Raw genomic sequence first — 54,641 nt, forward strand, 5'->3', positions numbered from 1 at the left:
ACGATTGAGCGTGATACCGAGCAGGCGGTGCGCGACCTGCTCGCCGAGGACCGTGAGTAGGTTGTTGTCCATGGGTGTCGACAGCGTGCGGAACGACGACCGGCTGCGCCGTCTCGAGGCCATCACGGACGCCACCCTGTCCCGGCTCGACGCCTCCGACCTGCTCGACGAGCTGCTCGACCGGGTCCGTGACCTGCTCGACGCCGACACCGCCGCGATCCTGCTGCTCGATCCGCACTCCGGCCAGCTGGTGGCCACCGCCGCCAAGGGCCTCGAGGAAGAGGTACGCCGCGGCGTGCGCATCGCCATCGGCCGGGGTTTCGCCGGCCGGGTCGCCGCGACCCGCCGGCCGCTGGTACTGCTCGAGGTCACCCCCGACGACGTGGTCAATCCGATCCTGCTCGACATGGGCATCCGTTCCCTGCTCGGCGTGCCGATCCTGGCCGCCGGCGAGGTGATCGGCGTGTTGCACGTAGGCACACTGCAACCACGGGTGTTCACCGTCGATGACGTCCAGCTGCTGGAACTGGCCGCCGACCGGGCCGGCACCGCCGGCCAGATCCGCAACCAGAAGCTCGAGCAGGCCGCCGCGCTGGCCCTGCAGCGCAGCCTGCTGCCCAGCACGCTGCCGAAGGTGCCCGGGGTCGACATGGCCGCCCGCTACGTCCCCGGCCACGCGTTCGGCATCGGCGGCGACTGGTACGACGTGTTCACCCTGCCGTCCGGCCGGCTCGGCGTGGTGATCGGCGACGTCGCCGGGCACGGCCTGGCCTCAGCGGTCGTGATGGGCCGGATCCGCAGCGCCCTGCGCGCGTACACGCTGGTCACCGACGACCCGGCCGAGGTGCTTACGCTTCTCGACCGCAAGGTCCGGCACTTCGAGGCCGGCAGTCTCACGACGTGCCTGTACGCGATCATCTCGCCCGACCGCGCGACCGCCCAGATCTCCTCGGCCGGTCACCTGCCGCCGATACTGGCCGTGCCCGGCGAGGCGGGCCGCGTGCTCGAGCTGCCGACCGACCCGCCCGTCGGTATCGACCTCAAGCGCGCCCGCCACACCACCACGGTCGGCCTGGCGCCGGGCGCCGCGCTCGTGCTCTACACCGACGGCCTGGTCGAGCGTCGCGGCGAGCTCATCGACGACGGCATCGACCGGCTCGTCCGGATGGTGACCGCCGAGACCGCCGAGGAACTGTGCGCCGGCATCGTGACCAAGACCGGGCTCGACGAGCCGACCGACGACGTGGCGCTGCTGGTCGTGCGGCGTTTGGCTGATCGCTGACGGGGGAACCTTCGAACGTCATGACCGCCGAGAAGCGCCACCTCAGCCACGAGGACGAGAAACACCGCTGGGACCGTAATTTCGACGATCTGCTCCAGGAACTGCGGGTAGCCCAGACCGGCATCCAGATTCTCTTCGCGTTCCTGCTGACGCTGCCGTTCAGCAACGGCTTTCCGAAGACCACGCCGTTCCAGCAGGACATCTATATCGTCGCGCTGCTGGCGGCCGCTGCCTCCACCGCAATGATCATCGCGCCGGTGGCCTTCCACCGGGCGCTGTTCCGCCAGGGCCGCAAGCCCGAGCTGGTCCGGTACGCACACCGGATGGCCACCGGTGGTCTCGCGTTCTTGCTGGTCGCGATGGTCACCAGCGTCTTCCTGATCGTCGACTTCCTGCTCAGCAGGCCGATGGCCGTCGTTCTCGGCGCGGCGACTGCGCTCTTCTTCCTGATCTTCTGGGCCGGCATCCCGTGGTTCCGGCACAACTGGATCGACGAGGACGCCGCGGAGGAGGACGAACAGGCCAGTGACGGCGAGCCCGCTCGCGGCCGACCTCACGGCTGACGGAGCTCGACCTTGCCGTCGCGGACGCGGCAGGGAATCAGCGGCTGGGCGCTCGCGGCCGGGCCGTGCACGACGGCGCCGTCGGTGAGGCGGAAGGTGCTGCCGTGCCACGGGCACACCACGCAGGCATCCGCGCCCACGCCGACGACCTCGCCCTCGCCGAGCGGCCCCGTCTCGTGACCGCACCGCTCGACCAGCGCCGAGACCCGGTCGCCGTCGCGGTAGAGCAGAACCGGCACGTCACCGGCCATGCGCACCGCGGTCCGGCCGTCCGGCAGCGAGGACAGTGACCCGGCCACGGTCCACTCCTCCGGAAGGCGGGCGATCTCCGGCGCGGCCTGGTTGGCGCCGGCGCTCTGCGCGTACGCCAAATGACCGCCCAGATAAGCACCCAGCCCGGCCACCGACAGCCCGGCGAAGCCGAGGACTTTGCCCTTGGCGCCGTGTCCGCGCAGGCGGGCCAGCAGCGACCCGGTGTAGAGGCCGAGCGCGACGGCGTTCGCGGCCGCGTGCACAAGGCCCACCCGGCGCCGATCCTTGGTCAATTCCGACCAGTCGGTCCAGCCGGCCACCGCCGCCGGCCCGGCGGTCGCGACACCGAGCGCGATCAGCGTGGTCGCCGACTTGCGGCGGCCGGGCAGCAGGTCGAGCACCGCGGCACAGACGAACGCGCCGACCGGCACCTCCACCAGCACCGGGTGCAGGGGGTGGCCGAGCCACGTGCCGTGCAGGACGTCGCGCAGCCCGCGCGGGCGCACCACCGAGGAGACGGCCTCCTGCAGCTTGTCGCTGACCGGGTCGAGCCGGCGTTCCGTTTCCAGCCTGGTGAGTAGTCGCATGTCGTGCGCATACCCCGCGGACGGATGGGTATGCGCCCGGACATGAGAGCTGTCGTCTACGAAGGCACGCGCACCGTGGCGGTCAAGAACGTGCCGGATCCGCGGATCCAGGCGCCCACCGACGCGATCGTGCGCATCACCACCACCAACATCTGCGGGTCCGACCTGCACATGTACGAGGGCCGCACGTCGGTGGAGAACGGCAAGATCCTCGGACACGAGAACACCGGCATCGTCGAGGAGGTCGGCAACGCGGTCGGCCGGGTGAAGGCCGGCGACCGGGTCTCGGTGCCGTTCAATATCGCTTGCGGGACCTGCCGCAACTGCGTGTCCGGCTGGACGAGTTACTGCCTGCGCACCAACCCCGTCGAAGGGACCGACGGCGCCGCCTACGGCTACGCGAACATGGGACCCTACGACGGAGGACAGGCCGAGTTCCTGCGCGTGCCGTACGCCGATTTCAACCTGCTCGAACTGCCGCCGGGCCGCGAGCACGAGAACGACTTCGCGATGCTGTCGGACATCTTCCCGACCGGCTGGCACGGCACCGAACTGGCCGGCATGCAGCCCGGCGACCGGGTCGTGGTCTTCGGCGCCGGCCCGGTCGGCCTGCTCGCCGCGCACAGCGCGATGATCCGGGGCGCCTCCGAGGTGTTCGTGGTCGACAAGGAGCGCGACCGCCTCAACCTGGCCCAGAAGATCGGCGCGACGCCGGTGGACTTCTCCCGCCACGACCCCGTCCAGCAGATCCTCGATGCCACCGGCGGACGGGGCGCGGACTGCGGCGTCGAGGCGGTCGGCTACCAGGCCCACGACCCCGGCGGCGAGGAACATCCCGAGCTGGTGCTGGACAACCTGGTGCGGTCGGTCCGCTCGACCGGCGGCATCGGCGTCGTCGGCGTGTACGTCCCGCAGGACCCCGGCGCCCCCACCGATCAGGCGAAACAGGGACGGATCGCGTTCGACTACGGCACGTTCTTCACCAAGGGCCAGCGGATGGGCACCGGACAGTGCCCGGTCATGCGCTACAACCGCCACCTCCGCGACTTGATCATCACTGGCCGCGCGGAGCCGTCCTTCCTGGTGTCGCATGAGCTGCCGCTCGACGAGGCCGCCGACGGGTACGCGAAGTTCGACAGCCGGCAGAACGGCTGGACCAAGGTGTTGCTGCGCCCCTAGCGTGACCGGGCTCGCCCGGGCCCCTCAGTCGCCGCCGGCGCGCAGGACGTCGCCCAGCCCGCGCCGGCGGCGCACGGCCGCCTCGGCGACCACCACCGCGACCAGCGTCAGCAGCAGCACGATCGATGCCACCCCGAGCAGCCACCACGGCACGACCGCCGGCGGGTCGGCGCTCTGCGCGGTGATCAGCCGCAGCGACAGCGGCCCGAGCGTCAAGCGCACCAGCAGCACCCCGAGCAGCGGGCCGGACACCGCCGCGACCAGCACCGGCGGGAGCAACTCCCCGGCGGCGACCCGCCGGGTGTCCCGCGTGCGCAGCCCGAGCGTGCGCAGCCGCGCGAGCGTTCGCCATCGCGCCGGCGCGCCGGCCGCCGCACCCAGCGCGAAACCCAGCATCCCCAGCGCCAGCAGCGTCCCGGCCGCGGCCAGGTCCAGCGCCCGCAGGCCGGCCGTCAGTGGCGCCGAACGCCGTGCCGCAAGCACGGCGTCCCGTACCACCGGATGTCCCGAGGCCGCCACCGCGTCGATCGCCCGGGCCGCGCCCGGCCCGGTCGCCCAGATCGTGTCCGGCGTGCCCGGCAGCGCGGCCGCGTCGATCACCACGACGTCGTCCATCCCGTCGATGGCCGGCGCCGCGCCCACCGCCGTCAGCTTGATCGCGTTCTCGGCCGTCGAGTAGCCGCCCGACGCCCCGGAGTCCTGGTCGTCCTCGAGGTAGAGCCGCAGGGACAGGCCCGGGTGCAGGCTTCCGCGCACGAGCACCGGAATGCCGTCGCGGCCGCCCTTGCCGAGCTGGTCCAGGCCGGGCGCGTCCGGCAGCGGGGTGCTCGCCAGCAGCCGGTGGAACGCCGCGGCGTCGACGATGACCAGGTTAGGCGTGAGCGAGGTGTCGTTGGTGACGACCCGGACCCCACCGGAGATGTCCCCGGCGACGACGTGGGTGACCCCGGGCGCCGCGGCGATCTTCGCGGCGAGCGCGGCGGTCGAGCCGGTCTCGTCGGGCGCGACGTCGAGCCGGGCGTCGGCGCCGACCGTGCGCCACGCCCCGTCCGCGAGCCCGCTGCCGGTGGTCGCCGAGAGTGTGACGGCGAACGACGCGAGCGCCGTCGTGGTGGTCAGCACGAGCAGCGGCAGCACCCGCGACGCGGTGGCGGCGGCCTGGGCGGCGCCGAACACCGCGAGCGGCCGCCGGGACCGCAGGGACTGCCGCAACGCGACCCCGGTGACGACCGGCATCAGCCGGACGAGCAGAAGTGTTGCCGCGATGACCGCGAGGGCCGGCGCGGCGGCGGGGAGGGCCGAGTCGCCGACCCCGCGCTGGCGCAGCGACACGATCGCGCCGACGGCCGCGAGCACGACCGCGGCGTCGAGCGCCGCTCGCCGCAGCTGGGCGGTGCGTTGGGCGAAGAGGCGGGCGGCGCGGTTGGCGGGGGTACGCCGGTCGCGCGTGCCCCGCGCGGCCGCGACGGTCCCGAAGGCCGGCCCGGCGAGGATCCCGCACGACGCCACCGGAACCACCCACGGCAGCGCCGCGTCGCCGGCCACGGCGAATGCCACCGCGATGCCGAGCGCCGCCGCCGGCACGGCGACCACGAGCGACTCGATCAGCAGCTCGCCGGCGATGCCGGGCAGCGAGGCCCCGCGCTGCCGGGCCGCGATCAGCGCCGGTGAGCGGCGCCGCATGAGCAGGTCGGCCGCGAGCAGCAGCACCAGCACCGCCCCGGCCAGCACCGCGATCAGCAGCACCGACGCCTGCCCGTACGCCGCGTCGACCTGCGCCTGCACCTCGCGCAGCACCCCGTCGAGCTGGGTCTGCCACTTGAGCGAGGTGTCCCGCTCGGCCGACGTGCCCGACTCCGCCTTGAGCGTGGCGACCGTGGCCGCCAGCCGCTGGGCCGACTCCCAGGTGAGCCGGTCGGGCTCGGCCGAGAACCAGACCGTGCGCCGCAGCTGGTCCTGCAGGAACGCGAGCCGCGCGTCGGGCAGCGAGGAGGCCGACAGCAGCCCGCCGAGCCGGGTGGTGCCGGCCCCGTCGAGCCCGGCCACCGGCCGCAGCGCCGACGGCACGAGCCTCCAGGCCGGATCGCGCGGGTCCACCGGCCGGAAGACGCCGCTGACCTTGACGTTGTACTTGTTCCGCTGCTCGTCCTCGAGCGGGATGTGGTCGCCGGGCCGCATTTTGAGCGCCGCCGCGGCCGTCTCGGACAGCCCGACCTGCACCTCCCACGGCGACCCGTTCAGCGGGATCTCCGGGTTGCCCTCGCGGGTCGCGCCGGGCGCCCGGCCCGCGAGCCAGGTGACGGCCGGCCCGTCCGCGCCGCTGCGCAGGTAGTCGAGCTGGAAATGGCGCTGCACGCTGCCGTCGGTGAGCACCAGCGAGATGCTGGTGACGGTGGTGACCGGCGGCTGCAGCGCGTCGCGCAACCCGGCGTCGAGCGTGGCCTCGGCCTGGCCGCCGAGGTCCTCCACGTCCCGGGCCAGGCGGTCATTGCGTACGCGACCGCCGGAGGGCCCGTAGTCGTCCTCCCACCGGGCGTCCACCCGTACGGCCGACTCGTCGGGGTGCTCGCGGACCGCCTCCCGGGCGGCGTCGTCGGCCGTGCCCCGCAGCAGCGGCGGCACCGCGGCCGCGAGCAGGCTGACCGCCGCCACGACCAGCACGACCAGCAGCAGCGGCCCGGCGTCGGCGCGCGCCCGCCCGCGGATGCTCGGCCAGTGCAGCGCCGGGAGGAGCCTCATGACGCCACCCGGAGGTGGGCGGCGTCGGCCCGCCGTGCCTGCACGGTGACCACGGCGGCCACCGCCAGCCCGGCCCCGGCCACCAGCGCGGCGATCAGCAGCGTCTCGGCGGCCCACGGCCAGTGCGCGAGCGCCGCCGGGACGGGCGCGGCGCCGGTGTCGGAGCGGATCATCAGCGGCGCGACGACCCAGGTGGCGAGCGCGCCGACGACCGCACCCGCGGCGAGCAGCGGCAGCAGCACCGCGGCGTGCTCGCCGAGCAGCGCGCGCCGGATGTCGCGGCGGGACATGCCCAGCCCGCGCAGCCGCGCCACCTCGAGGGCGCGCAGCTGCACGTCGCAGGTCACATGCAGGACCACCCCGCCGAGCAGCAGCAGGATCGTGGCCGCGACCAGCACCCGCAGCACGGCCGGCAGCGAGGCGCGCAGCGGGCTGCCGGTGAGCCGTTCGGTCTCGCCGCCGCGGGTCGTGACCGTGCCCAGGTGCAGGGCGCCCACCCGCGCCTCGGCGCCCGCTCGCGGGTTGCCGATCCACCACGCGGTGACCGGGGATTCGAGGTCGCCGCGCACGATCAGGGCCCGGGAGAGAGCGTCCACATCGGCCAGTGCGGCCGGCGCCCCGGGCGCGGACGGCACGGCCGGGACGATCTCGGCCACCTCCGCGCTGACCGGCGTGACCCCGTACGCGATGCTCAGCTTGGAACCCACATGCGCGCCGACGTCGTGGGCGAGGCGCGCGGAGACGGCGATCGGCACCGGGCCGGGGTCGGGAAAGGCCGTGGCGACCAGGGTGCGGCTCAGGTCGGTCGGGTCGGCGAACTGCACGGTGCCGGTCATCCGTATCCGGTCGCCGTCGATCGCGACGGCCGGCCCGGTGAGCTGCGCCGACTCCGGCGAGGCGGCCCGCGCGGTCCACTTCTGGGTCGAGGAGGCGCCGGGCAGGGTGAGCGTGACGTCGACGGTGCTGACCGCTTCCCACGCCCACGGCTCCCCGCTGATCGGCAGCGCCACCCCGATCAGGCTCAGCCCCGGCCGGGTCACGCAGCCCGGCACGGCGTGCGGCTTCCCGTCGAACGGGATGGCGGGCCCGTTGCAGGTGGTACGCAGCCCGCCGGCGTCCTGAAGGAGCAGCCACGGCGTCACCCCGACGACCACCTTCCCGCTGGCCCGGCCGATGACCGAGGGCGTGGTGCCGGGCGGCAGGGCGATCCCGGTCGCGGGCGCGGCCGGGGCGAGCGAGGCCGCCGACGCCCAGTCCCCGCGCCCGCGCAGCACGGCCGGCGCCCGCCGGGTGTCGACGGCGACCATGCGCGGGGACGCGCCCGAGCCGCCGAGCCACTGGCCGACCGTGATGTTGCGCTGGGCGACCGGGCTGACCGTCCCGCCGGTGGCCGCGGCGACCGCGGTGCTCTGCCCGGTGACCGGCGGCGCGCCGAGCGAGACGGCGAGGTCGGTGCCGACGGCGAGGTCGGCCTGGTCGCGCTGGGAGGCGTGCCAGGTCGCGTCGAAGGCGGTGCCGAACGTGGCGGCGGCGCAGCCCAGCCCGATCAGCAGCCCGGCCGCGACCGCCTGCGGCCGGCGGGCGGCCTGGAACGCGGCCATCGGCAGGACCAGCCCGCGGCCCCGGGCCGACAGGCGTTCGGCCCGGCGCAATGCAGGCGGCACCAGTCGCAGGGCCAGCGCGGTGCCGGCCGTGAGCAGCAGGGCGGGCGCGAGCACGCGTACGGCATCGGCGCGGGTGCCCGACGCGGCCGGCTGCGCGTGCAGTTGCCACCAGCCCACCCCGGCCAGCGCGACCAGCAGCACGTCGGCGCCCGAGCGGGCCAGCAGCTCGCGTCGCCGGCGCCGGTCGCCCGAGGGCGTGGCCGGCCAGGCGGCGAGGGCGACCAGCAGCACCGCGAGGGCCAGCGCGCCGCCGGCGACGGCCACCACCTGCGGAACGGTCACCGCGGGCCGGGCGGCCAGCCCGGCCCCGGCCAGCGGGTCGATCCGGGTCAGCGCCGCGTGCAGGGCGGACGACGCCGGGATGGCCAGCGCGGTGGCGAGCACGGCCAGCGCCAGCGCCTCGACGGTGGCGGCGGCCGCGAACTGGCCGCGGCTGGTGCCGAGCGTGCCGAGCAGCTCGCTCTCGTCGGCGCGGACGCCGGTGGTGAGCCGCCCGGCCAGGGCCAGCGCGATCGCGGTGAGCACGATGCCGATCAGCGCGAGCGCGAGCACCGCGCCCGCCGTGAGCTCCTGCTGGCCCCGCGCGTCGATCAGGGTCCGCGGCAGCGCCGACGAGACCCGCTCGATGCGTACGCGATCACCGAGCTTGGCGGCCAGCCGCTGGTCGGCGGCGAGCACCGAGGTGGTCAGCCTGTCGAGGTCACGGGCGCGCGGCGCGGACAGGTCGGGCTGGGCGCCGACCTCCAGCCGGTCCAGGGCCGAGCCGCTGGTCAGCAGGTCGGCCAGGTCGACCAGGAACGGCCCGTACGCCTGCACCTGCCGCCCGAAGGCGCTGTCGCTCGGGGCCGGGTCGAAGCCCTCGCCGGCCAGCGGGTCCCGGTCCCACCCGGCGTCGGGCAGCGGGTGCACGAGCCCGACCACGGTCACGGTGAGCGGCGGCGCGGGGTCACGGGTCATCTCCTCGCCGAGCCGGATGCGGCTGCCCACCTTGAGGCCGAGCAGCCGCGCGGTGTTGTCGAAGACGGCCGCCTCCAGCGGCGTGCCCGCGGAGGTGGCATCCGCCGCCGCGCGCGGCCACCGCCCGGTGACCAAGGTGGCGCGCGAGGCAAGACCTTCGACCCCCGAGAGGTACGCCTCCTTGTCGCCCGGCAGCGACCTCATGACCGACGAGGCGCGGGTCGAGATGGTCGCGTGGTACGGCGCGATCGCCGAGGCCAGCACGCCGTGCGTGTCGGCCGAGACCGAGCGCGCGTTCCCCGGCGAGACACCCACGGTGTACGCGGTGATCTCGACGTCGGCGGGGTCGGCGCGCGAGGCGGCCACCTCGACCGCCCGCTCCGAGGTGCGGGTGACCAGCAGCGCGCAGGTGCCGAGCAGGGTCGCGCCGATCGCCAGGACGGCCAGCAGCGACGCGAGCAGCGGCCATTGCGCGCGGGCGCGCCGGGCGAGCAGCGCGATCACGGGAGCAGCTGTCCGTCGGCGATCCGGACGACCCGGTCGGCGAGCGCCATCATCACCGGGTCATGGGTGGAGACCAGCGCCGTGACACCCTCGGACTCGACGATCCCGCGGATCAGCGCCATCACCGACAGGCCGGTCTCGGCGTCGAGCTGGCCGGTGGGCTCGTCGGCGATCAGCAGCCGGGGCGAGGCGGCCAGGGCGCGGGCGATCGCCACCCGCTGCTGCTGGCCGCCGGAGAGCTCGCCGGGGCGCTGCCTCGCGTGGTCGGCCAGGCCGACCAGCTCCAGCAGCAGCTCGACCCGATGCTCGCGCTCCTTCGGCTCGGCCCGGGCGAGCCGCAGCGGCACGCCCACGTTCTCGGCCGCGGACAGCACCGGGATCAGGCCGAAGTTCTGGAAGACGTACGAGACCCGCTCGCGCCGCAGCCGGGACAGGCCGTCCTCGTCGAGCCCGGTGACCTCGACCCCGTCGACGGTGACTTCGCCGCTGTCCGGCCGGTCCAGGCCGCCGATGACGTTGAGCAGCGTCGTCTTGCCGGAACCGGAGCGCCCGACGAGCGCCACCATCGTGCCCGGCTCGACCTCGAACGAGATGTCGCGGAGGGCGTGCACCGCGGCGGCCCCGGATCCGAAGGTGCGGTGCACACCCCGGACCGTCAGGAGCGGCGCCGTCACGCGTCGGGCCGGATCGTGACGTGGTCGGGTTCGAGAGCCAGCCGTACGCGCCGGGTGAGCTCGAGCGCCTCGCGGTAGTCGGCCGGAATCTGCACCCGGCCGGCTCGGTCCATCACGGCGTACTCCTCGGCGATGACGTGCTCGCCGCCGTCGTCGGCGGTGGCGGTGCGGCGCAGCACCTCGCTGCTGGTGCGCCCGTCGCGGATCGCGACCGTCCGCTCGACCTGCCCGCTCACGGCCGGGTCGTGGGTGACCACGACGATGGTGACGCCGAGGTCCCGGTTGACGTCGCGCAGCGCCCCGAACACCTCGGCCGAGGTGACCGTGTCCAGCTCACCGGTCGGTTCGTCGGCGAAGAGCACCTGCGGCTCGTTGGCGAGGGCCACCGCGATCGCGACCCGCTGCTGCTGCCCGCCGGAGAGCTGCCCGGGCCGGCGGTCGGCGCAGTCGGCCACGCCGAGCGCGCCGAGCAGATCGGCGGACCGCTTGCGTCGAGTCTTGACCGGGACACGCGCCGCGGTCATCGGGAGGTCCACCATCTGCCGCGCGGTCAGATACGGCACGAGGTTGTTCGCCGTCTGCTGCCGCACGAAGCCCACGGTGTGCCGCCGGTATCGCACCCGGTCGGCGCGGGACATCGACAGCAGGTTCCACCGGTCGACCCGGGCCCGCCCGGCCGTCGGGGCATCGATCCCGGCCAGGATCGACAGCAGCGTCGACTTGCCCGACCCCGAGGCGCCGACCACGGCCACCATCTCGCCGCTCTCAACCAGTAGGTCGAGCCCCTGCAGCGCCTGCACCTCGACCGGCCCGGTCTGGTAGATGCGGACCAGGCTCTCGCAGACGATCAGCGCGTCGGCGCCGAATTCCGGCGGACGCGCCGGTGGCGGCGGCAGTTGCAAGGGGCTTGAAGACATCGGCGATCACCCTAATACCTCGATCCAAGTCAGCGGCAAGTTGTCGTTAAGTGCGCCCCAGCAGCCTGACTCCACCTGAAACATCGATGAGGGGGAAGAAGGATGCGTTCCAACTTGCGGCGCTGGGCCGTCGGCGGGGTGGTGGCCTCGCTGGTGGTGGGGCTCGGCCTCAACGTCGCGCCGACGCCGGCCCGGGCGGACGACACGGTCGTCATCGACGCCACCGACCTGCACGGCAAGCTGTTCGCGGCAAAGGCCCGCGCGCACGCCCAGGATGAGTTCTCAGCCGCCAAGATGGTGGCCCTGACCGGCGAGCTGACCGCCTGGCGGACGGCGAACCCGAGCGCCACGGCACAGCAGCTGCGCGATCACGTGACCGCCGTGTCCGGCTCGCTGGAGGCGAAGCTCAAGCCGGGCGACGCCACCCAGGCGCCCGACCGGCGTCTGCTGTACCTGCTCAACCTGCTGACCAAGGACGGCACCGCGACCCTGCGGTCGCCGGTGATGCTCAAGGTCTACCAGGTGATCGTCGGCTCGGACACGCTGCCGCTCGGCACGATCGCCGACTTCACGCGCAGCAGCCGCGGCCAGTACTCGCTCTACGACAGCACCTACACCGTGCAGGACCTCGTCCTCGGTGACCTGGCCGCCCGCGCCCCGCAGGACGCGGCGCTCACCCAGGTCTGGAACGAACGGTTCGGCACGCCGATGGGCGTCAGCCCGCTGCAGACGACCGCCGAGCTCGGGGCCGACCTGGAGATCAAGAAGTGGGTGGACGTGCCGGCGCTGCTGGCGCTCACCGGCAACCCCGACGCGTTCCTGGCCGAGGCGAAGCGGCAGTTCGCCGCCGCGATGGCGCCGCTCGACCCGAAGGTCGACGGCACCCTGATGAAGCAGGAGCTGAGCGACCTCGCCGCGGCCGACGCCGCCGCGCCGGCCGACGTGCACGCCGCCACCCTCACCGACGCGGAGAAGGCGACACACCAGGCGGCCGCGAACGCCGCCCAGACCGCCGCCGCCTCGCGGCAGAAGGCCATCGACGGCGTCGGCACCGCCGTGCAGACGATCACGAGCATGTCCGCCAAGACGCCGGGCCTGAAATGGTGGATCGACCAGGCGATCCCGGTCGGCAAGGCGGGCGTGCAGATCGCCACGGCCATCAACAAGTACATCCCGGCCGTCGCCGGGCTGGGCTTCGCGCAGGCGCTGTTCTCGATGAGCACCGCGGTGATGACCGGCAACGTCCTGGGCGCCATCTCCTCGCTGCTGCCGCTGTTCGGCGGAGGCTCTCCCGAGGCCGCGATGAAGGACCAGATGACCAAGCTGCAGGACAGCATCAAGAACCTCGCGTCCACGATGAACAACCGTTTCGACCGGGTGGACCGCGCGCTCAAGCAGATCTACTCGGAGATGCAGACCAACTTCGACGCGATGCTGAAGCTGCAGAACGCCACGCTCGAGCAGCTGCAGGCGATCGACAAGAAGATCGCCGAGCTGAGCACCGCGGTCGACATGTGGGGGAGCGAGCTGCTCAGCAGCCAGCGCCAGGCCCAGCTCGGCGTCGTCTACGACGCGATCGACCACTACCTCAACTACCCGAAGACGCACCCGCGGGCGATGAACTCCGACGAGTACTTCACCGTGACCGACAACCTGCACAGCTTCGCGACGAACACCGCGGCCAACGCCCCGTTCGTCGTGCCCGAGAACAGCGCGGCGGACGTGCTGACCGTGCTCAACACCTGGATGCGTACGACGACGGACGTCGGCGACTCGGTCGGGGCCAACGGCGCGATCTCCTACCTGCGCCGCTACGCCAAGACCAACTTCGGCTGGTCGGACCCGAGCATCACGGACCCGGACGCTCCCCTCCCGACGCCGGCCGACGCGGCCTCGTGGGCGCTCGCCGCCCGGACGTACGCGATGCTGATGGCGCAGAACCCGGATCTCGCCAAGCAGGGCAACGCGGTACGGCCGAACCACGTCATCGCCGAGGGCGAGGAGATCCTGTCGACGACGCGGGCGTTGAGCGCGCCGGTGAACGGTGGCACCAACTCGCTGTTCGCCGGGCTGACCGACCAGTACAAGCAGGCGGCCGAGCAGTTCTCCGACCGGCTGCGCACCTTCGCCGACAAGGCCCGGTTCGGCGTCGACGGCTGGGCGAACATCTTCGGCACCACCGACCAGGTGCCGGCGTCGGCGATCCCGGCCGACCCGGCCAGCCTGCCGAACTGCACCGCCGGGGGAGCGGCGCTGACCAAGCCGGCCAACGTCTCCACCGCCGGGGCACCCAAGGAGGCCTACTTCGTCGACTGGGCGCACGGCGACGTGAAGACCGAGCTGTGCCAGACCTTCAACATCGGCAACGTCGACACGTCGTACGACAGCAAGTGGGTCTACACCACCGGTGACCTCGTCGCGAACGTGCAGCTGCGGGTCGTCTACGCCAAGGGCAACGTTGACTTTCCGCAGGGCAAGACCGACATCGTGCGGAGCTGGTCGGCGAGCTGGCCGCTCGGCGTGTACTGCAAGCAGCCGAACGGGTCGGCGGCCGCCGCGACGGGCGGCTTCTGCCACACCATCGCGGAGTACCGCTCGGAGTGGGCGACCAAGTGGAAGCCGGCCTTCGAGGCCCAGGCCTCCTATGTGGACAACGGGGCGGCCGTGCGCGACGACGTCCGGAAGAAGTTCTACGTCCGCGCGGAGGAGTACTACCGCGATGTCTGGAACGACCTGATCGCGCCGTACAACGCCGCCAACGGCTCGGGCACGCTGCACGCGCTCAACGACACCATGACCCGGACGGTGCGGCTCATGCAGGCGTACTCCACGCTCGGCTTCGGCCGGGCGATGGAGCAGGACCAGCTCATGCCGTACCTGCTCACCGGCGGTGGCCGGCCGCAGTCCGACCAGCACGACGTTCCCGAGATCAGTGGAACGTTCCTGCACGCGCTGACCAATTACTGCCCGGCCACCCCGTGCGGGCTGACCAACGCCACCTACAACCCGATGGACACCCAGGGCTACCTGGACAACACCAAGTGCACGGTCGCCGCGGGCAGTGCGGCCCACAAGAGCGGCGACCCGGTCGGTGACTGCATGCTGGCCAACCAGGTCGACCGGATCACCGCGCTGCGCGCCCGCTACGACGCGCACTCGGCCGAGATCGCCGGCGGCACCCTCCAGGAGGGCATGCCGGAGATCGAGACGGCGGTGGAATCCCTGCGGGTGGCCAACGCGGTCACACCGTACTGACCTGAAAATTGAGGCCCGGCGCCTCCGCTCAGAGCAAGCGGAGGCGCCGGGCCGCCACGCCGACCCGCACCTTCTGACCCCACGAGAGCTCCAGCGCGTCCGTCTCGAGGCCGTCCGCGAAGACGACCAGCCGTTCGGACTCGCTGGTCAGCTCGATCTCCTCGCCCGCGGCGAGAACCCCGGCGTCTTGCCGAACGCCGGTGGTGGGTGACGGCCATGCTTCCCGTACGAACCAGCACAGCCGCCGGTCATCCGGTGCGGGAGGGGCCGGGGCCACGGCACGTTCCCGGGAGATCGACGCGCACCATCCGGTGGCGCCCGTGCCGGTCCCGACTATGAGCCCGGACGACGACTGCCGCTCGCGGCCACCGTCCGGGGTGGTCAGCAGATAGCGCGCCGACTGGTGGCCGGCGTGCCCGACGAAGACCTCGTTGAGCCCGTACAGCTCCTGCCCGTCGTCGAGGCGGGCCATCACCATCGTGCGCTGCTGAGCCTCGGTCTCGTGCCGCAGCAGGCCGGCCACCCCGCCGGCGGTGTGCCGCACCAGAACGCCCGGGTTGCGGCCCGGTTCCGGGTCGACGCCGATCACCGGCTGGCCGTCGACGTACTTCGCCACGTTCGCGACCAGGCCGTCCGGTCCGACCGCGACCACGATGTCCTCCGGGCCGAACAGGAAGCGCGGCAGGTCGGCCCGCTCGACGTGCCCGCGCCGCCAGTCGGCCGGGACCGCACTGCCCACTGTGGTCAGTGCGACCCGGAGCGCCTCGTGCCGCGCCGTCACCTCGTCGAGGTCGCGGCCACGCTGCCGGAGGAAATAGGCGGCGGCGCCCCGGGTGCCGTGCCGGGCGAGGAGCTCGTCGAGCTCGCTGCGCCGCGACACGACCACCACGCGCGGGCTCAGCGTGCTCATCCGAGCCGCCCGATCAGCTTGGCAAGCAGGTCGGGGGTGACGGTCAGCTCGCCGATCGCGGGCACGTGCTGCGCCAGCTCCTTCAGCGCCAGCGACTGCAGGACGGCCGGCGGCAGGTCGCGGTAGGCCTCCAGGCGCGCGGCCTCCGCCTCGGCCTCGGCGAGACCGACCACTCGCGCTCCGGCGGCCCGAGCTTCATCCCGTACGCGTGCGGCATCGGCCTCGGCGGCGGCAGTGAGCCGTGCCCGCTCGGCGGCACCGTGCGCCGCGACCTCCTGCCGTTCCGCCTCGCCACGCGCCCCGACCAGCTGCGACTCGGCGTCCAGCTCGGCCGCGCGCCGGGTGTTCGCGCCGCGCTGCTCGACCAGCTGCTGCTCGCGCCGGGCCAGCTCGATCTTGCTCTGCAGCTCGTTCTCGGCGATCGCCCGCTCCTGCTGCACGGCGTTGGCCCGGCGGGCGTAGGTGGCCCGGTCGGCGTCCTGCTGCACCTGCTCGCGGGTCGGGGTCTGCAGCGCCCGCTCGAGGTCGGGCTCGGGGCGGATCGCCACCACGCGGGCACTCACCACCGTCACGCCGGTCTCGGTCAGCCGCGGGTCGTCGGCGAGCGCGTCGGCCACCGACTGCCGCACCGGCGCGATGCCCGTGGTCAGCGCCTCGGCCAGCGGCAGCCGGGCCAGGAGGTCGAGGGCCGGCTGCTGGGCGAGCTCGGCCAGCAGCGTCGCCACCTGGTCGAGCGGCTGCCCGCGCCAGAGTCCCTGGTACGGGTCGATCGAGAAGCCGAGGCGACCGGCGGCCGCGGCCGGATCGCTGAACCGGTAGGTCACCGTGGCCTGCACGGTGACGTCGGCGAAGTCCTCGGTGCGGGCGTGGAACAGCAGCGGCAGCTCACGGTCGTCGACCGGCACCTCGGACAGCACGGCGGTCAGCGGCCGGTACCAGAACGAGAGGCCGGTGCCCTGCGCCCGGGTCTTCCCGCCCGTCGTGTGGCTGACCCAGCTGGTCGGGGTGCCGCGCAGGTGGCGCAGGTGCAGTCGTCGTGTCACGTCAGCCATGTCGGCCGTCCTCCCGTTTTGTCGTCACACTGACGATAAAGCAGGAGGGCTATTATCGTCAACATGACGCTAAACACGGCCGCGGTGACGGTGGACCTGGTGCTGCTCACCATCCGGCAGGGCGAGCTGCAGGTGCTGCTCATCCGCCGGGGGATCCCGCCGTTCGAGGGGCGCTGGGCGCTGCCGGGCGGATTCGTGCTGCCGGCCGAGGACCTGGACGCGGCGGCCGCCCGCGAACTGCGCGAGGAGACCGGATTGGACCCGTCGTCCGGCCACTTCGAGCAGTTGGCGACGTACGGCGCGCCCGGTCGTGACCCGCGGGGGAGGGTCGTGACCGTCGCCTACCTGGCGCTGCTGCCCGACCTGCCGGCGCCGGTGGCCGGCAGCGACGCGGCCGGGGCGGAGTGGCGGCCGGCCTTCGCGACGGGGGAGCTGGCCTTCGACCACGGCCGGATCCTGGCCGACGGCATCGAGCGGGCCCGGGCCAAGCTGGAGTACTCGCCGCTGGCGACCGCGTTCTGCCCGCCGTCGTTCACGATCGCCGAGCTGCGCGCGGTCTACGAGACGGTGTGGCGCACGACGCTGGACCCGCGCAACTTCCACCGCAAGGTCACCGGCGCCGAGAACTTCATCGAGCCGACCGGGGAGACGGCGATCCGCGACCGGGGCCGCCCGGCTCAGCTGTACCGGCGCGGCACGGCCACGCTGCTGCACCCGCCCCTGTTGCGGCCGTGAAACAAACGCCGGGCGCGCTCGTGCGCGCCCGGCGTGGCCGTGCTGATCAGTGGTGGCCCGGGCGGTGCGGGGCCGGGGCCTGGTGGATGACCTGGCGGATCACCGGGAGGGCCAGGTTGGCCCGGGTCCACTGGGTGCGGGCGTGCCGGCCGCAGTCCGTGTAGGACATCGTCGCGCGCAGCACCACGATGCCGCCGTTCCGGGTCATCGGGCTCACCCGGATCGGCGTGGCGGCGGTGCGGCCCGGCCGGAGCGAGTTGCCCGTGGTGAACGTCGTCGTCCGGCGCAGCGCCGGGTAGGACACCCGGACCTGACGGCCGCCGTCGACCTGCACCTGGGCGTCGCAGACCGGCCGGTCCGTGCGCCAGAAGACGTTCACCCAGCTGGCCGTGTTCGCCTGGACCGCGGCCAGGCGCGTGGTAACAGGCTGCGGCCCGCGCGGCTGTGCCACGGCCGGACCGGCCGCCGCCAGGGTCGCGACCGACCCGGCCGCACCGGCGAGGGCCAGTGCCGCGATGGTCCGCTTCATGATGCTCATATCTCCGACCTCCTGTGTGAGGAACTCCCGGAGCGGCGGGGGATACCGCTCCCGATAGGTCAGACCTTAGGCATATGCCCGGATTTATCTGGACAGAAACCCGGACAAAAAACCCATGTCTGGACAAAAGTCTGACCGACGTCGGCCGAAAGTACGAGCGGTAGCGTGTGGACCCATGCATCGCAGCCGCCTGTCCACGATCCTGATCGACGCGCCGACGGCCGAGGCCGGCAGGTCCGCCGCCTTCTGGTCGGCCGCGCTGGGAGTTCCGGCCCGCACCGTTCCCGGCGAGGAGCAGTTCACGTCCCTCCCGGGCGCCCTGCCGAGCCTGACCTTGGCCGTCCAGGCGGTGGACGACCAGGCCCGCTACCACGTGGACATCGAGACCGACGATGTGGACGCCGAGACCGCCCGCCTGCTCGGTCTCGGCGCGGTCGAGATCAACCGCTGGCTGGAGTGCCGCATCCTCCGTGCCCCGGGCGGCCACATCCTCTGCGTGATCCCGGAGCACAGCGCCGACTTCGCCACCCACGCGACGGTCTGGGAGTAACGCGGCCGCGGACAGCAACATCACAGCTTCCTACCCGCTCGCCCAAAGCTTGACCTGGTTCGGTGAGCGGCGTGGCAGGCGGGGGGACCACCGGTCGAGCGGCGGGCACGGCGATCGCAGCGGTCGCGGCCCTGGGCGCGGCCGTGCTGGCGGTGCGGTCCAACCTCAACGGCGACGTCACGTACGCGCTGGGCGGGCTGGAGACGGCCGGCAAGGGCGGCGTCAGCGTCTGGGACATCTTCATCGCCCGGCCGCTCGCCTACAAACTGCTCATCACGGGCCTGGACAAGGGGCGGTTCCTGCTGGTCGGGGACACCTCACTGAACACCGAACATCTGGCGATCCGGCTCGAGACGTACGGGCTGATCGTGGTTGTGGTCGTTGTTTTCTTCTTCGGCCTGCGGCGTGTCGCCGGGGTGGCCGCGGCGGCGGGGATCGCGGTCGCGACCGGGCTCGCGCTGATCGCCTCGCCGCCGTGGCACTTCCTGGAGCCCGACTGGGTGGCGCCGCTGTTGGCCGTGCTGGCGGTCGGCGCCGCGTGCGTGCCGAAGCGGCCCTGGCTCGGCGGTCTGCTGGGCGGCGTGGCGACGATGCTGGTGGTGGCGGTCAAGCTCGCCACGTTCCCGGTCGCGCTGCTGACCCTGCTGATGATCGCCGTGTTCAGCCGGCGGCGCGCCGCGTGGACCAGCCTCTCGACAATGGTCTGCGTCGCCCTTTGGTATGTCCTTACCAAACATTTGCTCCCGTGGGAGTGGACCTGGCTGCGCGATCAGGCGAACCTCGTGCACAACTCGCCGATCCACCACGGGATCCGCGCCGCCGACCTGGAGAAGCTGCGCCTCGCGGTCGGTGATGTGCTGGTGCTGAGCCCGTTCGTGGTGCTGGCGCCGGCCGCCGCGGCCGCGCTCGTCCGGCGCCTTCCCGCGGGCCGGAAGCAGTGGCTCGGCGTGGCGGTCGCGCTGGTCGCGGGGTTGCTGTCCGTGCTGTCCGCGTACGGCCAGGGCGAGTTCTTCATGTATCACTTCGCCGTCGTGCCGGTGCTGGCCGCGGGTGTCTGGGGCGCGGCCTTCGCGCTCTGCCCGCGTTTCCGGCTGCCGCTGGCCGGAGCCACGGTTCTCGTGACCGTCGCCAGCCTGGTGCTCCTGCGCCAGCCCGCGCATTGGCGGCATCTCCATTCGAGCAAAGTCGCTTTCGCGTACGAGGTGACCGCGCTGCTCCTGGCGGTCGCGGCATGGCATCTCGCCGGGCGGGGACGGTTCACGCCGCCGTGGTCGTCCGGCGTGGTCGCGCTCAGCCTCGCGCTGGTCCCGGCGGTGCTGCCCGGCGCGCCGTACGCGTTCGGCACCTACGACTACCGCGTCCACAACCGGTCCTCGCGGGACGCCGCGCTGATCGCCCTCGGCAAGCGGCTCGGCCCGGACACCCCGGTCCTGTACCTGACCTTCGGCACGATCAACCACGCTCTGGGCAACCCGACCTCGTGCCGCTACCCGTCCCCGCAGTGGCTGCAGCGCTCCACCATGTACGCATTCGTGCGCGACTTCCCGAGCTACCGGGACAACCTGCGCTGCCTGACCGACGACGGCGACGCCAGGTATCTGATCATCCACACCGGCTGGTTCGACCTGGCGAAGGCGAGCCCCGAGGTCCAGCGCCTGATCGGCGAGCGGTTCGACTGCTCCCCGGCGGCCCGCCTCCCGGCGCCGGAGCCGCTCGAGGTGTGCCCGGCGCGAGCCGCTAAAGAGTAGGGATCTCCTCGCTCGCGGCGCCGGCCTCGGTCATCCGGTGCAGCCAGGCGTTGACCACGGCGATCTCGTCGGGGCTGAAGCCGGCCGCGAGCCGCGCCTCGACGGCCTGGACCGTCGGCAGCGCCTCGGCCAGCCGCTGCCGGCCCGCGTCGGTCAGGAAGATCTGCTGGGTGCGGCGGTCGCTCGGGTGCGGGCGGCGCTCGACCAGGCCGGCCCGCTCGAGACCGCCGAGCATCTCGTTGGCGGACTGGCGGGCGGTGGAGACCTTGCGGGCCACGTCGGCCACGGACAGGCCGGGCACCTCGTCGAGCATCAGCAGCGACGCGAACTGGGCGACCGACAGGTCGTGCCGGACGAGCGCCTCGGCGACGACACCCCGCAGGGAGAGCCAGGCGTGCCGGACGAGGAAGGTCGAGCAGCCCTCGATTGGTGTCACCCGCCCATTGTGCGTCAGGAGAACTATTGACAGGTACCTGACAATCCTGCGAGGGTGAGAGCATGACCGTCAGGGACCTGCCAATCAGCCTACCCCGGCAGCGCCGGGTGCTGTCCGTCCTCGTCTTCGCCGCGGTGCTCATCTGGATCGACACGACGATCCTGGGCATTGCCCTCGAGCGCATCGCCGACCCGCGCACCGGGCTCGGCGCGAGCCCCGGCCAGCTGCAGTGGGCCGTCGGGGCGTACGCGCTGCTGTTCGCCACCGCCCTGTTCGCCGCCGGCGCGCTCGGCGACCGCTACGGGCATCGCACGATCCTGGTGCTCGGGCTGCTCTGCTTCGGCGCCGCCTCGGTCTGGGCCGCCTGGGCCGGCGGCGCGACCGGCCTGATCCTCGCCCGCGGGCTCATGGGCCTGGGCGGCGCGATGATGATGCCTTCCTCGATGGCGATCATCGGGGCCACCTTCCCGCCCGAGCGCCGGGCCGGGGCGATCGCGACCTGGTCGGCGTCGGCCGGGGTCGGTGTCGCGCTCGGCCCGCTGCTCGGCGGCCTCCTCGTCGACCACTTCTGGTGGGGGTCGGTGTTCCTGGTCAACCTGCCGGTGGTCGCCCTCGCGCTCGCCGGCATCGCTTACGTCGTACCGAATCCGAAGCTCGCGCAGCGCCGCAAGCCGGACCCGATCGGTCTCGTTCTCTCGACGGCGGGGCTCGCCCTGCTGGCCTACGGTCTCATCGAGGCCGGTCAGGACACCGACTGGGCACGCTGGCAGGTGTGGGCGCCGACGCTCGCCGGGCTGGCGCTGATCGCGGCGTTCACCGTCTTCGAGTGGCGCTCGGCGGAGCCGTCGTTCGACCCGCGGCTGTTCCGCAACGGCCGGTTCAGCGCCGGGAACCTCGCGCTCGGTGCGCTGTTCTTCGGGATCACCGGGCAGATGTTCTACGGCAACTTCTATCTGCAGGGCGCGCGCGGGATGAGCGCGCTCGCCACCGGCCTGGCCTTCCTGCCGGGCGCGGTCGGTCTCGCCGCCGGCTCCCCGGTCGGAGCGAAACTGGCCCGGCGGTACGGCGTCGGCCCGGTCAGCGGGATCGGGCTGCTCGTGGTGGCGGCCGCCTTCCTGGCCAACCTGACCTTCGACGTCGACACGCCGCTGGCCTGGTTCTGCACGGTCGGCTTCGTCAGCGGGGTGGCGATGGGCCTGGCGATCGCGCCGACGGTCGCCGCGGTGATCGCCGTGCTGCCGGTCGACCGGATGGGCGCCGGCTCCGCGGTCAACAACACCGTGCGGCAGGTGGGCAGCGTCCTCGGGATCGCGCTGCTCGGCACGATTCTCGCCACGTCGTATCGGGACCGGATCGCGCCGTCGCTGGCCGCGCTTCCTTCGCCCGTACGCGACGCCGCCGCACCCTCGGCCGAGCGGACGCGCGCGGTCGCGGACGCCATGCACCGCCCCGACCTGCTCTCCTCGGCCAACGACGCGTTCGTCGCCGCGATGCACGTGACCGCCACCGCGGCGGCCCTCACGCTGGCGGCCGGCGCGGTGCTGCTGATCGTCGCGTTCCGGAGCCGGCGGCGCCCGTCGTCGTTGAGCGACGATCCGGTCCCGGTCCGCGTAGGGTCGAATTCATGACCTCTTCGATTGACCTGCACGGCGCCCCGCACGTCGCGCGTTACCTCGAGACCGACGGCGAGGACGGCTTCCACTGGCGCCACGGGACCGAGATCCTGATCCTGTTCACCCGGGGGCGCAGGTCGGGCGAGGAACGCACCAACGCGCTCATCTTCCGCGAGTACCAGGGGAAATACCTGGTCGTGGCGTCGAAGGGTGGCGCGCCCCAGCCGCCGTCCTGGTTCGTCAACCTGACCGCCGACCCGCACGTCGAGGTCCAGATCAAGGCGGACCGTTTCCCGGCCGTCGCCCGGGTCGCCACGCCGGAGGAGAAGCCGGCGATGTGGGCCGCGATGACCGAGGCCTGGCCCGACTACGACGCGTACCAGAAGAAGACCGACCGGGAGATCCCGGTGGTGGTGCTGGAACGCGCCTGAGCCCCTCCGCCTGGGGGCCGCCGCGGGGCCGTGCATGCCTCGGCCTGGGCCGCTGCGAACGCCATGGCCGCTCGTTGGCCATGGCGTGACTATTCCCCGCGGCGGCAATGTTGGCCCGTCGCCAAGCCGACGCCGACCTTCCGATCATCCCGCCCGTCACCTCAGCATGGGTCTTTGGAGGTGACGGGGGAATGGTCTTTTTGGTGGGATTCGTGTTATGTGTCCTGTCGGTCTGCGCGCTCATGGTCTGGAAACGGGTGGGGGACGAGCCCGCGGCGGTGCGCCCCTGGCGTGCGGAACCGAGTGCGGAAAGCTCCGAGGGCCTGCTGGCCGCCCAGCTGGCCGCCGGTGACATCACCGACCGGGAGTACGTCCGGGCCATGGAGCGGATAGCCGCCCGCGACGGATAAGAGCCACCTGTGTGAACCTGTGGATCCGCTGTCAAAGGCGCAGTCGCACCGCGGGGTGACCGATCTGAGCTCACGTACGGGGCGACGGTCGCCCCGCGGAACGGAGCAACGACGATGACGACCATCAGCGCGATCGGCGACGCCGCGACGACCCGGGTCCAGACGGACGATCAGGACCTGAAGGCCCTGGCCGCGCACCACGCCGCGAAGGGCGGGCACGGGCACCACGGCGTGAAGAAGTCCGGCCCGCCGCCCGCTGCGGCCGGCGCCCTGTCGCCGGCGACCAAGGGCGAGAACTCGGGCCTGGCCGACAAGCTCGACCAGGTCAGCCAGGCGCTCGACATGGACAGTGACGACGTGACCGCCCAGGCCACAACGGCGTCGGCCCTGGTCGGCATGTTCCGGAACAAGGGCGTCGACCCGCGCGACGTCCTGGACAGCGGCGACCTGTTGGACGTGGCCGCCTGACCAACCCGGCCTCCTGTTCGCGCGCTGTGCGAGCAGGAGGCCGCTACTTGTCCTGACGTTCCTGGGTCAACAGTTGCGCGATCAGGGCGTTGGCCAGCCAGTCTTCGTAGCGGTCGGGGGTCCATCCGCGTTCGATGACGAGGGTTCGGTAGACCTCGGGCAGGACGAGGGTGAGGTAGATGGCCACGCCGTCGTCGACGCTGACGCCCGGGGCGAGGTGCGGTGCGATGCCGTCGACGTGGCGGCGGAAGGCGCGTTCGCGGTTGGCGGCGATCGTCCGCACGTCCTGGGCGATGTCCGGGTCCGTGCGGGCCGCTTCCTGGTAGATGTCGACCACGTCGTACATCTGCTCGAACTGCCGGCGCTGGAGGTTCGCGACCCCCCGCAGGCCGTCTCGCGGGTCCGGCTGCGCCAGGGCCTCGTCGTGGGCGCGGTCGACGTCGAGGGTGCCGGCGACCTCCCACGCGATGGCCCGCAGGATGGCGGCCTTCCCGCCGAACGCCGAGTAGATCGTCGGCGCCGGGATGTCGGCGGATTCCGCGATCGCGGCGATGGTCGTTCCCACATAGCCCTGGCCGGCGAACAGGGCACGCGCCGCCGACGCGATCTGCGCCTTCGTCGCCATCGCCTGACGCTGCCGGTGGCTCGGCCCTTCGCGCTTGACAACCACGACGCGAGAGTAGCACTCTCTAAATCATAGTAACACTATGACGAAGAGAGTGGCGCGATGACTTCCGAGCTGGTCGAGACCCCTGTGCTGATCGTGGGCGGTGGCCCGGCCGGGCTGACCGCGTCGCTGTTGCTGTCCCGGCACGGCGTCGAGTCTCTGCTGATCGACAAGCGCGTGACCGGGTCGCCACTACCGCGGGCCCGGGGTGTGCATTCCCGGGCGATGGAGATCCTGAGGGTGTGCGGCGTCGAACCCGACCTGCGGGCCGTCGAGCTGCCGATCACCCCCGGGGCGGAGTGGCGAGTGGACCTGACCGGCTCGCCGCTGCGCGAGGACGTGCCATCCGCCGGCCGGTCGCCGGTGAGTCCGTGTGAAGGGCTGTCGGTCTCCCAGGATGTGTTCGAGTCGGTGCTGCGCGACCACGCCGGCGGTTACCCGGCGGGGCGGCTGCGGAGGGGTGCGCTGCTGGAGTCGTTCCGGACCGTCGACGGTGGCGTGCTGGCCACGGTGACCGAGCAGGCCTCCGGGCGCGCCACGCACGTCCGGGCACGGTGGATGATCGCGGCCGACGGCGCCCGCAGCGGTGTTCGCCGGCAACTCGGTATCGCCATGAACGGCCCCGACGACCTCGGCCGGCAGACGATGATCGCGTTCCGGGCCGACCTGACCGGCCGGACCGGTGCCCGTCCGCGGGGGATCTACTTCCTCACCGCCACCGGGGCGGCGCTGATCTGGACCCACGCCGACGACCGCTGGGTGATCAGCCAACCGGGCCCGACCGCCGCCGGCGAAGACCCTGCGACGGTCGTCCGCCGCGTCCTCGGCCTTCCCGACCTGACCCTGGACGTATTGGCCACCAACCCGTGGACGGCCGCCGCGCAATCCGCCGCCCAGTTCGCGCGCGGGCCGGTGTTCCTGGCCGGCGACGCCGCCCACCGCTTCCCGCCCGCCGGCGCCACCGGTGTGAGCGCCGCGATGCACGACGTGCACAACCTCGCCTGGAAGATCGCCGCCGTCGTCCACGGCCACGGCGGCGAGAAGCTGCTGGACAGCTATGCCACCGAACGCGAACCGGTCGGCCGGCGCAACGCCGACGAGACCGGCATCGCCTGGACCCGAATCTTCAGCGGGGACGGGGCGCCGTTTCGCGGACGCAGCTTGGCCCAGCTCGACATGGGCTATCAGTACACGTCGCCGGTCATCGTGGGCGACGCCAGTCCCGACGCCGATCCGCCCGGTGCCGACTACCACCAGTCCGCCACGCCCGGATGCCGGGCCCCGCACCTGTGGCTGGCCGACGGATCCTCCACCATCGACCTGTTCGACCGGCGCTTCGTGCTACTGACCGCCGAACCCGGCCACGCCTGGCGCGACGCCGCCGCGAGCTGCCCCGGCGCACCCGTCGACAGCCACGTGGTGACCGAAGCGCAATGGCCCGACTTGTACGGCGTCGCACCCGACGGCGCGGTCCTCGTCCGCCCCGACGGCCATGTCGCCTGGCGCAGCGTCACACCATCCACCGATCCCAAGGCGGACCTCAAGACCGCCCTGACCACCAGCACCGGCGGCTGACGTTGGACACCACCCGACTTGAGTGAGGCAACCGTGGCACTCATGGATACTGAAGCGCCGTCCCGGCTCAGCCGGATCGGCTGGTTGCTGGCGTTGTCGCCGGCCTTGTCGCTGGTGTGGGTGACGGCGGTGGTGACGACCATGTCGCGCTCGGGCGTGGACCAAGCCGCCGACCTCACCCAAGGACAGATGGACGCCATCCGCGTCGGGTGGGCAGTGCAATGGGTGCTGTACGCCGTGGTGGTGATCGTGATCTCGGCCGGGCTGGCCGAGCTGAACCGCGTCCTGCGGCGGCAGGCGGCCGGTCTGGCGGTGGCATCGCAGATCGCGGTCGTGGTGTCGGTACTTGCGGTGGTGGCAGTGCTGGCTCTCCGCCTGGCCGCCATCGGATTCTCCGAGGCGCACCTGGGCGACAACGATGCGTACACCCGGTCGCTCGCGGCAAGCTACGTCTGCACCTGGGCCGCGGCGGTGGCGACAGTGTCGACGAGTCTGGCTCTGCGGACGAGTGGCCTGTTGCGCCGCACCGGTTCGATCGTCGCCGTGCTCAGCGCTGTGTTCCTGGCGTTGGATGTCGCGACCCTGGCCGTGCCGCCCTGGCTGTTCGCGTTCCTGTGGCTGGCCATCGGGGTCGGCTGCTACGCCGTCGAGGGCCTTCCTCGACGTGACGAACCCGAAGCGTCGGTCACGGGACTGGACGTAGCAGTGCTATGCGGCTCGCGCCCAGTTCGGTCACGTAGAGATTGCCGGTGGCGGTGTCCTCGGTCAGGTCGAGGGGCTGGCTGAAGCCGGTGAACCCGGTGATGCCGGTCGTGCGGTTGGACAGGGCGCCCGAGGCGGCCACGTCGAAGGTCTCGATGTCCTGCCCGTCGGAGTAGCGGACCACCAGCAGCTTGCCGTCGAGCACGCCGCCGCGGTACTCGATCGCGCCGTCGGCGGAGGCGTGCAGGCCGGCGTCGTAGATCCCGGCTAGGTCGAGGTTCGCGTCCGGCAGCGTGCCGACGGGGTAGGCGTCCACCTGGAACGGGTCGGCGGCGGCCGTGGGGTTTCCGCCGGCGAGCACCCACTGGCATCGGGTCGGGTTGGGGTGGCCGTAGTAGCGGCCCGGCTTCACGTCGAAGACGTAGTCGGTCTCGGCCTGCGGGTTCCCGGTGATCGCCGGCACGACCGGCCCGCTGTAGCCCGGGCAGGTGGCCGAGGCCGGCGTGTTGCCACCGGCCGCCGACCCGTTCGTCGGCGTGTACAGATGCCCGTTGCGGTGCCAGACCAGGTCGTAGGCGTTGCGCACGCCGGTCGCGTACAGGGTCAGGGCGGCGCCGGCGGCCGCGGGATCGTAGGTGCCGCCGTCGGAGGTCTTCACGTCGAGCGGCAGCGTGGCCGGCAGCCTGGCCGGGTCGAGGCGGAGCACGGCCGCGTTGAGCTTGTGCTCGGCACGGTTGCCCCAGGCCGAGTCGGGAGCGCCCATCGCGTTGTTGGCGCCCTGCGTGAAGTACAGCGCGCCGTCCGGGCCGAAGGCCAGCGAGTTCGTCTCGTGGTCCTTCACCGAGCGCGGCAGGTTGGTGACGACCTCGGTGTACGTCCCGAGATCCGGCCCGGTCAGCCGGGCGATCTTGCTGGACCAGTCGGGCACGTCGTACGCGCCGACGAACTCGTAGTTGTCGCTGATCCACAGGATCGGTGCGGCCGCCGTCGACGCCGGGTCGAAGGCCAGCCCGATGATCGTGCGGTTGGGCGCGCCGGGCAGCCCGGCCGAGGTCGCGTGGCTCCGCACGGTGTCGATCACCGTGGGCGTGCCGAGCGTGCCGTCCGCGTTGATCGGGTACCGGTACAGGTGCCCGTCCAGCGTCGCCGCGTAGAGGCGGCCGTCCGGTCCTTTCGCGACACTCGTGTACTGCCCGCTCACCGCGCCGCTGGCGACCTTGGTGAAGGCCGGGCCACTGCCGCCGCTCGCGCTCCCCGTGCTGAAGACCATGGAGTACGGGGAGAAGGCGTTGCCGGCCACGTCCCGGACCCCGCTCGTGACCTCGAGGCGGTACAGCGTGCGCTCGGCCAGCGGCGCCCGCGGCGAGGCGTTGATGACGTCGCCGCCCCCGCTGGTGATTACGTTGATGTCGACGGCCGCGCCGTCCGGCACCCGGGTCAGACGCACCGTGCTCGCGCTCAGCGACGCCGGGTCGACCCCGCCGGACGGCAGCCGCAGATCGGCCACGACGCTCGCGGTCGGCTCGACGCCGGTCGCGAGGTCGGCCGGAGTGGTGGTGCGCACCGACGGGATGGCGGCGGCGGCCGGGACGCTGGCCACGTCGACATAGGTGAACTTCGTGTTCGTCCCCGCCCGCGGGCTCAACGTCAGCTTTCCGTCGGCGACCGTGACCGTCCTGGTCGCGGTGGCGTGCCTGGCCGTCGAGGTGGGGGCGAAGGCGGCTACGCCGTTCTGGTCCTCGATGTTCAGGTAGTGCACGCTGTCGACGGCCGTGCCCGCGTCGCCCACCGCCGCGGTGACGGTGTAGAGCCCGTCCGGCACGGCGAGCTCCCAGGCGCCGGGCGTGTGCACGCCCGCCGACCCGGCCGGCAGCTGCGTGTGGATCAGGGTCGCGAGGCGCACGTCGGCGTTGGCCGCGGTGCCACGGTTGCGCCCGTTGCCGACGAGGCTCAGCGGGGTGCCCTCGTTGAGCGAGACCCAGCCGTAGGTCCGGCCGTTGCCGCGGTCGGCGTAGGCCTGGCCGTAGTCGGTGAGGTAACCGGCCGGGGGAGCGGTCGCCTGGTCGGCGAAGTTCACCTTCGCGGCGAACGCGGCCGGGGTCGCACCGGCCGCCGCGGAGAGGGCGGACTCGTTGCCGGAGGTGTCGACGGCACTTACCGCGTACGTATGGACGCCGTTGGCCACGGTGGTGTCGGTGAACGCGGCGGTGGTGACCAGGCCCGGCCCGGTGACCGTCGCGCCGTCGCGGTACACGCGGTAGCCGAGCAGGTCGGTGCTCGTGCTCGCCGCCCAGCCGAGCGCCACCTGATGGTCGCCGGCCCGCGCCACGAGGCCGCCCGGCGCGGGCGGAGCGGCCGAGTCGTAGACCACCCGGCTGATCTGCAGATAGTTGAGCTTGGTGTTCGTGCCGCCGATCGCGTCGACGGTGAGCAGCCCGTCGGCGACCGGCACGGTCACGGTCCCCGTCGCGAACTCGGCCGCGGCGGCCGGCCGGAAGTGGTCGATCGCCGTGACCCCCTCGGCCCGCACCACGTGCACGCTGTCGTAGGGCGGCTGATCACCGGCCGAGACCGTCACCGTGTAGGTGCCGGGGGCGGCCGCGTACTGCCAGGCGCCGGCGGTGGCCACGCCGTTCGTGCCGCCGACGTCGCCGTACTGCAGGTGGATCAGCGTGTTGAGCCGGGGGTCGACGCCGGCCCGCGCCCGGTCACGGGTGTTGCGCGTCAGATCGAGCGGGGCGCCGTTGTCCTGCCGCACCCACCCGAAGCCCCGGGCGGAGGTGTAGGCCGCGCCGGTATCCGCGACGTAGCCGGACGGGGTCGCGGACGAGGCCGGCTGGAAGTTGACGCTCACGACCGGCGTGGTCGCGGCCGGCGCGACCAAGCCCACGCTCGCGAGCAGAATGCTCACAGCCCATGACCGCATCGCGACCCCCCGTGTTCGGTTCCGGGGTCAGTCATACTCGCCCGCGAGTCTTCCTGTCCACTGTGGATCTTGTGCCAGACTTCGCGGTCATGGACCTCGCGCCGGTGTTGGTGACCACCCTCGGCGGCGCGCTCTCGGCCACGCTCGGCGTGCTGGTCGGCGGGGTCGTCACGCGCCGCGCCCAGGAGCGGCACTGGCTGCGCGACCGTCAACTGCAGGCGTACCAGGAGCTGTTCAACCAGTACGCCCGTTTCATGATGGCCCTGCGCCGGGCCCACCTGGACCACGCGCCGGTCGATGTGGACTGGGCGTCCTGGAGCGTGGCGCTCACCACGGCCACCCTGGTGGCCCCGCTGAGTGTGGCCCGCGCGATGGACGCGTTCGCCAAGGCGGTCGGCGTCTTCCTGACCAAGGTGGCCGCCCGCGACCCGGTGACCGACCCGGTCGACGACGCGGGCCTGACCGAGGCCTCCCGCCCCGCGGCCGCCGCCCACATCGACCTGCTGAACGCGATCCGGCGCTCGATGGGCAGCTCACTCGAGGAGATGCCCTTCTACCTCGGCGGCACGCTGGGCGAGCACCCGGAGGGCAAGGCGCCCTAGCCGTCAGGCTCGGCGGGTGGGACGGAGGATCACCGCGGCCACGGCGGCGAGGAGGACGCCGCAGGCGATCTGTTCGATGACCATCCAGGTGGGCAGGGGGACGAACAGGAGGACGGCGACGATCGCCACCAGGATGATCGCGACCACCAGGCGCAGGCGGAGCAGCGCGCGGGCGTCGCCTCGGGACGCGCGGGCGGCGAAGACGACGCTCAGGAAGGACGTGGCCGCGACGATGACGCCCCGGACGACGGCCTCGGAGTTGATGAGCGCGGGGTCCACGGCGGCGAACAGGACGATCGCGGCGACGGTCAGCGTGCTGAGCGCGGCGTAGGCGATGACGAGCCGTCGCACCATGCGGTAGGAGTCGGCGTCCGGCGTACGGAAAAGCGGGGTTGAAGTCATGGTTTTTGCTCCTTGAAGGGGTCTGCTGCGGTTGCCTTCTCGAAGATCTGTTGTGCCTCGGCGATGATGTGGTCGACGTCGAGGTCGGGGTGGGCGGGGAAGTAGTGGGCGGCGCCGTCCACGACCGCGCGGATGGCCAGCGACATGACCTCGGGGTCGAAGGCGCCGAACTCGTCGCTCTTCTGGCCGGCGGCGAGCAGGTCGCGGAGCGGGTCGACGCCGGACGGGACGGCGATGGCGGCCGTCGTGTTCTGCAGGATGCGTTGCACCGCCAGGACATGGGCGGCGTTTTCCGCGATGAAACGAAGGTTCGAGGACAGGTACGTGCGGAGACGGTCGCGATAGGTCGTTTCGGCCATGATGCGTGCGGTCATGTACGCCGCGCCGTTCGCGTAGAGCAGCTCGACGACCGCCTCGTGCACCGCCTCCTTGGTCTTGAAGTGGTAGAGCACCGTGCCCTTGCTCGCCCCCGCCTCCCGCGCGATGCGCTCGATCGAGGCGGAGGCGAAACCCTCCCCGGTCAGCACCGTGATCGCCGCGGCGACGATGTCGTGGCGACGGGCCTGCTGGGTTCGCGTGAGCGCCTTTTCTGACCGCACGGTCAAACTTTAAACCGTACGGTCAAGTTTTGGAAGGGGTTAAAGTTCCGGAACCGGGAACCGATGAGGCTGTCTGATGTCCGCGAACCCCGGTGACCAGACCCCCGCGCCGCCTCAAGGCCGCGCGTGGCTGTGGTTTCTGCTGGCCGGAACGGCGTGCGCGGTGGCGTACATCGTGCTGCCGCAGAACGAGCTCACGAACTGGATCTTCCCGGCCGTGAACACCAGCGGCGCGGTGGCGGCCGTCGTCGGCCTGTCCCGGAACAAGCCGCGCAATCGGCCGGCCTGGACGATGCTGGCGGCGGCCCTCTCGCTGTCGGCGATGGGGGACATCATCTTCGCCGGCTACGACGTCTTCCACGCCGAGCCGCCGTTCCCGTCGGTCGCCGACGTGCTCTACATCGCCGCCCACCTGCTCGCGGCAGCGGCCGTGGTGCGCCTCAGCCACCACGCCGGCCGGGACAGCATGCTCGAGGCCGGGGTCCTGACCGTCCCGCTCGCGCTGCAGTACTGGATCCACATCATCAACCCGATCCTTCAGGACGGCGGCAACGGGCTCGCCGCCGTGCTGGTCGCGGTCGGCACGCCGGTCGGCACGCTGATCGTGCTGTTCGGCGCCCTGCGCGCCGGGCTCAGCATGGAGATGCGCAAGATGCCGGCCCGGCTGCTGGTGGCCGGCATGGTCGCCTGGTTCCTGCCGGACGCCTACTACGCCGCGGCCAGCCTCAACGGCACGTACGTGAGCGGCGGCTGGATGGACTTCGGCTGGATGCTGATGCCGCTGCTGCTCGGCGCGGCCGCCCTGCACCCGCAGATGCCCCAGCTCAACGTCCCGCTGCACGTCTCCAGCAACATCCTCAGCGTCCGCCGCTACCTGGTGGTCATCGCCGGCGTGCTGGCCTTCGACGCGTACGCGGCCTTCACCGCGAACGGCCCGGCGCGGCTGGTCGGCCTCGCGGTGCTGATCTCGGCGACCCTGGCCGCGATCCGCATCCGCCGACCGCTGTCCGACATGGGCCGGCGCGCGACCCAGGACGGGCTGACCGGCCTGCCGAACCGCACCGAGCTGCTGCGCCGGCTCACCTTCGCGCTCGCCGAGCTCCCGGCCGACGGCAGCAGCAAGGTCGCGCTGCTCTTCTGCGATCTGGACCGCTTCAAGGACGTCAACGACAGCCTCGGCCACGCGGCCGGCGACCGGATGCTGGTCACGATCGCCGAGCGGATCGTCGCCACCGTCCGCGACAACCACGACCTGGTCTTCCGGCTCGGCGGCGACGAGTTCGTCATCCTCATGCCCGGCGCCACCGACGAGGACACCGACGCGGTCGCCGAGCGACTGGTCACCACGTTCACCGAACCGATCATGATCGACGGAATCGAGCTCTTCCCGTCGGTTTCGGTCGGCGTGCGTACGACCGACGACTTCCGCGCCGACCCCGACGCGCTGCTGCGCGACGCCGACACCGCGATGTACCAGGCGAAGACCGGTGGCCGCGGCCGGGCCGAGCGCTTCGACGACCGGTACGCGGCCGAGGCCAGCGCCCGCCTGCGGCTCGACACCGAGCTGCGGCACGCCCTGGCCAACGACGAGCTGGTCGCCTTCTACCACCCGGAGATCGACCTGGTCAGCGGGCGGCTCTACGCGCTGGAGGCGCTCGTGCGCTGGCAGCACCCGGAGCGCGGGCTGCTGCCGCCGGACGAGTTCGTGCCGCACGCCGAGACGCACGGGGTGATCGGCCAGCTCTTCGAGCGGGTCCTCGACCAGGTGCTGGCGGCGCAGGACGGCTGGCTGGCCGAGTTCGGCTGGCGGCCCACGGTCGCCGTGAACGTGTCGCCCCGGCAGCTCACCGACGGCCGGCTGGTGCCCTCGGTGCTGGCCGCGCTGGCTGCACACGACGCACCCGCCTCCGCGCTGATCCTGGAGGTCACCGAGACCGCCCTGGTCGACGAGGCCGTGCTCACCGGCACCCTGGCCGAGCTGCGCCGGAACGGCGTGGCCGTCGCCGTCGACGACTTCGGCACCGGCTACTCCTCGGTGTCGCGCCTGGCCGACCGCCACTGGGACGCCCTCAAGATCGATCGCAGCTTCGTCACCGGCATCGCCGACGACCCGGCCCGCGAGGGCGTCGTGCACGCGATGCTCGCCCTGGCCCGCGCCCTGCGCCTGCACGTGATCGCCGAGGGCGTCGAGGACGAGCCGACCCTGGCCAAGCTGCGCGACCTGGGCTGCGACGCCGCCCAGGGCTACCTGTTCACCGTTCCGGTCGCCGCCGACGAGATCAGCCGGATGATCGCCGTCTCTCCCGAGTGGAACCCCGAAGCGGTCACGAGCGCCGCCTAGCGGTCCTAGCGCGCCTCGAGGAACGCAAGAACGGCCAGCACTCGCCGGTGATGGTCGTCCGTGTCCGGAAGCGCCAGCTTGGTCAGCACCGCGCGCACGTGCTTCTCGACCGTGCCCTCGGTGATGAACAGCCGCCGGGCGATGCCCGCGTTGGACTGGCCCTCGGCCATCTGGGACAGCACCTCGCGCTCGCGGGCGCTGAGCGCGGCGAGCGGATCGTTGCGGCGGCGGGCGCTGACCAGCTCGGCCACGACGCCGGGATCGATCACCGAGCCGCCGTCGGCGATCCGCTGCAGGGCGGCCAGGAACTCGGCGACGTCGGTGACCCGGCTCTTCAACAGGTAGCCGATCCGGCGGCCGCCCGCCAGCAGCTCCATGGCCTGCTCGACATCGGCGTACGCGGAAAGGACGAGGATTCCCGTGTCGGGCAGCTCCTTACGCAGCTGGCGGGCGGCCTCGAGCCCCTCGGTGGTGTGTGTCGGCGGCATGCGCACGTCGGACACCACGAGGTCGGGCTTGTGGCGGCGGGCCAGTTCGAGCAGCTCGGCGCCGGTGCCGGCCTGACCGAGCACGACCAGTCCCGACCGGTCGAGAAGGCTCGCCAGCCCCTCCCGCAGCAGGACGTCGTCCTCCGCCAGCACCACCCGCAGCCCGATCACCCCAGCATTAAATACCGGCTAGCCGGTAGTGCGGAGTCGGGTTGGCCTCGATGTGCCGCACGGCGCTTTTCGCGAGGCTATGAGCATGTGTACGCATCACCCGCAGTGCCCGCCGGTCGATCAGCCCGGCTGGGAGACGGCGTGCGTTCTCGTCCGGCACGCCGACCTCGGCTGGACCATGCTCTGCAACGGCGCGATCGTTCTCGACCGCGCCGTCACCAATGTCATCCCACTGCCGAGCCGGCCTAGGCGGCTCCCGGCTCTCGCGGCGTGAGCCGCAGCACCGGCATCTCGCGGTCGGTCTTGCGCTCGTAGCCCGCGAACTGCGGCGAGGCGGCGGTGATCCGGGCCCAGGCCGCCTCACGCTCCGCGCCCGCCAGCTGGGTCGCGATGACCTGCACCGTGCGTCCTTGGACCTCGATGGTCACCTCGGGCTGCGCGGCGAGGTTGAAGTACCAGGCCGGGTTGCCGGCGGCGCCGTTCGCCGAGGCCACGATCAGCCAGGAGCCCTCCCCGCCGGGGAACCAGCGGACGGGCGTCTGCCGGGGCTCGCCGGACTTGCGGCCGACCGTGCTGAGGATCAGCATGTTGCTGCCCTCGCCCGAGCGGCGGATCTTGTTCATGGTCATCTTGTTTGCCCAGCTCAGCAGCTTTCCTCGCGGCTGACGGGCGCCTCGCGTCCCCCCGCGGGTGGTCTGGAACCCCAACGCGATCTCCTCGCTGTGTATGGCCGGGTGCGGCCGTCTCGCCGTGACTGTGCTCAATCTTTGCGCGTTCAAGAGATCATTGCGCGTACGCGAGACATTTGGGCCGCACCCGGACCGCGAATTACTCGCCGGACGGTGCCGTCAGGGTCACGCCGAGGCCCACCGGGGTGCCGAAGTTCGGGGTTCCGTCGGCGTTCCAGGTGAACTTCTGGGCGCGGGTCGATCGGTTCAGGTCGCAGTTGCCGGCCGAGTTGGTCGTCGCATGGTAGACGATCCAGTCCTCGGTGCCGTCCGGCGACTTGAAGAACCCGTTGTGGCCCGGGCCGTAGACGCCGGCCGCGTTGTTGCGCTGGAAGACCGGCGTGGACGACTTCACCCAGGACGACGAGTTGAGCGGGTCGCCGCCGTTCCAGATGAGGATGCCCAGCTTGTAGTCGGGCGTGGAGCAGTGCGAGGCGGAGAACACGATGAACGTCTTACCACCGTGCTGTAGGACCTCGGCGCCCTCGTTGACGGCGCCGCCGACCGTCTCCCAGCTGTAGGTCGGCGTGGACAGCAGGTGCCGGGTCCCGGCCGTGGTCCACGGGTTGGACAGCTCGCGGATGAAATTGGGCTGCGAGCCGTTGTAGAACGTGCCGAGCAGGTACAGCTTGCCGTTGAGCTGCAGGATGCTCGGGTCCAGCTCCCACGTGTTGTTCTGCGTCGGGTCGAGAAGGTCGGCCTTGAACGTGTACGGCCCCATCGGATCGGTCCCGGACGACTCGAGCACGTGGATGCGCTGCGTGCCCAGGTTGTACGGCTCCTGACCGGCCACGTAGTACAGGTACCAGCGCTGCCCGTTCGGCCCGGTGAGCAGGTGGAACTCGGGCGCCCACATGGTGCCGGCGCCGTTCGGCCGGGTCAGCGTGAAAATGGTCTGATCGGTCGCCGACGCGAGCCCGCCCAGCGTCGCCGACTTGCGCATCGTGATCTTGTTGTTCCAGGTGGTCGTGGCCAGGTAGTAGAAGCCGTTGTAGTAGGTCAGCCAAGGGTCAGGCCCTTGTACCTTCAGCGGGTTCGTAAAGGTTTTGGTAGTACCACCGCCACCGCCCGGGGTGGCGCGCCAGACCCGCGAGGCGGCCGTGGTGCAGGGCAGCTGAACGAGCCCGGTGTTGGCCGCCGCCGAGTCCCCGGCCGGCGCGATGCACTTTCCCGAGTGGACGGCGGCGAGGTTGTACGTTCCCGTGCCGACCGGCCGCAACTGGAATCGTTGGTTGTTCTGACCATTGCAGGGCCACTGGATGATCTGCGCGTTGTCCGCGGTGCTGACCCCGTACACGTCGATGCAGTTGGCGCCGGAAGGCGTCGTGATGGTGTACGTGTCGGAGCTGCCGGCGACGAGCGTGAAGGTGAACGACTGCCCGCAGGCCGCCTGGGTCAGCTGGAGCGCCGCCGTGTTGGCGCCGCCCGGGACGGTCACGCAGAGCCCGTTCGCGGTGTTGGCGATCGTGCTGGCCGCGGCGTCGGCCCGGCCCGGCTGGACGAGGATGACGAGAGCGAGGGTGGCGAGGACGGCCGTTGTCCTGCGCAGGAATCGAGGTTTGGACATGCTGCTGCCTCCGAGGGGGACGGGAGGTTGGAACCGACGGGGGTGGGGAGGCACCCGGCGGTCATTGGTTCCGAGCAGGTTGCGAAAACCTTTTCAGGACCATACCAGCGCATGTGAATTCGTCAATCAGACCATTTCCCGAAACCAAAGCCGAAAAGGTTTCGGTCAGTACGCCTTGGACGCCAGCACGCAGCCGGCCACCCCGAACCCGTGCAGGATCTTCTCCGGGCTCCCGTCACGGTGGACAGGCACCCAGTCCTCGAGGAAGCGGCACCACTCGTCGAGATCCGTCTTCCACAGCTCCAGGAAGGTCTGGCAGAGCCAGTGGGTAACGTCCGCGCTGCGACCGCGTGCTGCCTTGAGCGAGAGCCGCATCCGCTCGTGCTCGGGTTTGTCCCCGAGCTTCGCGATGAGCAGCTCGATGAACGTGCGGCGCTGGAAGAGGAAGTCTCCCCAGAAGCCGTTCCCCGCGCTGTCCATGCGCTTGCCGGTGTCGAGCAACCAGAAAAGCCCCTCGGCGAGGGTGTCGCCGAACTCTTCGGCGGCGGCCCGCGCGGGATTGACGAACGGGTCGAACTCGCGCTGGCGCATGGACCCAGCCCGCGCGGCGCGGAACGGAACGCCGTCACCGATCAGGAACAGCCAGTCCTCGTTGTAGACGTTCGGATAGAACGACCTGGTCCGGAGCGCGTCAACGATCATCGCGCCGCCACCGATGAACGTTTCCTGCCTGCCGCCGAGCGCTCGGTAGGCGTGACAGACCACAGAGTTGTCCTTGAACCCGCGGTTGGCCAGGCCGACAGCGCGGTAGCGATCGACAAGCCCGGCCGCGCGGTGCAGCGTCTTGGGCTCGTTGACGTGGATGTCGTCGTCCAGGAACAGCACCCTCCGCCAGTTCGATCCGCGCGCCAGGACGAGCCCGAGGTTGCGCTTCAGGCTGAGGTCGCTGCCGCTGCCGAACCCTCGCGCCCACAGCAGGCGGTCGGTGGCGAACGACGGCAGCAGGCTCGCGGTCGACGGGGCGACGTTCACCGCCAGCGCGCGCGCACCCTCCTCATCGGCGAGATCTCGCGCCTGCTCGGCCGAGGCGTCCCGGCTACACAGGGCGATCACCGGGCAGTCGATCGCCTTGCCCAAGCGCATGGCGTGACGGAGGGCCCGGACCGGCCGCGCTGTCGGCACAATGATCGCGTCCAGGCGGGATGGCGGTGCCCCATCCTCGTCCGACAGCTCCTCGTCCTTCAGCAGCTCCGCGTGTGACCCGTGGTGGAGATCCTTGGCCTCGACGGCCGGCTCGTACACGAGCACGCCTACGCCTCCGGCCAGGTGTGCAGCACGGTTTCCGGGTCCGTCCAGTCGGGGGTCGTCGCGACGCCGTTCAGCACCTGGACCCGGAACAGCAGGCTGAAGGTGTCGCCGCGGAATCGCTGCGCGAGATAGTCGGAGTTCTTCTCGCGGAAGACGTCATGCGTAAGGGTGCGCACGGCTCCGTACACTCCGCTACCGTACATGCCGTTGCATACGGTAATTGTGCGTTCCCGGTTCATGGGATTCGGCGCCCGGAAAAAATGACCGACGTCCTGGACCAAGACTCGGCCACCTCCGCGATCTTCGAACTCAGGTACGAACGGCTGCGTTTCCCCCTCGTCAACGACCTCGAAGCAACCGCGACTCGGATCGGCGTCGTCCGAAACTTGACGTACCGGCACCGGGGTCAGTCGCATGGCTTCCTGGGTCGCCTCGTTCCAGTCGATGCCGCCGAGCAGCACGACGTGGGCGGTCCAGTCGTCCTCCACCATCTCGGAGGCGCCGACGAACCGGACGTTCAGATCGGGATTGACCGCGCGGATATGCCCGTGCAACTCCATGAGGGAGTCGAGGTCGGCGAAGCGGGAGAGTTTTGGCCGATCCGGATCGTTGGTCGCGGGGGGTGTCTCACCGCCGCGCTCGGCGCAGACGATCACGACGGGTCCCACCTTGTAGTGCCACGGGCCACGGCCGACGATGCTAGGGGGTGACGTCGCCACCTCTATCTCCGGGGCCTCCCCGTTGCTGACGGCCGCCGAACGCAGGGAGAACAGCTCGGCCTCGAGCTCGGCCCGCGCCGCCGCCTCGTCCGCCGTCAGATCTTGTTCGCTGATCAGCCGGTAGGGCCGCGTCGAGATCGAACGCCGGGTGCTGAAGAACGTCAGGATGGCGTTGAGCCTGTCCTCCGGTGGGGGCGTCGGGTCGGAGGTGCGCTCCCACGACGAGATCAGCTGGACACTCGCCTTTTTCCGCCCGCTCAACGCCTCGGCCAGCTCGGCCTGGGTGATGGAGACATCCGGCCACCTCGACTTGCGCAGTTTGCGAAGTCGCTCGGCCAACGCTCGGCCGTGGTTGGTGGCAGCGGGCACTCCGGCACCTCCAGAAAAATTCACTGTACTACAACTGAACCGGTATATCGCAGTCTGCCAGGTGGCGGAAAGGCGTGTAGCAGGCACGCCGTGGCATGAGTGAAACTCGCCGCGGCAGTCCTTCAGGTTCCACTTTTCTCCTGCCGTTGCCCTGAAGAACTCCACTAACTTACAGTGCTTGTACTACTACTACAGGTAGATCGTGGTGTAGAGCCTGGATCGACGTGTAGGGGGGTCCGCGATGGGCCGGCCGAATCCGCTGAGCGCATGGGCGCCGCGTGCGCCACCGACGACAGGGCGCCCCAGGCCGTTGCCCCGGCCGGAGGCGCCGCTGAGATGGGGCGGTCCCGCTGACAGTCGATGCAGAAAGGCCCACCCATGAAGACCTTATTGCCTTCCCTCTCCGAAGCAATCCCTCCAATCGGCGACACGGCCTACCTGCACGCGGTAGGGGTCGCGGTGGCTGAATGGCTCGCCCTGGTCGCCGTTCTCTCCATCGCCGGAGCGTTCGTCCTCGTCACCTTCAAGATCATCCACAATTTCACCGAGTCCCGGCCCATGGCGCTCTACGTCACGACGATGCTCGTGGCGACGGTGACCGTGATCGGTCTGCTGAATCGCTGAGGTCCCCCGCGCTGCTGTCGCTCCGCCCATCGACAGCAGCGCCGCGTAGCGGCACGATCACCCAAGGCGAGCCGGGGAGGCCTGTGGTGGGGGACCTGCTGATTCGAACTGCCTCGGACGACGATGTCCGCACTCTCGTCGAGGACAAGGACGATCGGCATTACTTCCTCGACCACCTCGGCAACGGCCGGGGGATCCTGCTCTTCGCCTTCCTGAACGACGTCTTCGTCGGCCGCATCTTTCTCCGCCTGGAGCCGGCCGAGGAGCCGGAACTGCGGGACGGTCTGCCGGGCGTTCCCCTTCTCCAGCACTTCAAGGTGCGCCAGGAGCATCGAGGGTCCGGTATCGGCCGGCGGCTGCTCCGGGACGCGGAACAGCGCCTGTCCGACCAGGGTCATCGCCGCGTCGCGCTCGCGGTCCACCCGGAGAACAAGCGGGCCATCAAGCTGTACCGCCGGCAGCGATATCGCGCGTGGCGCAAGGGCGTCCTGACCACCTATGTGGAGCGCGTCGTCGACGGCGGCCGGACCGTGCGCCTAGAGGAACCGTGTCTGGTCTTCGTCAAACGCCTGGGAGTCTGGGCGATGATGACTCCATGCGGGTGGTCGTGGAGGAGACGTACGCACTGAGCTTTCCCGACGGGACGCCCGTGCGGGCCGCCTCGGCGATCGTGGCGTTCGGTGGGGGATGGCTGGTGGCGCAGGATGACGCCACGCATGCGGCCTGGCTTCGGGGCGGGCTCGTCACGCCGGTTCGGGTGGTGGAGGCGATCGACGGGCTCGAGGTGTTCAGCGAGGTCGCCGGCACCAAGCATCTGAAGCCGGATTTCGAGGCGGCCTGTGCGGTGACCGTGGGCGGCGTCGAGGCGGCATTGCTGTTGGGCTCGGGGTCGTCGCCGGCGCGGATGAGGGCGTCGCTGCTGCGCCTGGATGCGGCCGGGTCCCCGTGGGCGAAGATCGCGGATCTCACGGCGGTCTATCACGCGGTGGCGGAGGCGATGGGGCTTCAGGTCGACCAGCTGAATCTTGAGGGCGCCTGCGTGGTCGGCGACCGGCTGCGGTGGTTTCAGCGGGCCAACGTGGCCGCCGGCGCGCCGACGGTCTGCGCCGACGTCGAGCTGGACGATCTGCTGGCCGCGGTGATGGGCCGGACCAAAGATATAACCATTAAAGCGACACAAAGGTACGACCTCGGCACCGTTGACGGCGTCGCGCTCGCGGTGACCGACGCGATCGCCGTCGAGGGCAATCGCGTCCTGGTCAGCGCCGTCGCCGAGGACACGCCCAACGCGATCGACGACGGGCCGATCGTGGCCGCCGCCCTCGCCCTCCTGGAGGAGGACGACGACGGCGAAGACGGCAGCGTCCGCGACCTTGCCGAAATCCCGAAAAATCCGGACAAGACGCCGCCCAAGATCGAAGGGCTCGCGATCAAGGAGTCGACAAAAAACGGCGTACGGGTCGTAGCGGTCACCGACGCCGACGACCCGACCGCCCCCTCGGAGCAGCTGACGCTCCGGGTTTACTGGTAACTCACGCGGTGACGGCGAAACCGCCGGTCCACGAGATCTGCTCCCGCGCCGCCAGCGTGATCTGCAGCAGCGCGAACGCCTCCAGCTCCCGAGCCCGCTTCAGCGATCCCGCGTCCACCGCCTTGAGCCCGCCCGCGGTGACGACGTCGCTGAGCAGCGCCTTCGCGTCGGCGTCGTCGCCCGCGATGAGGACCGTCGTCGTGCCCTCGCCGATGCTCCCGGACGCCAGCGTGGCGCCGAAGTTCGTGTTGAACGCCTTCACGACCCGCGCCGACGGCAGCGCGGCGGCGATCTCGGCGGCCGCGGAACTGTCGGCGGGCACGGTCAGCCCGTCGAAGGTGGTGAAGTCGATCGGGTTGGTCAGGTCGACGACGACCTTGCCGGCGAGCTGGTCCGCCCGCGAGGCCAGCACCGAGGCGAGCGACGAGTGGGGAACCGCGAGCACCACGATCTCGCCGGTCACCGGCTGATCGCCGCTCGACGTGTTGAGCTGCTCGACGGTGTGCCCGCCCTTGGCGGCGAGGCCGGCGATCGCCTGGCCCATCGTGCCGGTGCCGATGATGCTGATGTGCGCCATGATGACCTCCAATTGGTTGTAGCAACAACTATCGCAGACAAGCCAGGTTGTAGCAACAACCAATTGCCCTGTCAGAATGTGATCGTGAATACGCGATGGCTCGACCGGGGGGAGATGGCGGCCTGGGTGCGGATGGCCGCCGTGCTGGAGCTGCTGCCCGCGGCGCTCGACGCCCAGCTGCGGCGCGACGCCGGACTGACGCACTTCGACTACTTCGTGCTGGCCATGCTCTCCGAGGCGCCCGGCCGCACGCTACGGATGACCGCCCTGGCCGAGCAGACCGCCTCGACCCTCGCCCGCCTCTCGCACGTGGTGCAGCGGCTGGAGGGCCGCGGCCTGATCGAGCGTTTCCCCTGTCCCGAGGACCGGCGGGCGACGAACGCCCGGCTCACCGAGGCCGGCTGGGAGAAGGTGGAGGAGAGCGCGCCGGGCCACGTCGACACCGTCCGGGAGTACGTGATCGACGCGCTCACCCCGGAGCAGGTGACCCAGCTGGGCGCGATCGCCGACGCGATCCTGCACCGGCTCGACCCGGACGGCGCCCGTTCGGAGATCTACGAGAGGTACGACCGATGAACGGACCCTGGTGGCGGGACGCGGTGATCTACCAGGTCTACCCGCGCAGCTTCGCCGACTCGGACGGCGACGGCGTCGGCGACCTGCCCGGCGTGATCGCCCACCTGCCGTACCTCGCCCGGCTCGGGGTCGACGCGATCTGGCTCAACCCGTTCTATCCCTCGCCGCAGGCCGACGCCGGCTACGACGTGTCCGACTACCGCGACGTCGAGCCGCTGTTCGGCACCCTCGCCGACGCCGACGAGCTGATCGGCACCGCGCACCGCCTGGGCCTGCGCGTCGTGGTCGACCTCGTGCCCAACCACACCTCGTCGGCGCATCCGTGGTTCCAGGCCGCGCTGGCCGGAGACAAAGAGGCCCGCGCCCGCTACATATTCCGCGACGCGCCTGACCGGGAGAAACCCAACGGCTGGCAGTCCGTCTTCGGCGGCTCCGCGTGGACCCAAGCCCCCGACGGCTCGTGGTACCTGCACCTCTTCGACGCCGAGCAGCCCGACCTCGACTGGACAAACCCCGAGGTGGTCGCCGAGTTCGAGAGCATCCTGCGGTTCTGGCTCGACCGCGGCGTGGACGGCTTCCGCATCGACGTGGCGCACGGCCTGCGCAAGGATCCGTCCCTGCGCGAGCTGCCCGAGGGCCTCGACCCCGAGCTTCCGGTGCACGTCGCGCAGGCCGGCCACCCGTTCTGGGACCAGGACGAGGTGCACGAGATCTGGCGGGGCTGGCGGCGGGTCCTCGACGCGTACGCGGGCGACCGGGTCACCGTCGCCGAGGCCTGGGTCTACGACTTCGCGCGCCTCGGGCTCTACCTGCGCCCCGACGAACTGCACACGGCGTTCAACTTCGCATTCCTGGTCGCGCCCTGGGACGCCGCGGCGTTCCGCAAGGCCATCGACGACACCATCGCGGGCCTGGCCACGGTCGGTGCCCCGGCCACCTGGGTGCTCTCCAACCACGACGTGGTCCGGCACCCGAGCCGTTACGGCGGCGGCGAGACCGGGCAGCGCCGGGCCCGGGCCGCCGCGCTGCTGATGCTGGCCCTGCCCGGCGGCGCCTATCTCTACCAGGGGGAGGAGCTGGGCCTCGAGGAGGTCTGGGACATTCCCGACGACAAACGACAAGACCCCAATTTCCTGCGTACGGGGGGAAGAGAGCGCGGCCGGGACGGGTGCCGCGTGCCGATCCCGTGGTCCGGAACATCCCCGCCGTTCGGTTTCAGCCCGCCCGGCGCGGCCGCACCGCCCTGGCTCCCGCAGCCCGCCGAGTGGGCCCGCCAGACGGTCGAGGCCGAGACGCCCGAACCCGGCTCGATGCTGTCGCTCTACCGGGACGCACTGGCCCTGCGTCGCGAGCATCTCGGCGACGGCGGCCTCGAATGGCTGGCCGCCGACGACGACTCGGTGCTGTGCTTCCGGCGTACGCCCAAAGGGGTTGTTTGTGTGGTCAACACCGGCCCGTCGCCGGTGCCCCTGCCCGCGGCGGTCGAGGGCGCGGAACTGCTGCTCGCGAGCGCCCCGATCGAGGGATCGCTGCCCGGAGAGGCGGCCGCCTGGTTCCGGCCCCGACGCGCATAATGCGCGGGTGGACATGAACGAGGTCAACAACCGCGTCATCACCCAGTTCCGCGCCGGCGGCGAGATCGACGGCATGCACCGCGACCGCCTCCTGCTGCTGACCACCACGGGCGCCCGCACCGGCGGCACGCACACCACGCCGATGATGTTCCACCGCGACGGCGACCGCGTCCTGGTGATCGCCTCCAACTCCGGCGCCCCGAAGGACCCCGACTGGTACCGGAACCTCGCCGCGCACCCCGAGGTGACCGTCGAGATCGGCGACGAGTCCTACGCCGCCACCGCCACCCCGCTGGCCGGCGACGACTACGCCCGCGCGTGGACCGGGATCAAGGCGGCCTACCCCTTCTTCGCCGACCACGAGGCCAAGGCCGGCCGCGAGATCCCGGTCGTCGCGCTGACCCGGGCCGGCGCCTGAGGCGTCAGCCCGGGAACATGTGATCGGCGGCGATGCGGCCGCCGGCGTCGAGGATCAGGAACTCGGTGCCGCCGCCGACGACCTCGCCCTTCTGCACCGACTCCCACCGGAACATGACCGTGTCCCGAATGCGGCGCGCGTCGCCCGGGGACCGGAACGTGAACCCCTGCCCGGCGACGAAGTCGTCGTACGCCGCGGTCACGCGCCGCTCGATCGCGTCGTGCCCCGCCGCCTCGAAGATCACGCCCACGCCCAGACGGTCGGCGGCGGCGCGGGCCTCCTCCGGGGGTTCCAGCAGGTGGACGCCGTCCGGAGCCCAAAGCTCCTCGATGATTTTGCGGCGCATTGCCGGGTCGGGCTCGACCCACATCGTGACGTACCGGTCGGCCAGGGCGTTCGGGTCCAAGAGTGTCATGACTTCCTCCGGCTGGTAGATAGAACGACTGGTCTACTCATTAGATAGAACGGTCGGTCTACCGTCAACCCCTTGGTGGCAGTGACGCGCTCGCGGTCGCCGGGGGAGACAATGCCCGGGTGGATTCGGCACGTCAGGGCGCGGCCGGTGGGTGGCGGCGCTTCGCGGTGATTGTCGCCGTCGTTGCGTATGCGCTGGTGGCGGCCTTGTGCCGGCCCCTGACCGGTGTCGCGCTCGGCGCCGTTCTCGTCGCCGGAGTTCCGCTGTCCGGGGTCGGCGTGTTTCGTCGGCCGCGGCGGGCGGAGCCGGTCGGCCGGCGGTCGGTGGCCTTGTGGCTGGGCCTGGGCGTGCTGGCCGGGGCGTTCGAGCTCGGCGTCCGGCTCGGCCCGGACGATGCCGCACACCCGACGCTGAGCACGCTCGCGGATCCGGCGCTGAGCACCTACCCGGGCCGGGTGCTCGGTTATCTGCTCTGGATCGGCGCCGGACTGTGGCTGGTGAGCCGATGACGCCGCGCGCCGCGATCATCGCGTGCTTCGCCACGATCCTGGGTCTCGTGGTCGCGGCCGACCTGTTCGCGCGGCGGGCGGGATCGGGCGTACGGCCGCTGTCCGCCACGCTGGCCGCGGCACTGCGCCCGCGAGCCGGGCGCGTTCTCATCCTCGGCGCCTGGCTCTGGCTGGGCTGGCATTTCCTGGCCCGATAGCGCCAGGCCGGTCAGTGGCCGTAGTTGTCGAAGGGGACCGTCCAGTCGCCGATCCCGTTCCAGATCTGCAGTGGCCGCGGGCTGTTCCGGATGTCGACCACGTCGCCGATCACGAAGTTCTCGTAGACCCACTTGGCGTCGGAGACGCTCAGGTTGACGCAGCCGTGCGACAGGTTCGCCCGGCCCAGCGAATGGTTCCACGGGGCCGCGTGCAGGAACTCGCCGGAGTAGGTGATCCGGGTGCAGTACTCGATGTCCTCGGCCCCGTAGTAGTTCGGGTCGTTCGGGTCGGTGATGCCGTAGCTGGCCGAGCTCATGCTGTGCACCCGCTCCTTGGACAGCACGACGTGCGGTCCGCCCGTCGTCCAGTAGCTGATGTGCTCGCCGTTGGAGCCGGTGGTCGAGCCGCCCTTGCCGAGGCTGCACTTCATCGTCCGGACGAGCTTGCCGTCGATGTAGACCTTGGTCAGATGCGCCTTGTTGTCGGTGATCGCGATCAGCTGACGCCCGACGGTGAAGCGGGTGGACGCGTTCTTCCCGCCGTACACGCCGTTGCCGAGCCGGACGCCGAACATGTTGACGTCCACCGTGATCGACGTACCGCCGCTCCAGTACTTGGCCGGTCGCCAGTGAACGGTCTTGCCGTCCGGCCAGTAGAACTTGCCCTTGACGGCCGGCGACGTCGTGATCTGGATGGCCTTCTCCGCCGCCGCCTTGTTGACGGCGCGGCTGAAGGCGATGATCACCGGCTGGCCGGCGCCGTACGCGTGGCCCTTCTTGATCGAGCTCATCCCGTTGGCCCGGAAGGTCGCCTCGACCAGGTGCTGCGGTTTCGCCGTGCTGAAGCTGGACGTCTTCTCCGTCGCCACCCCCGAGCTGTCGGCGGCCGTCACGATCACCCGGTACGTCTTGCCGTAGGCCAGGTTGCCGGTGGAGCGCCAGGTCCCGTCGGCCTGCACGGAACCGCTGACGACCGTGCCGCCGGAGGTGACGGCGACCGTCCGCAGCTCGCCGGACTGGACGGCGACCACGATCGGAGTCGCCGGGGACACCGCGGTCGCCCCGCTGCCCGGGGTCACACTCAGCCGGACCGGCGCGACCGGCACGACCGGGGCGCCGCCCTTCTCCTCCCGGCCCGCCGCGGCGGCGGTTCCGGCGCTCGCCGAACCCGACGCGGAACCACCGACGGTCGCCAGCGTGGCGGCAGCGCCCAGTGATCCGATGATGACCTTGCGTCGCTCAATCATGGTTCTCGCAATCGAGGGGGTCCGGCCGACACCATCATGGCCGCAAATGACATGACGTGGCTGGGGCCGGAAAAGTTGCATGCCGAGTCGATCTTTTCGCCGAGTCCCAAGATTCACCGCCGTCGAGGCCGGGGTGGCGCGACTGATGAGGTCCTCGGGCCGGCGGTCGTCATGGGTTAGTTCGACTGATCTGTCGGGTCGCGTGGCCGCTTCCTACCGTCAGTTCAGCAATCGCCCTCTACCTACGGGGAGGTTTTCCATGAAACTGCTGCAAGGGCGAACCCGTCGACCGTTGCTGCTGGCCAAGGTGGTTGGTGCGACCGCCGCGATGTTGCTGTCCGGCGTCGCCGTGGCCACGACCGCCACGCCGGCGTCCGCGGCATCGTGCCAGACCAAGGCCCACGTCTACAAGACCGACCAGTCGCCGTGGAGCATCCGGTACGAGGACGACGCGGCCGACCGGCCCGCCGACGACTACCAGAACTTCGGCAACTCCAACGGCCAGACCTTCACGGTGTTCTTCCGGCTCGGCGGCAACGGGCTGCTGCGGGACTCCATCCCGAGCTGGGACGTCCGCAGCAACACCGGCACGCAGTTCACGCTGTTCGGCAACAAGGCCGGGTCGAACTGTGTCGCCAACGAGCGGAACTTCTCCCGTGGAGCCGGAGTCCCCGGTGAGATCTGGACCGTCACCGCGAACTACAACGGGGGCAACAGCGGCGCACTGATCCGCAATCAGACGCACTTCCGCATCATCTTCGTGGAGGCGCCGCCGGTCGATCCGCCCGACGACCCGTGCTACCCCTACTACTGCCTGTGACCAACGCCCGGGGACAAAGTGGCAGTCGCATGCGAGCCGGCATGCGACTGCCGCCGTCACGAGTCCGTACGACGGCCGATGTCGAGCAGGTCGCGCAGCTGATCGCGCCGGGTGACGCCGAGCTTGACGTAGGCGCGGGCGAGGGTGTTGTTCACAGTGGGCACGGCCAGGCCCAGCCGTCCGGCGATGTCCTTGCTGCTGTGCCGGCCCGCGAGCAGGGCGACCTGCCACTCGCGCGGAGTCAGCAGCTCTTGGAGATCGTCCTGGGCCAGCAGGGGTGTACGGGCGCCCGGGCACGAGGCGCGCAGCGCCGCCACCTTGGCGGCGACGATGCCGGCCTGGCCCCGGCGCCCGGCGCGGCGGAGGATGCCACCGGCGACCGTGGCCAACTCGGCGGCGTGCAGCCGGTAGCCCCGATCGCCGAGCACGTCGGCGGCCCGGAGGAGGGCGGCCGGGTCTCCCTCGGCCAGAGCGCACGTGGCCGTGTGCGCGGCGCCGGCCGGTGCCGAATCAAAGGAAGGCGCCCGGCCGCCGAGGCGCACGGCGTCGAGGCGGGCCATCGCCGCCACCACCGGCATCGCCGCCGCCTCGGCCCGATCGGCGGCACCGGCGGCCAGCTCGGCCGCACCGGCGGTGTCGCCGCCCGCGTGGGCGACCCAGGCCCGCCAGGTGCCGATCCAGGGGGCGAACAGCTGATTGGTGCCGTTGTCGAGCTTGTCCGACCGGGCCAGCCGGTCGGCCGCGGTCTCGTGGTCCCCGCGCAGGGCGTGGACCCACGCCAGCGCGGCCAGGCAGCAGCGGCGCAGGCGGAACGTGTCGTTGCGGTCGAACCCGGCCAGGGCCTCGGTCAGCAGCGACTCGGCGCGGTTCACGTCGCCCCGCGTGGCGGCGACGATGCCGCCGTATAGCGCCCAGCCGCTGACCATCATGGGCGCCCCGCCGCCCAGGGCGGCACGGTACCCGTCCGCCGCGATGCCGGCCGCGATCGCGGGATGCCCACCGGCCAGGTGAGCCAGGCACGCGCCGAGCTCGATCTGGAACTTCCCCCAGGGCAGGGCGCCGGCGTGCGCTACGGCGATCGCGTTCCCCCGCCGGCGAAGCGCCTCGGCCTCGTCGACCCGGCCGAGAAAGCCGAGCGATGCCGTGGCCGACGCGGCGGCCCACACCAGGCCCTGCGGATGGCTGTCCGCGCGGTCGAGCACGCCGTACGCCGTCGCGACCGCGTCCGCGCAGCGACCGGCGAAGCAGAGGAGGAACGCGCGGGCGCCCTCGATCGTGGAGTGCCCCCGCGCGGCGTCCAGCGTGTCGAGGGCGGCGGCCAGATCGCCGCAGGCCCAGTAGAGCCAGTCCGCGCGGGCGACCGCCCAGCGAACCCGCTCCGCCTCCGCGGGTGGCGGCGCCGCCGGCAGCAGGGCGGCGGCCTCGTCGCTGCGCCCCTGGTACTCCAGGATCTCGGCCAGCAGCCAGTCGGCCGCCGCGCTGGGATCGGCGTCGCGGGCGGCCCGGGCCAGGCGCTCGGCCAGCACCAGCCCGGCCCGCCCGATGGCCAGCCGGGCGCCGGCCCGGACGAGATCGGGCCGCACGATCAGGCCGGACTCCACCTGCCAGAGCGCGGCCCGCAGCGGGTCGTCGTGCCGGCGCAGCGGCGTGCTCAGCAGCTGCCCGGCCAGCTCGCGGTACACCTGCCGGGACCGTGCGGCGGGCATCCGCGCGCGCATGACCTCGCCGAACACGGGATGATCGAGGCGGGCCTCGATCCGGGCGCCGGCCGGCTCGCACACCACCAGACCGCTCTCCTCGGCGGCGGCGACCGCGGCCGGGCCGGCCACCCGCTCGAGGAAGCCGAGCGGGACCGGCTCGCCGCAGGCCACCATCTCGACCGCCCGACGGGTGCCGGGGGCGAGCCGGTCCAGCCGGGACGCCACCAGGTCGGTCAGCCCGCCCGGCAGCGCACCGTGCAACAACTCGCGCAGAGCCAGCGGGTTCCCCCGGGCGACCGTGTGCAGCCGGCGCCGCTCGGCGACCCCGATCGCGCCGGCCGTGTCGTGGTCGATCAACCGGTCGATCACCGCGTCCGGCAATGGGGACAGCTCCAGGACCGACGCCTCGCCGTCCTGGATCAGCCGGGCCAGGCAGTCGGCCATCTCGTTCCCCCGCACCGTGAGGACGGCGAACGCCGACCGCGCCCGGACCAGCCCGGCGATGACCGCGCTCGAGCCGTCGTCCAGCAGGTGCGCGTCGTCCACGCCGATGGCTACGGCCGGCCGCCCACCCCACCGGGCCACCCGCGAGCTGATCATGCGGACCAGGCCGACCGGCGTGACCGGCGGCGGGGGTTCCTCGGGCAGCAGATGGGCCAGCGCGCCGAACGGAATGCTCGCCGCCGCGCGGGTCGCCGTGATCCATTCCGTGCGGCCGCGCAGGCCGCAGAGCGCCTCCCGGGCCAGTCGCGTCTTGCCCACACCGGCGGCGCCGAGCAGCAGCACGGCGTTCACCGCCGAGCCGGCGAAGGCGTCGCGCACCACGCCGAGCTCCGGTTCTCGTCCCTCGAACGGCCAGTGACGCATCCCGTGCCGCCTCCACCTCTGTCGGCTACGACCAATTCGTGCCGCGACGCGGGAGGGATCGGGGTGGTGACGTGACGGTACGCATGGTGCAACCTCCGGCCTACCCGGCGACACGGCAAAAGGGGTGGCCCGGGATCTGTTCTCGGCGGCGGATTACCGCGATGATCCCTGGATGCGCAATGAGGTGAGCGGTCGCCGCCGGGCCGGGTGGATCGGGGCCGGCTACGCGGCGCAGGGCTTCGGCTATGCGGCCGTGGTGACCGCGCTGCCGGCGTTCAAGTCGCGGCAGGGGCTCGACGACGCGTTCGTCTCGGTGATTCTGCTGCTCGTGTGCGTGGCCGCGGCCGGCGGCTCGGTGCTGGCCGACCGGGCCGCGGCGCGGTGGGGCAGCCGGTACGCGCTCAGCGGCGGGCTCCTCGCGGTGGCCGCGGGGCTGGCGCTGACCACGTTCCACACGCCCACCGCGGTTTTCACGACCATTCTCATCGCGTACGGGATCGGACTCGGCGCCGTCGACGCGAGCCTGAGCATGCAGGGGGTCCTCGTCCAGGCCCGGCTCGGGCGCAGTGTGATGAGCCGCCTGTTCGCCGCCTACACGGCCGCCGCGATCACCGCCGCCCTGCTGATGTCGGGCTTCGCGGCCTCGGGCGGGGGAGCGGCCCTCGCGGTCGGGGCCGCCGCCGTGATCGCCGTCCTGGTCGTGCTGTTCGGCTTCGGCTCGCTCGAGCCGGCCCGCACGGTGATGCCCGAGCTGGCCGGGGACAAGCGGCACGACGGCACCCGGCACGTCGTGCTGGTCTGCGGGGCGTTCATCTTCACCGCGTTCCTCGCCGACTCGGCCGTGAGCACCTGGAGCTCCGTCTACCTCGACGACTCGCTGCTCGCCACGGCCGCGGTCGTCCCGCTCGGCTACGCCGCCTACCAGGCCGCGGTGCTGGTGTCCCGGCTGGTCGGCGACCACGTGGTGCCACGGGTGGGCCGGGGCGCGGCGGCGGTCGGCAGCCTGGTGATCTGCGCGGTGGGCTGCGGGATCGTGGTGGCCGTGCCGGAGGTGATCGCGGCGATCGCCGGGTTCGCGCTGACCGGCATCGGGGTGGGCATCCTCGTGCCGCTCGCGTTCAGCGCCGCCGGCCAGGCCGCGCCGGGGCACAGCGACGAGGTCATCGCCCGGGTCAACCTGTTCAACTACGGCGGGGCGCTGATCGGGGCGGTGCTGCTGGGCGCGCTGTCCGAGCCGGTCGGTCTGCGGACCGCGTTCCTCATCCCGGTGATCGGGCTGATCGCGACGCTGCCGGTGGTCCGGGCGCTGCGGAAACTGCCCACCGAGCCGGCCGTGATCTCCCCGCCGGCGACCGCCCCGCGCTGAGTCAGGCGCCGGCCCTCTCGACGGACTCGCGGAGGAACCGGCCGACCTCGTCGATCGCCGCCTCGGCCTCGGGCAGGAACGTCCAGAACAGGTGGAAGTCGTGCGTCGGCACCGGAAAGATCGAGGTGCTGACCGGCGTCCCGAAGCTCCGCGCGCGCTGCGCGAGCAGCGTGGCCTCCTGGAACACGGAGTCGCCCGAGGCGGCATGGATGAGCAGCGGCGGTAGCCCGCTGAGGTCGGCGTGCAGCGGATCGACCAGGGGATCGTCGATCGGGTGCCCGTCCAGGTAGGCGTCGGCGAGCACCTTGGCCATCTCCGGCAGGAACACCGTCGGCGCGTCCTGCGGCGGCCGGTGGGTGCGGCCGGTCAGGTCGACCCAGGGGCACAGCAGCGCGGCCGCGGCCGGCATCGGCAGGCCACGCTCGCGCAGGGCGAGCAGCACCGACATGGTCAGCCCACCGGCGGCGGAGTCGCCCACCAGCGTGATCCGGCCCGGCTCCACACCATCGAGCATCCAGCCGTACGCGTTCAGAGCGTCCTCGATCGAGCTGGGGTAGGGGTGCTCGGGCGCGAGCCGGTAGTCGATGGCGATGGCCGGCATCCCGGCCGCCGCCGCGGTCGCGCCCACCAGGTGGCGGTAGCCGAAGGCCGAGCCGGCGACATGTCCGCCGCCGTGCAGAAAGAGGATCGTCGCGTCCGACGCCTCCGGCGGGGCCAGCCGCAGCGCCGGCACGCCGCCCGCGACGGTGGGCGTGATCGCGATCTCCGGCGGCGGCGCGTAGGGGGCGTGCAGCTCCTCGGTGGTGGACCGGATGCGATCGAGGTCGGCGATGCTCGCCGTCGCCTCGGCCCACGGCCGCCAGATGCTGGTCATGCGGGCGGCCAGCTCGCCGCCGACCGCCCGGGTCTCGGTGATCGCCTCGTCCACGTCGGCCAGCAGGGTGCGGGCGCGGGCGAGCAGCGCCTCGCCGGCCAGGGTGAGCTCGACCCGCTGGGTGGAACGGCGGAACAGCTCGCACCCGATGAGCCGCTCGAGGCTGCGGATCTGCCGGCTGAGCGCGGGCTGCGACAGGAACAGCCGCTGCGCGGCGCGGCTGAAGTTCAGCTCCGCGGCGACCGCGACGAACGAACGCAGGTGCCGCAGCTCGACGGCCTCCGGCGTGGGGGTGGCGATCTCGGCCATGGACACCATCTTGGCGTAACCGGTGCGAGTTTCGTCGAATGAAATCCGCAGTGGTTGGTCTTCTCGCCACCGCAGGCGTCCGTCTCGCTTGACCTTTCGCGCGTCAGCCCGGCAGCCATTGCAGCTCGTGCGCCAGGGTTTTGGCGACGGCACGGATGCGGCGGTGCAGCGGCGACTGCTCGCGTGGGAGGACCAGGTAGATCGTCAGGCCGGGCGCGCCTCGGAGCGGTCGCCAGGTGAGACCGGCCGGTTGTACCGTGACCGCGGCTTCTCCGGCCGGGGCGAGGGTGACCCCGTCGCGCAGGTCGCGCTGAGACATGTCGAAAGAGACTGCGGGCGTGTGGAATCGGGGGTGTGGCCGGATGTCTCGGAACAGTGCGGACAGCTGATCGTGGATCACGGGGTTGGCCGCACGGTCCGGGAGTCGCAGCGGGTACGCGGCCGCGTCGGCGATCTCGATCTCCGGGAGTTCGGCCAGCGGATGGTGCTGCGCCAGCTGGACCCCTACGCGCGCACGCCGCAGCGGGAACCGGCGCACGCCACGGCCCGGCTGTTCACCGCGGGTGATCCCGGCATCGATGCGGCCGTCGGCGACCGCGGGGGAGATCTCCGGTGTCGCCATCGGGACCGCGCCGACCTCGAGTCCGCTGTTGCCACGAATCAGCCTGTCCACCAGGGCCGGTACTGTCTCGGCCCCGGTGCTGAGGCTGTATCCGATGCGCAGCGTGCCCAGTTCACCGGCCGCCGCGCTCCGGGCGGTGTCCCATGCCCGGTCCAGCGCCGCCAGCGCGGGCGGCGCGGACTCCGCCAACGCCGCACCGGCCGTGGTCAATACGACGCTGCGCGTGTTGCGGACCAGCAGGGCCGTACCGAGTTCCGCCTCCAATCGGCGCATCCGGGCGCTGAGAGCGGGCTGTGCGATACCGATCCGTGCGGCCGCGCGGGTGAAGTTCAACTCCTGCGCCAGCACCAGGAAGTACCGCAGGCTCACCGTGTCCGGCGCCACGTGCCCTCCCTGCCGATTGATAACGATCCGTTCTGAGTCTATCCCGTACCGGTCTTTCCCTCGACCGCGCATCGGGCCCTAACCTGCGCATATGACGATTCAACCGACCGCAGGAGGTTTCCATGGCCAAGGGCTACTGGGTCAGTGTCTACCCCGCCATTTCCGACCCTGAGAGGCTGACCGCCTACAACAAGCTGGCCGGTGCGGCTGTCCAGGCCGGGGGCGGGCGCACCCTGTCCCGTGCCGGTCGAGTCGTCGCCCACGAAGCCGGAATCACGCAACGCGTCGTTCTGGTCGAGTTCGACAGCTTTGATCAGGCCGTCGCCGCATACGAGAGCGAGGCGTACCAGAAGGCGCTGGTGGCCCTCCCCGACGGCGTCGAGCGCGACTTCCGCATCATCGAAGGCGTCGACTGACCGCCCTGGGAGAACACGATCCGTCGCCGTGACCAGGCGCTGGACCGAGAACTCGCCCGTGCGATGCGCGCTGCGCATCGCCGTCATGCGTGATCGGCCTTTCCCCGTGAGCACCGTCGCTTGCCAGGCTGAGCGCATCGACAGCACGGAGAGGAGCACCACCGTGAAACAGCAGCGCAGGGTCGTGGGAAGCATTTCGTTGTCGCTGGACGGCCGGGTGACCGGGCCGGGTGGGCCGTTCGACATGGGCTGGATCGTCCCGCACGCGGTCTCCCCGGAATCGCGGAGCCACATGCTGACGGTCACCGGCGCGGCCACCACGGCATTGCTGGGCCGCCGGAACTACGAGGGGTTCGCCGGCTTCTGGCCGGCGGTCGCCGGCGACGAGGCGGCCGACCCGGCCGACCGCGAGTTCTCCCGCTGGCTCAACGAGGTGGAGAAGGTCGTCGTCTCCACCACTGTCCGCGAAGGATCGTGGCATCACACGCGGTTCACCGCCGAGAGCCCGGCCGTGGTCGTCAAGCGGCTGCGCGACCAGCCGGGCGGCGACATCGTCGTGCCGGCCAGCGCGAGCATCATCCGGGCCCTGCTGGCCGCGGGGGAGCTCGACCGCCTGTCGATCACGCTCTGCCCGGAGCTGGTCGGTGGTGGCGCGTACCTCTTCGACGAAGCCCCGGCCGGATCGTCCTGGTCGCTCACCGCGGCGACCACCACCTCGAGCGGCGCGATCTGCCTGCTCTACGACCGGCGCCTGCCGAGCTGAGGAGCAAGCATGCGAGAGAGGTCCGAACTGCATCCGCGCCTCGCGCTGGCGCTGCTGTCCCTGCCGTCGCTGCTGATCGCGATCGACATCAGCGTGCTCAGCGTCGCCCTGCCCAAGATGGCCGCCGACCTGCACCCGTCGCCCACCCAGTTGCTGTGGATGAACGACATCTACGGGTTCATGGTCGGCGGCACCATGATCACGATGGGCGCGGTGGGCGACCG

54 protein-coding genes (2 of these 54 running past the window's edge) are annotated in these 54,641 nt (G+C 71.7%); 30 read left to right on the forward strand and 24 right to left on the reverse strand.

Going from position 1 to position 54,641, the window contains the following annotated elements:
• The 3 genes in view from A3CQ_RS0110400 to A3CQ_RS0110410 are tightly spaced (at most 20 nt apart) and all read left to right on the forward strand, a layout consistent with a single transcriptional unit that may run on beyond the window.
• A protein-coding gene (locus A3CQ_RS0110400; RefSeq protein ID WP_020510873.1) for a DNA topoisomerase IB crosses the window boundary here: on the forward strand, positions 1-60 show its 3' end. 921 nt of this gene lie to the left of the window's left edge; 60 of the gene's 981 nt are visible here — the last part of the coding sequence; its start codon lies off the left edge, out of view; its stop codon occupies positions 58-60.
• A gap of 10 nt (positions 61-70) precedes the next feature.
• On the forward strand, positions 71-1,282 hold the full coding sequence (locus A3CQ_RS0110405; protein ID WP_020510874.1) for a PP2C family protein-serine/threonine phosphatase: 1,212 nt from the start codon (positions 71-73) through the stop codon (positions 1,280-1,282).
• A gap of 20 nt (positions 1,283-1,302) precedes the next feature.
• Positions 1,303-1,845: a DUF6328 family protein gene (locus A3CQ_RS0110410; protein ID WP_020510875.1), complete on the forward strand. Its 543-nt coding sequence runs from the start codon at positions 1,303-1,305 to the stop codon at positions 1,843-1,845.
• Here the strand turns inward: A3CQ_RS0110410 and A3CQ_RS0110415 are convergent.
• Positions 1,836-2,684 carry a Rieske (2Fe-2S) protein gene (locus tag A3CQ_RS0110415; protein ID WP_020510876.1) on the reverse strand — a complete coding sequence of 283 codons (849 nt, stop codon included), beginning with the start codon at positions 2,682-2,684 and terminating at the stop codon, positions 1,836-1,838. The two genes, A3CQ_RS0110410 and A3CQ_RS0110415, sit on opposite strands and share 10 nt — an antisense overlap.
• A gap of 42 nt (positions 2,685-2,726) precedes the next feature.
• On the opposite strand from A3CQ_RS0110415, the gene A3CQ_RS0110420 reads away from it, so the two are divergent.
• Positions 2,727-3,863: a glutathione-independent formaldehyde dehydrogenase gene (locus A3CQ_RS0110420; RefSeq protein WP_026205529.1), complete on the forward strand. Its 1,137-nt coding sequence runs from the start codon at positions 2,727-2,729 to the stop codon at positions 3,861-3,863.
• A gap of 24 nt (positions 3,864-3,887) precedes the next feature.
• On the opposite strand, the gene A3CQ_RS0110425 is transcribed toward A3CQ_RS0110420, so the two are convergent.
• From A3CQ_RS0110425 to A3CQ_RS0110440, 4 genes are read right to left on the reverse strand one after another with little or no spacing between them, the layout of a single operon-like run.
• Positions 3,888-6,602 (reverse strand): FtsX-like permease family protein, encoded by a 2,715-nt coding sequence (locus A3CQ_RS0110425; protein WP_020510878.1) that lies wholly within the window; start codon positions 6,600-6,602, stop codon positions 3,888-3,890.
• Positions 6,599-9,727, reverse strand: a complete 3,129-nt coding sequence (locus A3CQ_RS0110430; RefSeq protein ID WP_020510879.1) for an FtsX-like permease family protein — start codon at positions 9,725-9,727, stop codon at positions 6,599-6,601. The genes A3CQ_RS0110425 and A3CQ_RS0110430 overlap by 4 nt, the downstream gene beginning before the upstream one ends.
• The gene (locus A3CQ_RS0110435) at positions 9,724-10,401 is read right to left on the reverse strand and encodes an ABC transporter ATP-binding protein (protein WP_020510880.1); all 678 of its coding nucleotides are present in this window, start codon (positions 10,399-10,401) and stop codon (positions 9,724-9,726) included. Before A3CQ_RS0110435 ends, A3CQ_RS0110430 begins: the two co-directional genes overlap by 4 nt.
• Positions 10,398-11,318, reverse strand: coding sequence for an ABC transporter ATP-binding protein (locus A3CQ_RS0110440; protein WP_026205530.1), 921 nt, complete (start codon positions 11,316-11,318; stop codon positions 10,398-10,400). The genes A3CQ_RS0110435 and A3CQ_RS0110440 overlap by 4 nt, the downstream gene beginning before the upstream one ends.
• Positions 11,319-11,420: 102 nt before the next feature.
• Between A3CQ_RS0110440 and A3CQ_RS0110445 the strand changes: the two genes are divergently transcribed.
• Complete coding sequence (locus tag A3CQ_RS0110445; RefSeq protein WP_020510882.1) at positions 11,421-14,573, forward strand: hypothetical protein; 3,153 nt, start codon at positions 11,421-11,423, stop codon at positions 14,571-14,573.
• 28 nt (positions 14,574-14,601) lie between these two features.
• On the opposite strand, the gene A3CQ_RS0110450 is transcribed toward A3CQ_RS0110445, so the two are convergent.
• Together A3CQ_RS0110450 and A3CQ_RS0110455 are read right to left on the reverse strand one after the other, a co-directional pair.
• Positions 14,602-15,483, reverse strand: coding sequence for a diacylglycerol kinase catalytic domain-containing protein (locus A3CQ_RS0110450; protein WP_020510883.1), 882 nt, complete (start codon positions 15,481-15,483; stop codon positions 14,602-14,604).
• The gene (locus tag A3CQ_RS0110455) at positions 15,480-16,535 is read right to left on the reverse strand and encodes an SPFH domain-containing protein (protein WP_020510884.1); all 1,056 of its coding nucleotides are present in this window, start codon (positions 16,533-16,535) and stop codon (positions 15,480-15,482) included. The genes A3CQ_RS0110450 and A3CQ_RS0110455 overlap by 4 nt, the downstream gene beginning before the upstream one ends.
• A 63-nt stretch (positions 16,536-16,598) precedes the next feature.
• Between A3CQ_RS0110455 and A3CQ_RS0110460 the strand changes: the two genes are divergently transcribed.
• A complete protein-coding gene (locus A3CQ_RS0110460; protein WP_020510885.1) occupies positions 16,599-17,270 on the forward strand; it encodes an NUDIX hydrolase in 672 nt (223 codons plus the stop codon).
• Positions 17,271-17,316: 46 nt separating this feature from the next.
• Here A3CQ_RS0110460 and A3CQ_RS0110465 read toward each other — a convergent pair whose 3' ends face one another.
• On the reverse strand, positions 17,317-17,808 hold the full coding sequence (locus A3CQ_RS0110465; RefSeq protein WP_020510886.1) for a hypothetical protein: 492 nt from the start codon (positions 17,806-17,808) through the stop codon (positions 17,317-17,319).
• A gap of 175 nt (positions 17,809-17,983) precedes the next feature.
• Between A3CQ_RS0110465 and A3CQ_RS0110470 the strand changes: the two genes are divergently transcribed.
• Entirely contained in the window at positions 17,984-18,358 is a 375-nt protein-coding gene (locus A3CQ_RS0110470; RefSeq protein ID WP_020510887.1) for a VOC family protein, read from the forward strand.
• 71 nt (positions 18,359-18,429) lie between these two features.
• Positions 18,430-20,106, forward strand: coding sequence for a hypothetical protein (locus tag A3CQ_RS0110475; protein ID WP_020510888.1), 1,677 nt, complete (start codon positions 18,430-18,432; stop codon positions 20,104-20,106).
• Here A3CQ_RS0110475 and A3CQ_RS0110480 read toward each other — a convergent pair.
• The gene (locus A3CQ_RS0110480) at positions 20,096-20,542 is read right to left on the reverse strand and encodes a MarR family winged helix-turn-helix transcriptional regulator (RefSeq protein ID WP_020510889.1); all 447 of its coding nucleotides are present in this window, start codon (positions 20,540-20,542) and stop codon (positions 20,096-20,098) included. The genes A3CQ_RS0110475 and A3CQ_RS0110480 overlap by 11 nt on opposite strands.
• A gap of 62 nt (positions 20,543-20,604) precedes the next feature.
• Here A3CQ_RS0110480 and A3CQ_RS52265 point away from each other — a divergent pair, with 62 nt between their 5' ends.
• The 4 genes from A3CQ_RS52265 to A3CQ_RS0110500 all read left to right on the forward strand — a co-directional run bounded on the left by A3CQ_RS52265 (position 20,605) and on the right by A3CQ_RS0110500 (position 23,464).
• Positions 20,605-22,170 carry an MFS transporter gene (locus A3CQ_RS52265; protein ID WP_063713550.1) on the forward strand — a complete coding sequence of 522 codons (1,566 nt, stop codon included), beginning with the start codon at positions 20,605-20,607 and terminating at the stop codon, positions 22,168-22,170.
• Entirely contained in the window at positions 22,167-22,586 is a 420-nt protein-coding gene (locus tag A3CQ_RS0110490) for a nitroreductase family deazaflavin-dependent oxidoreductase (RefSeq protein WP_020510891.1), read from the forward strand. Before A3CQ_RS52265 ends, A3CQ_RS0110490 begins: the two co-directional genes overlap by 4 nt.
• A gap of 191 nt (positions 22,587-22,777) precedes the next feature.
• Complete coding sequence (locus tag A3CQ_RS52270) at positions 22,778-22,996, forward strand: hypothetical protein (protein ID WP_020510892.1); 219 nt, start codon at positions 22,778-22,780, stop codon at positions 22,994-22,996.
• Between the two features lie 114 nt (positions 22,997-23,110).
• Positions 23,111-23,464 carry a hypothetical protein gene (locus A3CQ_RS0110500; RefSeq protein ID WP_020510893.1) on the forward strand — a complete coding sequence of 118 codons (354 nt, stop codon included), beginning with the start codon at positions 23,111-23,113 and terminating at the stop codon, positions 23,462-23,464.
• A gap of 43 nt (positions 23,465-23,507) precedes the next feature.
• Here the strand turns inward: A3CQ_RS0110500 and A3CQ_RS0110505 are convergent, their stop codons facing one another.
• Positions 23,508-24,134 carry a TetR/AcrR family transcriptional regulator gene (locus A3CQ_RS0110505; protein WP_026205532.1) on the reverse strand — a complete coding sequence of 209 codons (627 nt, stop codon included), beginning with the start codon at positions 24,132-24,134 and terminating at the stop codon, positions 23,508-23,510.
• A 57-nt stretch (positions 24,135-24,191) separates the two neighbouring features.
• Here A3CQ_RS0110505 and A3CQ_RS0110510 point away from each other — a divergent pair, with 57 nt between their 5' ends.
• Positions 24,192-25,706 (forward strand): FAD-dependent monooxygenase, encoded by a 1,515-nt coding sequence (locus A3CQ_RS0110510; RefSeq protein WP_020510895.1) that lies wholly within the window; start codon positions 24,192-24,194, stop codon positions 25,704-25,706.
• Positions 25,707-25,748: 42 nt separating this feature from the next.
• A complete protein-coding gene (locus A3CQ_RS0110515; protein WP_026205533.1) occupies positions 25,749-26,492 on the forward strand; it encodes a hypothetical protein in 744 nt (247 codons plus the stop codon).
• Here A3CQ_RS0110515 and A3CQ_RS0110520 read toward each other — a convergent pair.
• On the reverse strand, positions 26,392-29,319 hold the full coding sequence (locus tag A3CQ_RS0110520; RefSeq protein ID WP_020510896.1) for an Ig-like domain-containing protein: 2,928 nt from the start codon (positions 29,317-29,319) through the stop codon (positions 26,392-26,394). The two genes, A3CQ_RS0110515 and A3CQ_RS0110520, sit on opposite strands and share 101 nt — an antisense overlap.
• An 86-nt stretch (positions 29,320-29,405) precedes the next feature.
• Between A3CQ_RS0110520 and A3CQ_RS0110525 the strand changes: the two genes are divergently transcribed.
• On the forward strand, positions 29,406-29,936 hold the full coding sequence (locus A3CQ_RS0110525; RefSeq protein WP_211216522.1) for a hypothetical protein: 531 nt from the start codon (positions 29,406-29,408) through the stop codon (positions 29,934-29,936).
• A gap of 3 nt (positions 29,937-29,939) precedes the next feature.
• Here A3CQ_RS0110525 and A3CQ_RS0110530 read toward each other — a convergent pair whose 3' ends face one another.
• Both A3CQ_RS0110530 and A3CQ_RS0110535 read right to left on the reverse strand, forming a co-directional pair.
• Positions 29,940-30,338, reverse strand: a complete 399-nt coding sequence (locus tag A3CQ_RS0110530) for a hypothetical protein (RefSeq protein WP_020510898.1) — start codon at positions 30,336-30,338, stop codon at positions 29,940-29,942.
• A complete protein-coding gene (locus A3CQ_RS0110535) occupies positions 30,335-30,937 on the reverse strand; it encodes a TetR/AcrR family transcriptional regulator (protein ID WP_157295643.1) in 603 nt (200 codons plus the stop codon). Before A3CQ_RS0110535 ends, A3CQ_RS0110530 begins: the two co-directional genes overlap by 4 nt.
• Positions 30,938-31,013: 76 nt before the next feature.
• On the opposite strand from A3CQ_RS0110535, the gene A3CQ_RS52275 reads away from it, so the two are divergent.
• Positions 31,014-33,278: a putative bifunctional diguanylate cyclase/phosphodiesterase gene (locus tag A3CQ_RS52275; RefSeq protein ID WP_020510900.1), complete on the forward strand. Its 2,265-nt coding sequence runs from the start codon at positions 31,014-31,016 to the stop codon at positions 33,276-33,278.
• 5 nt (positions 33,279-33,283) lie between these two features.
• On the opposite strand, the gene A3CQ_RS0110545 is transcribed toward A3CQ_RS52275, so the two are convergent.
• Entirely contained in the window at positions 33,284-33,928 is a 645-nt protein-coding gene (locus A3CQ_RS0110545; RefSeq protein WP_370657607.1) for a response regulator, read from the reverse strand.
• A 94-nt stretch (positions 33,929-34,022) separates the two neighbouring features.
• On the opposite strand from A3CQ_RS0110545, the gene A3CQ_RS52280 reads away from it, so the two are divergent.
• Complete coding sequence (locus A3CQ_RS52280) at positions 34,023-34,211, forward strand: DUF5999 family protein (RefSeq protein ID WP_157295646.1); 189 nt, start codon at positions 34,023-34,025, stop codon at positions 34,209-34,211.
• Here A3CQ_RS52280 and A3CQ_RS0110555 read toward each other — a convergent pair.
• From A3CQ_RS0110555 to A3CQ_RS0110570, 4 genes are all read right to left on the reverse strand, one after another.
• Entirely contained in the window at positions 34,183-34,560 is a 378-nt protein-coding gene (locus tag A3CQ_RS0110555; RefSeq protein WP_040432143.1) for a nitroreductase family deazaflavin-dependent oxidoreductase, read from the reverse strand. The genes A3CQ_RS52280 and A3CQ_RS0110555 overlap by 29 nt on opposite strands.
• A 205-nt stretch (positions 34,561-34,765) precedes the next feature.
• Complete coding sequence (locus A3CQ_RS0110560; protein ID WP_020510904.1) at positions 34,766-36,232, reverse strand: family 43 glycosylhydrolase; 1,467 nt, start codon at positions 36,230-36,232, stop codon at positions 34,766-34,768.
• A gap of 165 nt (positions 36,233-36,397) precedes the next feature.
• Entirely contained in the window at positions 36,398-37,540 is a 1,143-nt protein-coding gene (locus tag A3CQ_RS52285) for a hypothetical protein (RefSeq protein WP_020510905.1), read from the reverse strand.
• Between the two features lie 2 nt (positions 37,541-37,542).
• Complete coding sequence (locus A3CQ_RS0110570) at positions 37,543-38,628, reverse strand: helix-turn-helix domain-containing protein (protein ID WP_026205535.1); 1,086 nt, start codon at positions 38,626-38,628, stop codon at positions 37,543-37,545.
• A gap of 378 nt (positions 38,629-39,006) precedes the next feature.
• Here A3CQ_RS0110570 and A3CQ_RS60650 point away from each other — a divergent pair, with 378 nt between their 5' ends.
• The 3 genes from A3CQ_RS60650 to A3CQ_RS0110585 all read left to right on the forward strand — a co-directional run bounded on the left by A3CQ_RS60650 (position 39,007) and on the right by A3CQ_RS0110585 (position 40,783).
• Positions 39,007-39,252, forward strand: coding sequence for a hypothetical protein (locus A3CQ_RS60650; protein WP_169516268.1), 246 nt, complete (start codon positions 39,007-39,009; stop codon positions 39,250-39,252).
• 86 nt (positions 39,253-39,338) lie between these two features.
• Positions 39,339-39,881: a GNAT family N-acetyltransferase gene (locus A3CQ_RS52290; RefSeq protein ID WP_157295648.1), complete on the forward strand. Its 543-nt coding sequence runs from the start codon at positions 39,339-39,341 to the stop codon at positions 39,879-39,881.
• Positions 39,848-40,783, forward strand: a complete 936-nt coding sequence (locus A3CQ_RS0110585; RefSeq protein WP_020510909.1) for a DUF6910 family protein — start codon at positions 39,848-39,850, stop codon at positions 40,781-40,783. Before A3CQ_RS52290 ends, A3CQ_RS0110585 begins: the two co-directional genes overlap by 34 nt.
• A gap of 1 nt (position 40,784) precedes the next feature.
• Here A3CQ_RS0110585 and A3CQ_RS0110590 read toward each other — a convergent pair whose 3' ends face one another.
• Positions 40,785-41,360: an NADPH-dependent F420 reductase gene (locus A3CQ_RS0110590; protein ID WP_020510910.1), complete on the reverse strand. Its 576-nt coding sequence runs from the start codon at positions 41,358-41,360 to the stop codon at positions 40,785-40,787.
• A gap of 84 nt (positions 41,361-41,444) precedes the next feature.
• Between A3CQ_RS0110590 and A3CQ_RS0110595 the strand changes: the two genes are divergently transcribed.
• The 3 genes from A3CQ_RS0110595 to A3CQ_RS0110605 are packed head-to-tail and all read left to right on the forward strand — an operon-like array spanning position 41,445 to position 43,928.
• Complete coding sequence (locus A3CQ_RS0110595; protein ID WP_040432148.1) at positions 41,445-41,936, forward strand: MarR family winged helix-turn-helix transcriptional regulator; 492 nt, start codon at positions 41,445-41,447, stop codon at positions 41,934-41,936.
• Positions 41,933-43,510 (forward strand): glycoside hydrolase family 13 protein, encoded by a 1,578-nt coding sequence (locus A3CQ_RS0110600; RefSeq protein ID WP_020510912.1) that lies wholly within the window; start codon positions 41,933-41,935, stop codon positions 43,508-43,510. Before A3CQ_RS0110595 ends, A3CQ_RS0110600 begins: the two co-directional genes overlap by 4 nt.
• A gap of 13 nt (positions 43,511-43,523) precedes the next feature.
• Positions 43,524-43,928, forward strand: a complete 405-nt coding sequence (locus A3CQ_RS0110605; protein WP_020510913.1) for a nitroreductase/quinone reductase family protein — start codon at positions 43,524-43,526, stop codon at positions 43,926-43,928.
• Positions 43,929-43,932: 4 nt separating this feature from the next.
• Here A3CQ_RS0110605 and A3CQ_RS0110610 read toward each other — a convergent pair whose 3' ends face one another.
• Positions 43,933-44,343 carry a hypothetical protein gene (locus A3CQ_RS0110610; protein WP_020510914.1) on the reverse strand — a complete coding sequence of 137 codons (411 nt, stop codon included), beginning with the start codon at positions 44,341-44,343 and terminating at the stop codon, positions 43,933-43,935.
• A gap of 119 nt (positions 44,344-44,462) precedes the next feature.
• Here A3CQ_RS0110610 and A3CQ_RS0110615 point away from each other — a divergent pair, with 119 nt between their 5' ends.
• Positions 44,463-44,852 carry a hypothetical protein gene (locus A3CQ_RS0110615; protein WP_020510915.1) on the forward strand — a complete coding sequence of 130 codons (390 nt, stop codon included), beginning with the start codon at positions 44,463-44,465 and terminating at the stop codon, positions 44,850-44,852.
• Positions 44,849-45,049: a DUF6186 family protein gene (locus tag A3CQ_RS0110620; RefSeq protein ID WP_020510916.1), complete on the forward strand. Its 201-nt coding sequence runs from the start codon at positions 44,849-44,851 to the stop codon at positions 45,047-45,049. Before A3CQ_RS0110615 ends, A3CQ_RS0110620 begins: the two co-directional genes overlap by 4 nt.
• Positions 45,050-45,060: 11 nt before the next feature.
• Here A3CQ_RS0110620 and A3CQ_RS0110625 read toward each other — a convergent pair whose 3' ends face one another.
• Positions 45,061-46,296 (reverse strand): L,D-transpeptidase, encoded by a 1,236-nt coding sequence (locus A3CQ_RS0110625; protein WP_020510917.1) that lies wholly within the window; start codon positions 46,294-46,296, stop codon positions 45,061-45,063.
• Between the two features lie 259 nt (positions 46,297-46,555).
• Here A3CQ_RS0110625 and A3CQ_RS0110630 point away from each other — a divergent pair, with 259 nt between their 5' ends.
• The gene (locus A3CQ_RS0110630; protein ID WP_157295651.1) at positions 46,556-47,116 is read left to right on the forward strand and encodes a hypothetical protein; all 561 of its coding nucleotides are present in this window, start codon (positions 46,556-46,558) and stop codon (positions 47,114-47,116) included.
• A gap of 56 nt (positions 47,117-47,172) precedes the next feature.
• On the opposite strand, the gene A3CQ_RS0110635 is transcribed toward A3CQ_RS0110630, so the two are convergent.
• The gene (locus A3CQ_RS0110635) at positions 47,173-49,683 is read right to left on the reverse strand and encodes a helix-turn-helix transcriptional regulator (RefSeq protein WP_020510919.1); all 2,511 of its coding nucleotides are present in this window, start codon (positions 49,681-49,683) and stop codon (positions 47,173-47,175) included.
• A 172-nt stretch (positions 49,684-49,855) separates the two neighbouring features.
• On the opposite strand from A3CQ_RS0110635, the gene A3CQ_RS0110640 reads away from it, so the two are divergent.
• Complete coding sequence (locus A3CQ_RS0110640; protein ID WP_051115217.1) at positions 49,856-51,049, forward strand: MFS transporter; 1,194 nt, start codon at positions 49,856-49,858, stop codon at positions 51,047-51,049.
• 1 nt (position 51,050) lies between these two features.
• Here the strand turns inward: A3CQ_RS0110640 and A3CQ_RS0110645 are convergent, their stop codons facing one another.
• Both A3CQ_RS0110645 and A3CQ_RS0110650 read right to left on the reverse strand, forming a co-directional pair.
• A complete protein-coding gene (locus A3CQ_RS0110645; RefSeq protein WP_020510921.1) occupies positions 51,051-52,232 on the reverse strand; it encodes an alpha/beta hydrolase fold domain-containing protein in 1,182 nt (393 codons plus the stop codon).
• A 103-nt stretch (positions 52,233-52,335) separates the two neighbouring features.
• Entirely contained in the window at positions 52,336-53,238 is a 903-nt protein-coding gene (locus A3CQ_RS0110650; protein ID WP_020510922.1) for a LysR family transcriptional regulator, read from the reverse strand.
• A 122-nt stretch (positions 53,239-53,360) separates the two neighbouring features.
• On the opposite strand from A3CQ_RS0110650, the gene A3CQ_RS0110655 reads away from it, so the two are divergent.
• The 3 genes from A3CQ_RS0110655 to A3CQ_RS52295 all read left to right on the forward strand — a co-directional run.
• A complete protein-coding gene (locus tag A3CQ_RS0110655; protein WP_020510923.1) occupies positions 53,361-53,654 on the forward strand; it encodes a DUF1330 domain-containing protein in 294 nt (97 codons plus the stop codon).
• 163 nt (positions 53,655-53,817) lie between these two features.
• A complete protein-coding gene (locus A3CQ_RS0110660; protein ID WP_026205539.1) occupies positions 53,818-54,417 on the forward strand; it encodes a dihydrofolate reductase family protein in 600 nt (199 codons plus the stop codon).
• A gap of 9 nt (positions 54,418-54,426) precedes the next feature.
• Positions 54,427-54,641 carry the beginning of an MFS transporter gene (locus A3CQ_RS52295; RefSeq protein ID WP_020510925.1) on the forward strand. 1,297 nt of this gene lie beyond the right edge of the window, so only the first 215 of its 1,512 coding nucleotides appear in the window; it begins with the start codon at positions 54,427-54,429; the stop codon falls past the right edge of the window.

The sequence above is a fragment of the Paractinoplanes globisporus DSM 43857 genome (assembly GCF_000379645.1).
GTDB classification, from domain to species: domain Bacteria; phylum Actinomycetota; class Actinomycetes; order Mycobacteriales; family Micromonosporaceae; genus Actinoplanes; species Actinoplanes globisporus.

Excerpts from the sequence above, each read along its gene's own strand:
- A3CQ_RS0110405 (WP_020510874.1), top strand. The coding sequence starts at position 71 with ATGGGTGTCGACAGCGTGCGGAACGACGACCGGCTGCGCCGTCTCGAG.
- A3CQ_RS0110410 (WP_020510875.1), top strand. The coding sequence starts at position 1,303 with ATGACCGCCGAGAAGCGCCACCTCAGCCACGAGGACGAGAAACACCGC.
- A3CQ_RS0110415 (WP_020510876.1), bottom strand. The coding sequence starts at position 2,684 with ATGCGACTACTCACCAGGCTGGAAACGGAACGCCGGCTCGACCCGGTC.
- A3CQ_RS0110420 (WP_026205529.1), top strand. The coding sequence starts at position 2,727 with ATGAGAGCTGTCGTCTACGAAGGCACGCGCACCGTGGCGGTCAAGAAC.
- A3CQ_RS0110425 (WP_020510878.1), bottom strand. The coding sequence starts at position 6,602 with ATGAGGCTCCTCCCGGCGCTGCACTGGCCGAGCATCCGCGGGCGGGCG.
- A3CQ_RS0110440 (WP_026205530.1), bottom strand. The coding sequence starts at position 11,318 with ATGTCTTCAAGCCCCTTGCAACTGCCGCCGCCACCGGCGCGTCCGCCG.
- A3CQ_RS0110445 (WP_020510882.1), top strand. The coding sequence starts at position 11,421 with ATGCGTTCCAACTTGCGGCGCTGGGCCGTCGGCGGGGTGGTGGCCTCG.
- A3CQ_RS0110450 (WP_020510883.1), bottom strand. The coding sequence starts at position 15,483 with ATGAGCACGCTGAGCCCGCGCGTGGTGGTCGTGTCGCGGCGCAGCGAG.
- A3CQ_RS0110455 (WP_020510884.1), bottom strand. The coding sequence starts at position 16,535 with ATGGCTGACGTGACACGACGACTGCACCTGCGCCACCTGCGCGGCACC.
- A3CQ_RS0110460 (WP_020510885.1), top strand. The coding sequence starts at position 16,599 with ATGACGCTAAACACGGCCGCGGTGACGGTGGACCTGGTGCTGCTCACC.
- A3CQ_RS0110465 (WP_020510886.1), bottom strand. The coding sequence starts at position 17,808 with ATGAGCATCATGAAGCGGACCATCGCGGCACTGGCCCTCGCCGGTGCG.
- A3CQ_RS0110470 (WP_020510887.1), top strand. The coding sequence starts at position 17,984 with ATGCATCGCAGCCGCCTGTCCACGATCCTGATCGACGCGCCGACGGCC.
- A3CQ_RS52265 (WP_063713550.1), top strand. The coding sequence starts at position 20,605 with ATGACCGTCAGGGACCTGCCAATCAGCCTACCCCGGCAGCGCCGGGTG.
- A3CQ_RS0110490 (WP_020510891.1), top strand. The coding sequence starts at position 22,167 with ATGACCTCTTCGATTGACCTGCACGGCGCCCCGCACGTCGCGCGTTAC.
- A3CQ_RS52270 (WP_020510892.1), top strand. The coding sequence starts at position 22,778 with ATGGTCTTTTTGGTGGGATTCGTGTTATGTGTCCTGTCGGTCTGCGCG.
- A3CQ_RS0110500 (WP_020510893.1), top strand. The coding sequence starts at position 23,111 with ATGACGACCATCAGCGCGATCGGCGACGCCGCGACGACCCGGGTCCAG.
- A3CQ_RS0110510 (WP_020510895.1), top strand. The coding sequence starts at position 24,192 with ATGACTTCCGAGCTGGTCGAGACCCCTGTGCTGATCGTGGGCGGTGGC.
- A3CQ_RS0110515 (WP_026205533.1), top strand. The coding sequence starts at position 25,749 with ATGGATACTGAAGCGCCGTCCCGGCTCAGCCGGATCGGCTGGTTGCTG.
- A3CQ_RS0110530 (WP_020510898.1), bottom strand. The coding sequence starts at position 30,338 with ATGACTTCAACCCCGCTTTTCCGTACGCCGGACGCCGACTCCTACCGC.
- A3CQ_RS52275 (WP_020510900.1), top strand. The coding sequence starts at position 31,014 with ATGTCCGCGAACCCCGGTGACCAGACCCCCGCGCCGCCTCAAGGCCGC.
- A3CQ_RS52280 (WP_157295646.1), top strand. The coding sequence starts at position 34,023 with ATGTGTACGCATCACCCGCAGTGCCCGCCGGTCGATCAGCCCGGCTGG.
- A3CQ_RS0110555 (WP_040432143.1), bottom strand. The coding sequence starts at position 34,560 with ATGAACAAGATCCGCCGCTCGGGCGAGGGCAGCAACATGCTGATCCTC.
- A3CQ_RS0110560 (WP_020510904.1), bottom strand. The coding sequence starts at position 36,232 with ATGTCCAAACCTCGATTCCTGCGCAGGACAACGGCCGTCCTCGCCACC.
- A3CQ_RS60650 (WP_169516268.1), top strand. The coding sequence starts at position 39,007 with ATGAAGACCTTATTGCCTTCCCTCTCCGAAGCAATCCCTCCAATCGGC.
- A3CQ_RS0110585 (WP_020510909.1), top strand. The coding sequence starts at position 39,848 with ATGCGGGTGGTCGTGGAGGAGACGTACGCACTGAGCTTTCCCGACGGG.
- A3CQ_RS0110590 (WP_020510910.1), bottom strand. The coding sequence starts at position 41,360 with ATGGCGCACATCAGCATCATCGGCACCGGCACGATGGGCCAGGCGATC.
- A3CQ_RS0110600 (WP_020510912.1), top strand. The coding sequence starts at position 41,933 with ATGAACGGACCCTGGTGGCGGGACGCGGTGATCTACCAGGTCTACCCG.
- A3CQ_RS0110605 (WP_020510913.1), top strand. The coding sequence starts at position 43,524 with ATGAACGAGGTCAACAACCGCGTCATCACCCAGTTCCGCGCCGGCGGC.
- A3CQ_RS0110610 (WP_020510914.1), bottom strand. The coding sequence starts at position 44,343 with ATGACACTCTTGGACCCGAACGCCCTGGCCGACCGGTACGTCACGATG.
- A3CQ_RS0110620 (WP_020510916.1), top strand. The coding sequence starts at position 44,849 with ATGACGCCGCGCGCCGCGATCATCGCGTGCTTCGCCACGATCCTGGGT.
- A3CQ_RS0110625 (WP_020510917.1), bottom strand. The coding sequence starts at position 46,296 with ATGATTGAGCGACGCAAGGTCATCATCGGATCACTGGGCGCTGCCGCC.
- A3CQ_RS0110630 (WP_157295651.1), top strand. The coding sequence starts at position 46,556 with ATGAAACTGCTGCAAGGGCGAACCCGTCGACCGTTGCTGCTGGCCAAG.
- A3CQ_RS0110635 (WP_020510919.1), bottom strand. The coding sequence starts at position 49,683 with ATGCGTCACTGGCCGTTCGAGGGACGAGAACCGGAGCTCGGCGTGGTG.
- A3CQ_RS0110640 (WP_051115217.1), top strand. The coding sequence starts at position 49,856 with ATGCGCAATGAGGTGAGCGGTCGCCGCCGGGCCGGGTGGATCGGGGCC.
- A3CQ_RS0110645 (WP_020510921.1), bottom strand. The coding sequence starts at position 52,232 with ATGGCCGAGATCGCCACCCCCACGCCGGAGGCCGTCGAGCTGCGGCAC.
- A3CQ_RS0110655 (WP_020510923.1), top strand. The coding sequence starts at position 53,361 with ATGGCCAAGGGCTACTGGGTCAGTGTCTACCCCGCCATTTCCGACCCT.